The 57201-nt window shown below is 63.9% G+C and carries 47 protein-coding genes, 1 tRNA gene, 2 rRNA genes and 1 pseudogene (2 of these 51 only partly in view); 31 read left to right on the forward strand and 20 right to left on the reverse strand.

What is annotated here, in order from left to right; all coding sequences use genetic code 11:
* The 12 genes from K5H97_RS06535 to K5H97_RS06590 all read left to right on the forward strand — a co-directional run.
* Positions 1 to 16, forward strand: a tRNA-Ala gene (locus tag K5H97_RS06535); it begins 60 nt to the left of the window's first position.
* Between the two features lie 245 nt (positions 17 to 261).
* A 23S ribosomal RNA gene (locus K5H97_RS06540) occupies positions 262 to 3154 on the forward strand.
* Positions 3155 to 3283: 129 nt separating this feature from the next.
* Positions 3284 to 3399: ribosomal RNA gene (gene rrf / locus K5H97_RS06545) — 5S ribosomal RNA — on the forward strand.
* A 409-nt stretch (positions 3400 to 3808) separates the two neighbouring features.
* Positions 3809 to 5452, forward strand: coding sequence for an acetolactate synthase large subunit (locus tag K5H97_RS06550; RefSeq protein WP_028692242.1), 1644 nt, complete (start codon positions 3809 to 3811; stop codon positions 5450 to 5452).
* Positions 5453 to 5640: 188 nt separating this feature from the next.
* The gene (locus tag K5H97_RS06555; protein WP_028692243.1) at positions 5641 to 7587 is read left to right on the forward strand and encodes a flavin monoamine oxidase family protein; all 1947 of its coding nucleotides are present in this window, start codon (positions 5641 to 5643) and stop codon (positions 7585 to 7587) included.
* A gap of 135 nt (positions 7588 to 7722) precedes the next feature.
* Positions 7723 to 8619: a nitrilase family protein gene (locus K5H97_RS06560; RefSeq protein ID WP_028692244.1), complete on the forward strand. Its 897-nt coding sequence runs from the start codon at positions 7723 to 7725 to the stop codon at positions 8617 to 8619.
* A 93-nt stretch (positions 8620 to 8712) separates the two neighbouring features.
* Positions 8713 to 9780: a hypothetical protein gene (locus K5H97_RS06565; RefSeq protein WP_243431634.1), complete on the forward strand. Its 1068-nt coding sequence runs from the start codon at positions 8713 to 8715 to the stop codon at positions 9778 to 9780.
* Complete coding sequence (locus tag K5H97_RS06570; protein WP_028692246.1) at positions 9777 to 10754, forward strand: asparaginase; 978 nt, start codon at positions 9777 to 9779, stop codon at positions 10752 to 10754. The genes K5H97_RS06565 and K5H97_RS06570 overlap by 4 nt, the downstream gene beginning before the upstream one ends.
* A gap of 84 nt (positions 10755 to 10838) precedes the next feature.
* Entirely contained in the window at positions 10839 to 11393 is a 555-nt protein-coding gene (locus K5H97_RS06575; RefSeq protein ID WP_028692247.1) for a UPF0149 family protein, read from the forward strand.
* Between the two features lie 162 nt (positions 11394 to 11555).
* Complete coding sequence (locus tag K5H97_RS06580) at positions 11556 to 12185, forward strand: glutathione S-transferase family protein (RefSeq protein WP_028692248.1); 630 nt, start codon at positions 11556 to 11558, stop codon at positions 12183 to 12185.
* An 18-nt stretch (positions 12186 to 12203) separates the two neighbouring features.
* Positions 12204 to 14219: a pyridoxamine 5'-phosphate oxidase family protein gene (locus tag K5H97_RS06585; protein WP_028692249.1), complete on the forward strand. Its 2016-nt coding sequence runs from the start codon at positions 12204 to 12206 to the stop codon at positions 14217 to 14219.
* A gap of 46 nt (positions 14220 to 14265) precedes the next feature.
* Entirely contained in the window at positions 14266 to 15165 is a 900-nt protein-coding gene (locus K5H97_RS06590) for a LysR family transcriptional regulator (RefSeq protein ID WP_028692250.1), read from the forward strand.
* A gap of 46 nt (positions 15166 to 15211) precedes the next feature.
* On the opposite strand, the gene K5H97_RS06595 is transcribed toward K5H97_RS06590, so the two are convergent.
* The 3 genes from K5H97_RS06595 to pdxR all read right to left on the reverse strand — a co-directional run bounded on the left by K5H97_RS06595 (position 15212) and on the right by pdxR (position 19837).
* A complete protein-coding gene (locus tag K5H97_RS06595) occupies positions 15212 to 16630 on the reverse strand; it encodes an aminotransferase-like domain-containing protein (RefSeq protein ID WP_028692251.1) in 1419 nt (472 codons plus the stop codon).
* 17 nt (positions 16631 to 16647) lie between these two features.
* A complete protein-coding gene (locus K5H97_RS06600; protein ID WP_028692252.1) occupies positions 16648 to 18078 on the reverse strand; it encodes an L-lactate permease in 1431 nt (476 codons plus the stop codon).
* 277 nt (positions 18079 to 18355) lie between these two features.
* Entirely contained in the window at positions 18356 to 19837 is a 1482-nt protein-coding gene (gene pdxR, locus K5H97_RS06605) for a MocR-like pyridoxine biosynthesis transcription factor PdxR (protein WP_028692253.1), read from the reverse strand.
* Between the two features lie 360 nt (positions 19838 to 20197).
* On the opposite strand from pdxR, the gene K5H97_RS06610 reads away from it, so the two are divergent.
* The 3 genes from K5H97_RS06610 (at position 20198) to K5H97_RS06620 (ending at position 22596) form a co-directional block, all read left to right on the forward strand.
* Positions 20198 to 20668, forward strand: a complete 471-nt coding sequence (locus K5H97_RS06610; protein WP_028692254.1) for a GNAT family N-acetyltransferase — start codon at positions 20198 to 20200, stop codon at positions 20666 to 20668.
* Positions 20669 to 20927: 259 nt separating this feature from the next.
* Positions 20928 to 21248 (forward strand): helix-turn-helix domain-containing protein, encoded by a 321-nt coding sequence (locus tag K5H97_RS06615; protein WP_036986579.1) that lies wholly within the window; start codon positions 20928 to 20930, stop codon positions 21246 to 21248.
* 100 nt (positions 21249 to 21348) lie between these two features.
* The gene (locus tag K5H97_RS06620; protein WP_060489951.1) at positions 21349 to 22596 is read left to right on the forward strand and encodes an IS256 family transposase; all 1248 of its coding nucleotides are present in this window, start codon (positions 21349 to 21351) and stop codon (positions 22594 to 22596) included.
* A 28-nt stretch (positions 22597 to 22624) separates the two neighbouring features.
* Here K5H97_RS06620 and K5H97_RS06625 read toward each other — a convergent pair whose 3' ends face one another.
* From K5H97_RS06625 to K5H97_RS06635, 3 genes are all read right to left on the reverse strand, one after another.
* The gene (locus tag K5H97_RS06625; protein WP_051555685.1) at positions 22625 to 23194 is read right to left on the reverse strand and encodes a BRO-N domain-containing protein; all 570 of its coding nucleotides are present in this window, start codon (positions 23192 to 23194) and stop codon (positions 22625 to 22627) included.
* A 195-nt stretch (positions 23195 to 23389) separates the two neighbouring features.
* The gene (locus K5H97_RS06630) at positions 23390 to 24637 is read right to left on the reverse strand and encodes a ribonucleotide-diphosphate reductase subunit beta (RefSeq protein WP_028690940.1); all 1248 of its coding nucleotides are present in this window, start codon (positions 24635 to 24637) and stop codon (positions 23390 to 23392) included.
* A gap of 244 nt (positions 24638 to 24881) precedes the next feature.
* Positions 24882 to 27761 carry a ribonucleoside-diphosphate reductase subunit alpha gene (locus K5H97_RS06635; protein ID WP_028690939.1) on the reverse strand — a complete coding sequence of 960 codons (2880 nt, stop codon included), beginning with the start codon at positions 27759 to 27761 and terminating at the stop codon, positions 24882 to 24884.
* A gap of 782 nt (positions 27762 to 28543) precedes the next feature.
* On the opposite strand from K5H97_RS06635, the gene K5H97_RS06640 reads away from it, so the two are divergent.
* Positions 28544 to 29239, forward strand: a complete 696-nt coding sequence (locus K5H97_RS06640; protein WP_028690938.1) for a response regulator — start codon at positions 28544 to 28546, stop codon at positions 29237 to 29239.
* Positions 29236 to 30840: an ATP-binding protein gene (locus tag K5H97_RS06645; protein ID WP_028690937.1), complete on the forward strand. Its 1605-nt coding sequence runs from the start codon at positions 29236 to 29238 to the stop codon at positions 30838 to 30840. Before K5H97_RS06640 ends, K5H97_RS06645 begins: the two co-directional genes overlap by 4 nt.
* Here the strand turns inward: K5H97_RS06645 and K5H97_RS06650 are convergent.
* Complete coding sequence (locus tag K5H97_RS06650) at positions 30837 to 31538, reverse strand: 4'-phosphopantetheinyl transferase family protein (RefSeq protein WP_028690936.1); 702 nt, start codon at positions 31536 to 31538, stop codon at positions 30837 to 30839. The two genes, K5H97_RS06645 and K5H97_RS06650, sit on opposite strands and share 4 nt — an antisense overlap.
* Before the next feature lie 124 nt (positions 31539 to 31662).
* Positions 31663 to 32454, reverse strand: a complete 792-nt coding sequence (locus K5H97_RS06655; RefSeq protein ID WP_028690935.1) for a dienelactone hydrolase family protein — start codon at positions 32452 to 32454, stop codon at positions 31663 to 31665.
* Between the two features lie 123 nt (positions 32455 to 32577).
* On the opposite strand from K5H97_RS06655, the gene K5H97_RS06660 reads away from it, so the two are divergent.
* The 4 genes from K5H97_RS06660 to K5H97_RS06675 all read left to right on the forward strand — a co-directional run bounded on the left by K5H97_RS06660 (position 32578) and on the right by K5H97_RS06675 (position 37024).
* Complete coding sequence (locus K5H97_RS06660) at positions 32578 to 33183, forward strand: outer membrane protein (RefSeq protein ID WP_028690934.1); 606 nt, start codon at positions 32578 to 32580, stop codon at positions 33181 to 33183.
* Positions 33184 to 33267: 84 nt separating this feature from the next.
* Positions 33268 to 33945 carry a response regulator gene (locus K5H97_RS06665; protein ID WP_028690933.1) on the forward strand — a complete coding sequence of 226 codons (678 nt, stop codon included), beginning with the start codon at positions 33268 to 33270 and terminating at the stop codon, positions 33943 to 33945.
* A complete protein-coding gene (locus K5H97_RS06670; RefSeq protein WP_028690932.1) occupies positions 33942 to 35282 on the forward strand; it encodes an ATP-binding protein in 1341 nt (446 codons plus the stop codon). Before K5H97_RS06665 ends, K5H97_RS06670 begins: the two co-directional genes overlap by 4 nt.
* 419 nt (positions 35283 to 35701) lie before the next feature.
* On the forward strand, positions 35702 to 37024 hold the full coding sequence (locus K5H97_RS06675; protein WP_028690931.1) for a dicarboxylate/amino acid:cation symporter: 1323 nt from the start codon (positions 35702 to 35704) through the stop codon (positions 37022 to 37024).
* Positions 37025 to 37131: 107 nt separating this feature from the next.
* Here K5H97_RS06675 and K5H97_RS06680 read toward each other — a convergent pair whose 3' ends face one another.
* A complete protein-coding gene (locus K5H97_RS06680; protein ID WP_028690930.1) occupies positions 37132 to 37626 on the reverse strand; it encodes a SprT family zinc-dependent metalloprotease in 495 nt (164 codons plus the stop codon).
* 140 nt (positions 37627 to 37766) lie between these two features.
* Positions 37767 to 38366, reverse strand: coding sequence for a Yip1 family protein (locus tag K5H97_RS06685; protein WP_028690929.1), 600 nt, complete (start codon positions 38364 to 38366; stop codon positions 37767 to 37769).
* Between the two features lie 263 nt (positions 38367 to 38629).
* Between K5H97_RS06685 and ttcA the strand changes: the two genes are divergently transcribed.
* Positions 38630 to 39454 (forward strand): tRNA 2-thiocytidine(32) synthetase TtcA, encoded by an 825-nt coding sequence (ttcA, locus tag K5H97_RS06690; protein WP_011532643.1) that lies wholly within the window; start codon positions 38630 to 38632, stop codon positions 39452 to 39454.
* Positions 39455 to 39458: 4 nt separating this feature from the next.
* Positions 39459 to 40130 carry a DNA-3-methyladenine glycosylase I gene (locus K5H97_RS06695; RefSeq protein WP_028690928.1) on the forward strand — a complete coding sequence of 224 codons (672 nt, stop codon included), beginning with the start codon at positions 39459 to 39461 and terminating at the stop codon, positions 40128 to 40130.
* A 30-nt stretch (positions 40131 to 40160) separates the two neighbouring features.
* On the opposite strand, the gene K5H97_RS06700 is transcribed toward K5H97_RS06695, so the two are convergent.
* The 3 genes from K5H97_RS06700 to arsC are packed head-to-tail and all read right to left on the reverse strand — an operon-like array spanning position 40161 to position 41522.
* Entirely contained in the window at positions 40161 to 40574 is a 414-nt protein-coding gene (locus tag K5H97_RS06700; protein WP_028690927.1) for a DUF2069 domain-containing protein, read from the reverse strand.
* On the reverse strand, positions 40567 to 41172 hold the full coding sequence (gene wrbA, locus K5H97_RS06705; RefSeq protein WP_028690926.1) for an NAD(P)H:quinone oxidoreductase: 606 nt from the start codon (positions 41170 to 41172) through the stop codon (positions 40567 to 40569). The genes K5H97_RS06700 and wrbA overlap by 8 nt, the downstream gene beginning before the upstream one ends.
* Positions 41169 to 41522, reverse strand: a complete 354-nt coding sequence (gene arsC / locus K5H97_RS06710) for an arsenate reductase (glutaredoxin) (RefSeq protein WP_028690925.1) — start codon at positions 41520 to 41522, stop codon at positions 41169 to 41171. The genes wrbA and arsC overlap by 4 nt, the downstream gene beginning before the upstream one ends.
* An 86-nt stretch (positions 41523 to 41608) precedes the next feature.
* On the opposite strand from arsC, the gene K5H97_RS06715 reads away from it, so the two are divergent.
* On the forward strand, positions 41609 to 42076 hold the full coding sequence (locus tag K5H97_RS06715; RefSeq protein WP_028690924.1) for a TlpA disulfide reductase family protein: 468 nt from the start codon (positions 41609 to 41611) through the stop codon (positions 42074 to 42076).
* Positions 42077 to 42195: 119 nt separating this feature from the next.
* On the opposite strand, the gene K5H97_RS06720 is transcribed toward K5H97_RS06715, so the two are convergent.
* The 4 genes and pseudogenes from K5H97_RS06720 to K5H97_RS06735 all read right to left on the reverse strand — a co-directional run bounded on the left by K5H97_RS06720 (position 42196) and on the right by K5H97_RS06735 (position 46881).
* Positions 42196 to 42600 carry an META domain-containing protein gene (locus K5H97_RS06720; RefSeq protein ID WP_028690923.1) on the reverse strand — a complete coding sequence of 135 codons (405 nt, stop codon included), beginning with the start codon at positions 42598 to 42600 and terminating at the stop codon, positions 42196 to 42198.
* The gene (locus K5H97_RS06725) at positions 42601 to 43035 is read right to left on the reverse strand and encodes a hypothetical protein (protein WP_028690922.1); all 435 of its coding nucleotides are present in this window, start codon (positions 43033 to 43035) and stop codon (positions 42601 to 42603) included.
* 31 nt (positions 43036 to 43066) lie between these two features.
* The gene (locus tag K5H97_RS06730; RefSeq protein WP_028690921.1) at positions 43067 to 44056 is read right to left on the reverse strand and encodes a 2-hydroxyacid dehydrogenase; all 990 of its coding nucleotides are present in this window, start codon (positions 44054 to 44056) and stop codon (positions 43067 to 43069) included.
* A gap of 68 nt (positions 44057 to 44124) precedes the next feature.
* Positions 44125 to 46881 (reverse strand): annotated as a pseudogene (locus tag K5H97_RS06735) (response regulator).
* 219 nt (positions 46882 to 47100) lie between these two features.
* Here K5H97_RS06735 and K5H97_RS06740 point away from each other — a divergent pair.
* From K5H97_RS06740 to K5H97_RS06770, 7 genes are all read left to right on the forward strand, one after another.
* The gene (locus K5H97_RS06740; protein ID WP_028690920.1) at positions 47101 to 47817 is read left to right on the forward strand and encodes a response regulator transcription factor; all 717 of its coding nucleotides are present in this window, start codon (positions 47101 to 47103) and stop codon (positions 47815 to 47817) included.
* Positions 47818 to 47820: 3 nt separating this feature from the next.
* Positions 47821 to 49215, forward strand: a complete 1395-nt coding sequence (locus K5H97_RS06745; RefSeq protein WP_028690919.1) for a sensor histidine kinase — start codon at positions 47821 to 47823, stop codon at positions 49213 to 49215.
* Between the two features lie 81 nt (positions 49216 to 49296).
* Positions 49297 to 50196, forward strand: a complete 900-nt coding sequence (cysM, locus tag K5H97_RS06750) for a cysteine synthase CysM (RefSeq protein ID WP_028690918.1) — start codon at positions 49297 to 49299, stop codon at positions 50194 to 50196.
* Positions 50196 to 51554, forward strand: coding sequence for a 23S rRNA (uracil(1939)-C(5))-methyltransferase RlmD (gene rlmD / locus K5H97_RS06755; protein ID WP_028690917.1), 1359 nt, complete (start codon positions 50196 to 50198; stop codon positions 51552 to 51554). The genes cysM and rlmD overlap by 1 nt, the downstream gene beginning before the upstream one ends.
* A 99-nt stretch (positions 51555 to 51653) precedes the next feature.
* A complete protein-coding gene (gene relA / locus K5H97_RS06760; protein ID WP_028690916.1) occupies positions 51654 to 53894 on the forward strand; it encodes a GTP diphosphokinase in 2241 nt (746 codons plus the stop codon).
* A gap of 122 nt (positions 53895 to 54016) precedes the next feature.
* Positions 54017 to 54850 carry a nucleoside triphosphate pyrophosphohydrolase gene (gene mazG / locus K5H97_RS06765; RefSeq protein ID WP_028690915.1) on the forward strand — a complete coding sequence of 278 codons (834 nt, stop codon included), beginning with the start codon at positions 54017 to 54019 and terminating at the stop codon, positions 54848 to 54850.
* A gap of 27 nt (positions 54851 to 54877) precedes the next feature.
* The gene (locus tag K5H97_RS06770) at positions 54878 to 55417 is read left to right on the forward strand and encodes a DUF2058 domain-containing protein (protein ID WP_028690914.1); all 540 of its coding nucleotides are present in this window, start codon (positions 54878 to 54880) and stop codon (positions 55415 to 55417) included.
* Positions 55418 to 55463: 46 nt separating this feature from the next.
* Here K5H97_RS06770 and K5H97_RS06775 read toward each other — a convergent pair whose 3' ends face one another.
* The 3 genes from K5H97_RS06775 to purN all read right to left on the reverse strand — a co-directional run.
* Positions 55464 to 55646 (reverse strand): hypothetical protein, encoded by a 183-nt coding sequence (locus K5H97_RS06775; RefSeq protein WP_028690913.1) that lies wholly within the window; start codon positions 55644 to 55646, stop codon positions 55464 to 55466.
* Positions 55647 to 55840: 194 nt separating this feature from the next.
* A complete protein-coding gene (locus tag K5H97_RS06780; RefSeq protein WP_028690912.1) occupies positions 55841 to 56551 on the reverse strand; it encodes a DUF3108 domain-containing protein in 711 nt (236 codons plus the stop codon).
* An 8-nt stretch (positions 56552 to 56559) separates the two neighbouring features.
* Positions 56560 to 57201, reverse strand: the 3' portion of a protein-coding gene (purN, locus tag K5H97_RS06785) for a phosphoribosylglycinamide formyltransferase (protein ID WP_028690911.1). 3 nt of this gene lie beyond the right edge of the window; the window shows 642 of its 645 coding nt (coding positions 4–645); its start codon lies beyond the right edge, outside the window — the gene reads right to left on this strand; its stop codon occupies positions 56560 to 56562.

Consider the following 57201-nt stretch of genomic DNA (forward strand, 5'->3'; position numbering starts at 1 on the left):
CCGCTTGGCTCCACCACTCTTTCAGGTTTCGCAGCACTGCTCAGAACTTAGAAATGAACATTCGGTGATGAATGTTGATTTCTGACTTTTGTCAGATCGTTCTTTAAAAATTCGGATATGTGATAGATAGACTGAATACCAGTTTCACTGCTGGTTATTCAGGCTAAGGTAAAATTTGTGAGTTCTGCTCAGCAATGAGCAACATGCGAATTTTCGGCGAATGTCGTCTTCACAGTATAACCAGATTGCTTGGGGTTATATGGTCAAGTGAAGAAGCGCATACGGTGGATGCCTTGGCAGTCAGAGGCGATGAAAGACGTGGTAGCCTGCGATAAGCTTTGGGGAGTCGGCAAACAGACTGTGATCCAGAGATCTCTGAATGGGGGAACCCAGCCAGCATAAGCTGGTTATCTTGTACTGAATACATAGGTGCAAGAGGCGAACCAGGGGAACTGAAACATCTAAGTACCCTGAGGAAAAGAAATCAACCGAGATTCCCTTAGTAGTGGCGAGCGAACGGGGACCAGCCCTTAAGCTGGTTTGAGATTAGTGGAACGCTCTGGAAAGTGCGGCCATAGTGGGTGATAGCCCCGTACACGAAAATCTCTTGCCAGTGAAATCGAGTAGGACGGAGCACGAGAAACTTTGTCTGAACATGGGGGGACCATCCTCCAAGGCTAAATACTACTGACTGACCGATAGTGAACCAGTACCGTGAGGGAAAGGCGAAAAGAACCCCGGAGAGGGGAGTGAAATAGAACCTGAAACCGTATGCGTACAAGCAGTGGGAGCCTACTTTGTTAGGTGACTGCGTACCTTTTGTATAATGGGTCAGCGACTTATATTCAGTGGCGAGCTTAACCGAATAGGGGAGGCGTAGCGAAAGCGAGTCTTAATAGGGCGCTTTAGTCGCTGGGTATAGACCCGAAACCGGGCGATCTATCCATGGGCAGGTTGAAGGTTAGGTAACACTGACTGGAGGACCGAACCGACTACCGTTGAAAAGTTAGCGGATGACCTGTGGATCGGAGTGAAAGGCTAATCAAGCTCGGAGATAGCTGGTTCTCCTCGAAAGCTATTTAGGTAGCGCCTCATGTATCACTGTAGGGGGTAGAGCACTGTTTCGGCTAGGGGGTCATCCCGACTTACCAAACCGATGCAAACTCCGAATACCTACAAGTGCCGAGCATGGGAGACACACGGCGGGTGCTAACGTCCGTCGTGAAAAGGGAAACAACCCAGACCGTCAGCTAAGGTCCCAAAGTCATGGTTAAGTGGGAAACGATGTGGGAAGGCTTAGACAGCTAGGAGGTTGGCTTAGAAGCAGCCACCCTTTAAAGAAAGCGTAATAGCTCACTAGTCGAGTCGGCCTGCGCGGAAGATGTAACGGGGCTCAAACCATGCACCGAAGCTACGGGTGTCATCTTTGATGACGCGGTAGAGGAGCGTTCTGTAAGCCTGTGAAGGTGAGTTGAGAAGCTTGCTGGAGGTATCAGAAGTGCGAATGCTGACATGAGTAACGACAATGCGAGTGAAAAACTCGCACGCCGAAAGACCAAGGTTTCCTGCGCAACGTTAATCGACGCAGGGTTAGTCGGTCCCTAAGGCGAGGCTGAAAAGCGTAGTCGATGGAAAACAGGTTAATATTCCTGTACTTCCAGTTATTGCGATGGAGGGACGGAGAAGGCTAGGCCAGCTTGGCGTTGGTTGTCCAAGTTTAAGGTGGTAGGCTGAGATCTTAGGCAAATCCGGGATTTCAAGGCCGAGAGCTGATGACGAGTGCTCTTTAGAGCGCGAAGTGGTTGATGCCATGCTTCCAAGAAAAGCTCCTAAGCTTCAGATAACTGGGAACCGTACCCCAAACCGACACAGGTGGTTAGGTAGAGAATACCAAGGCGCTTGAGAGAACTCGGGTGAAGGAACTAGGCAAAATGGCACCGTAACTTCGGGAGAAGGTGCGCCGGTGAGGGTGAAGCACTTGCTGCGTAAGCCCACGCCGGTCGAAGATACCAGGCCGCTGCGACTGTTTATTAAAAACACAGCACTCTGCAAACACGAAAGTGGACGTATAGGGTGTGACGCCTGCCCGGTGCCGGAAGGTTAATTGATGGGGTTAGCGCAAGCGAAGCTCTTGATCGAAGCCCCGGTAAACGGCGGCCGTAACTATAACGGTCCTAAGGTAGCGAAATTCCTTGTCGGGTAAGTTCCGACCTGCACGAATGGCGTAACGATGGCGGCGCTGTCTCCACCCGAGACTCAGTGAAATTGAAATCGCTGTGAAGATGCAGTGTATCCGCGGCTAGACGGAAAGACCCCGTGAACCTTTACTATAGCTTTGCACTGGACTTTGAGCTTGCTTGTGTAGGATAGGTGGGAGGCTTTGAAGTGGGGACGCCAGTTCTCATGGAGCCATCCTTGAAATACCACCCTGGCAACCTTGAGGTTCTAACTCAGGTCCGTTATCCGGATCGAGGACAGTGTATGGTGGGTAGTTTGACTGGGGCGGTCTCCTCCCAAAGAGTAACGGAGGAGTACGAAGGTGCGCTCAGACCGGTCGGAAATCGGTCGTAGAGTATAAAGGCAAAAGCGCGCTTGACTGCGAGACACACACGTCGAGCAGGTACGAAAGTAGGTCTTAGTGATCCGGTGGTTCTGTATGGAAGGGCCATCGCTCAACGGATAAAAGGTACTCCGGGGATAACAGGCTGATACCGCCCAAGAGTTCATATCGACGGCGGTGTTTGGCACCTCGATGTCGGCTCATCACATCCTGGGGCTGAAGCCGGTCCCAAGGGTATGGCTGTTCGCCATTTAAAGTGGTACGCGAGCTGGGTTTAGAACGTCGTGAGACAGTTCGGTCCCTATCTGCCGTGGACGTTTGAGATTTGAGAGGGGCTGCTCCTAGTACGAGAGGACCGGAGTGGACGAACCTCTGGTGTTCCGGTTGTCACGCCAGTGGCATTGCCGGGTAGCTATGTTCGGAAGAGATAACCGCTGAAAGCATCTAAGCGGGAAACTTGCCTCAAGATGAGATCTCACTGGAGCCTTGAGCTCCCTGAAGGGCCGTCGAAGACTACGACGTTGATAGGTTGGGTGTGTAAGCGCTGTGAGGCGTTGAGCTAACCAATACTAATTGCCCGTGAGGCTTGACCATATAACACCCAAGCAATCTGCTACGCAGATTGTGGTGGTGAAGACGAAAGATCCGAAAGTTCGTAAGACCACAAATTCACATATCCGAATTAGCCAAGAGTGTTCCTAAGACATTCTGGCAACAGAATTTCTTGACGACCATAGAGCATTGGAACCACCTGATCCCATCCCGAACTCAGTAGTGAAACGATGCATCGCCGATGGTAGTGTGGGGCTTCCCCATGTGAGAGTAGGTCATCGTCAAGATTCATTTCGCAAAACCCCTATCTGCGCGAGCAGGTAGGGGTTTTGTCTTTTCAGCCCTGGTAAAGAAATCTGACGTGGGAGCGGGCTTGCCCCGCGATGGCGCATGCTCGGATAACATCACGGCCTGATTCGGCCTTATCGCGGGGCCAGCCCGCTCCCACGGTATCTTGTTCCTACACGGCATCCGTTTGCTGACGATCACGCAAATATCCTTTGCTCGTCGGCTACCTCACATCGCCTCGTCGCAGGTGCGACAATATTGCCGTCACAATTACGTGACTTCCCCGTACCTACCCTGCGTCAAGGCTTAGGTTCGGGGCAATCCTGGCACCCGGACCGAGCGATGCCAGCGTACCGTGCTGCGCATTTCTGGACTTTCACCGTCCTATTACTTGAGGTTAGAAGCAAGATGGCCAAGGCCGCCGATGTCGTTGTGCAATGCCTGGAAAACGAAGGTGTCGAGTATGTGTTCGGCATTCCCGGTGAGGAAAACCTCGACTTGCTCGAGTCCCTGCGCAAGTCGAAGATCAAGCTGGTACTGACCCGCCACGAGCAGTCCGCGGGCTTCATGGCCGCCACCTACGGCCGCCTGACCGGCAAGACCGGCGTCAGCCTGTCGACCCTCGGCCCTGGCGCGACCAACCTGGTGACCGCCAGTGCCTACGCCTACCTGGGCGGCATGCCGATGATGATGATCACCGGTCAGAAGCCGATCAAGAAGTCCAAGCAGGGCCGTTTCCAGATCATCGACGTGTGCGGCATGATGGACCCCATCACCAAGTACACCCACCAGTTCGCCTCGGCCGACAACATCCCAGCGCGCATGCGTGAAGCCTTCCGCCTGGCCGAAGAAGAGAAGCCAGGCGCCGTGCACCTGGAGCTGCCGGAAGACATCGCCGCCGAGCAGACCGACGCCTTGCCGATCCCGCGCAGCCTGCACCGTCGCCCGCTGGCCGAGCACGTGGCTATCGAAGCCGCCGTGCAGAAACTGCAGAACGCCCGCAACCCGATCCTGGTGATCGGTGCCGGCGCCAACCGCAAGATGACCGCCAAGGTCCTCAAGCAACTGATCGACAAGACCGGCATCCCGTTCATCACCACCCAGATGGGTAAAGGTGTGGTCGACGAGCGCCATCCGCGCTTCCTCGGCAACGCCGCGCTGTCCTCCGGTGACTTCGTGCACCGCGCCGTCGAAGCCGCCGACCTGATCGTCAACATCGGCCACGACGTGATCGAGAAGCCACCGTTCTTCATGGTCCGTGGCGGCACCGAGGTCATTCACGTCAGCTTCCGCTCGGCCGAGGTAGACGCCGTGTACTTCCCGCAGGTGGAAGTGATCGGCGACATCGCCAACGCCGTGTGGCAGATCAGCGAAGCGCTGACCGACACCAGCCACTGGGACTTCACCCGCCTGATGGCCATCCGTGAAGCGAACGAAGCACAGATCGCCGAAGGCGCCGACGACGACCGTTTCCCGGTCTACCCGCAGCGCATGGTCGCCGACATCCGTCGCGCCCTGCCGTCCGAAGGCATCGTCGCCCTGGACAATGGCATCTACAAGATCTGGTTCGCCCGCAACTACAAGGCCCACAAGCCCAACACCGTGCTGCTGGACAACGCCCTGGCGACCATGGGCGCCGGCCTGCCATCGGCCATGGCCTCGCACCTGGTGTACCCGGATCGCCCGGTCATCTCGGTATGCGGCGACGGCGGCTTCATGATGAACAGCCAGGAGCTGGAAACCGCGGTACGTCTGGGCATGCACATCACCGTGGTGATCCTGCGAGACGACGGCTACGGCATGATCCGCTGGAAGCAGGCCAACATGGGCTTCACCGATTTCGGCCTGGACTACGGCAACCCGGACTTCGTCAAGTACGCCGAAGCCTACGGTGCCAATGGCCACCGCGTGGAAAGCGCCGAAGGCTTCCTGCCGCTGCTCGAGCACTGCATCAAGACCCCAGGCGTGCACGTGATCGACTGCCCGGTGGACTACAGCGAGAACGACCGCATCCTCAACAGCGAGCTGCGTGAGCGCGCGCTGGCGGTCTAAACCGTAGCATCCTCATCGCGGGGCAAGCCCGCTCCCACGTTGTGCAAGAACAACGTGTGAGCGGTTTGTCCCGCGACAACGTAAGTACAGGCAACAACGTACGCTGCACCACCATACACATCTACCCATCCCCACCTCTCTGCTCCCGGCATGCTCAGGCTCCTCACCAACCCTGAGAACCCGAGATCATGACCATTGGATCAACGTACAACCATCCCGCCGACATTGCCGTCGAGCCACGCACCCCAGTGCTGCCATGGGCCGCACGTTTCCCGAATCCGCCTGACCTGTGTTTCGACTACCGACGTCTTGTCGAACAGCAAGGCGGCATTGCCCAGGTTGCTCGTCCTGCACATCGCATCTGCATTGTCGGTGCTGGCGTCACCGGCCTCACCGTCGCACGTGAACTGCTGCGCTGTGGTTTCACCCAGATCACACTGATCGAGCAAGCCCGGCGAATTGGGGGGCGTCATCTCACCGTGTCATCCTCTGCTGACAAGCCAACAGTACACACCGCTCCCTTCGAGATGGGCGCCATGCGCATGCCGTTCTTCAACCGTACCGGCGAGCCGCCCAAGGCAGGCCATTCACTGATGGCTTACTACGCAGATCTGTTCGACCTGCGACTTTCCGACTTCCCCAACCCTGGCACGCCCTGGGTCAATGCAACAGGTATCTACCTGCGTGAAGGCCAACTTGAAGGGGAGGGTGATCCGAAGCTGCTGATCTGGAAAAACCCCGAAGGTCACACTCCGCCACCAACTGCGGTACTACAGAGGATTCATAGCAAGTGGCGGCGCTTTGCCGAGCGTTTCACCGAACAGGTGGCCGTCATCTACGGCACAGAAGGTTGGCTGACGACGTGGTCGGCAATCGTCGAGCGATATCACAGGCTGTCGTTCCGTGACCTGGTATTGCTACCGATCCTGGAGGCTTGGGACCCTGGCAATCCAGGCGATTTCGGTGGCCTTGGCATGGACCGTGACGAGTCGGCGATCTTCTATGCAATCGGCATCGGTGATGGCAACTGGGGCGCCTTCTACGACGTGTGTTGCCTCTATCCGCTGCGCACCGCCATTTTCGGGTTCAGCAGCCACCTGCAGCTTGTGCATGGTCGTGTAGATGACAAGGGGCGAGTGCTTGCAGCGCCCTATCAGGATGTCGAGACTGTTCCCGACAGCAAAGGCCTGCATTTCCAGGCACCTGCCTACCTGGGGATCGCCGCGTTGGATGAGGCCCTGCTGTTCATGGACATCGCTGGCCTGGGCGAATCTTTGTACAGCCAATGCGTGGCGCGTAAGGATGGCCTGCTGTCGGACAGCTCAGTTCATGGCCTGCACAAATTGGCCGATGGCCGCATCCGCGTCGATTACCGTTGGCGGCACAGCGATGAAGCCAAGGCTCAGCCGATGAGCGATGTGTTCGACAGCGTGGTGCTTACCACGCCGTCCTGGTTGATCGAAACAGGGATGCGCCTGGAGGGCTTCTCCCTGAGCATGCTGCCACCGGCCATTGTCGAGGCCTGGAAGCACGCCCATTGGGAGACCAGCTGCAAGGTTTATGCGCCGCTGCGTAAAAGCTTTCTCGACCAGCATCCCCACCTGCCGCAGATCCTGGTCACCGACAGCTTCGTGCACGATGTCTATGCCTACCGTTACAACGATCAGCACACCCGCGATTGCATCCTGCTCAGCTACACCTGGGAGGACGATGCCACCAAGCTGGCGGCGTATACAGACGCGGAGCTGGTGGAAAAATGCGTAGCGGAACTCGATCGGATTCTGATGCGTTGCAGCAACATCGGCGAACCCATCTCGCCGCATATCGATCTTGGAAACACTCGCATACAAAGATGGATGACAGACAGGAATGCACTTGGCTGTGCGAAATTGTACCGGGCGGACGCCTATTACGACGCGGTGAGCCTGATGAAGTACAACCGCGACCTGAGTGCCCATTCAGGGCTCTACCTCGCCGGGGAGTCTTTCTCTGTCGATGCCGGCTGGACCGAGCCGTGTCTGCGCACCGCCATCGACACCGTGATCAACCTCTGCAACAACACCGGCGCACATTTCAAAGGGGGTTTCAGCCTCGAGCACTATCCGCATTATCAGGTGCCTCGACAGGCGCTTTGAAACAACTTTGTAGGAGTACTCTTCCACGTATTTTCGCAATCTCCCTCAGTTTCAGAGGATCCTGCTGACTGTTGCCCCACCTGCCATGCCCGTTCTACTGGCGGCCTTCCACAACAACCAGAACAGGAAGCCGCCATGCAGGAACACACCACTCCCGTCAGCCCCGTGCGCATTGCCGTCATCCAGTACGACCCGCAGGTCGGCCTGGACCACTGCGATGGCAACCTGAGCCGTGGCTTGGCCCTGGCCCGCAGCGCCGCGCGTGAAGGGGCGAACCTGATCGTGCTGCCGGAGCTGGCCAATACCGGCTACACCTTCAACTCCCGCGCCGAGGCCTATGCCCACGCCGAGTCGCTGGAGGGTGGGCGATGCCTTCAGGCCTGGGCGGAGTTCGCTCGTGAGCAGCAGGTGTATCTGGCCGCAGGCTTCGCCGAGCGGGACGGCCTCAAGCTCTACGACAGCGCCGTGCTGTTCGGCCCGCAGGGGCTGCTCGGGCATTACCGCAAGGCACACCTGTGGAACCAGGAAAAGCTCTGGTTCACCCCCGGAGACCTGGGCTTCCCGGTGTTCGAAACGCCCATCGGCCGCATCGGCCTGTTGATCTGCTGGGACATCTGGTTCCCGGAGGTGCCACGGCTCATGGCCGCGCAGGGCGCCGACATCATCTGCAGCCTGAACAACTGGGTCTGGACGCCGCCGCCGCTGTTCGACGAGGCCGGGCGCTGCATGGCCTCGTACCTGACGATGACCGCGGCCCACTCCAACAATGTCTATATCGCTGCCGCCAATCGCATCGGTCGCGAACGGGGCGGGCGCTTCCTCGGTTGTTCGCTGATTGCCGGTACCAACGGCTGGCCCATCGGCGAGGTGGCCAGTGCCGAGGAGGAGTGCATACTCTATGCCGACGTCGATCTCAGCGCCGCCCGCTCGGCGCCGATCTGGAACAGCCTCAACGACCTGCCGCGTGACCGGCGCACCGACCTCTACGACGCCACCCTGGGTTATCGGCTGCATGCGCCGATGCCACGTTGAGGAGGCGTCATGGAACAGCGCCTTTCTTTACCGCGACAACGGTCGTCGTCGCTGACAATCCTGGGCCTCGCACTGCTTTGCATTGCCAGCCTGATGTTGGGTGGATGGCCCGATTATGCGCAGCTCGTCGCAACCCTCGACCAGCCGCTGAGCAGGCTGCGCTGGATTGTCGGCGATATCAGCGAGGTCGCCTTCTACAAGCATGAGCTGCCGGCACTGGGGCTGTTGCTGGGGGCGAGCCTCGCGCATTGGGCCCAGCAGCGCGGGTATTGCTGGCAAGGCTTTGCCATCTGCTACGGCACCGGGCTGTGGCCCTGGCTGATCATCAGCTCGCTGCTCGGCCTGCTGCTCAGCCATGCGTTGTGGGGCTGGACGCTGGACGGTGGTGCCTGGCAGCCGACCTTCGTCGCCTTCGTCTCGCTGCCAGCGGCCATGGTCCTGCTGTTTGGCGGCGGTTGGCGCGTTGCGATCAATGGCGCGCTGCTCGGTGCCGTGCTGGTGACGCCGGCCAGCCTGCTGCTGGTCAACTACTTGTGCTACCCGCTGCAGTTGCCGGTGGTGATTGGCAATGTCAGTGGCATGGCCCTGGCCAGCGTGCTGGCATTCCTGCTGTGCAAGCGCTTTCCGGCGCTGGTTCGCGATGGACAGCGCTCAGTGGTCGCCGCGACGGCCAGCCAGCCCGACTATGGCGTGATCTGGACCCTGCGCCGGGTACTGGCCGATTTCAGCGAGGCGCCATTTTTTGGCAATGAACTGGCCAGCCTCGGCTTGCTGCTGGGCGTCTTGCTGGCTTATGTATTAGCCCCGGCGGCGCCGGCCTACGGCTCGCAACTGGTGCTGCAGCTGGTGGCCGGGCAGGTATTGGCATCGCTGGTCGGTGTGCTGTTCTGGCGCCGGCAATGGAAAGAGCGGGGCTGGTATCCGACCTATATTCCCATCGTGTCGATCGTGCCCGCCGCCGTGCTGACGCTGGGCGGCAGCTGGCAGGTGATCGTCACCAGCGCCGTGCTCGGCGCGCTGATCGCGCCGCCGCTTGCCGTGGCCATCAGCCGGCGTCTGCCAAGCTACATGCACGGCTATATCGGCAATGTCCTGTCCATGGCCATCAGCACCCTGGGCATCGTGCCCCTGGTCGGCTTACTTGCGGGAGGTAATCCATGACATCACCACGTGTTTCGATCGCCAGCCTGGGCGGCACGGTCAGCATGCAGTCTGGGGCGCCAGGGCAGGGTGTGACACCCCGGCTCGATTGCGCCGCGCTGTTGGCGTCCCTGCCGCAACTGCAGGCACTGGCGCAGATCAGCACCGCCACGTTGTGCCTGGTGCCGAGTGCCTCGCTGGCGTTCAGCGACATGCTGAACGCGCTGGCCTGGGCAAGCGCGCAAGTGCAAGCGGGGGCCCAGGCCGTGGTCCTCACCCAAGGCACCGATACGCTGGAGGAGACCGCGTATTTCCTCGACCTGCTCTGGCCCCATGACATCCCGTTGATCATGACCGGCGCCATGCGTTCGGCCAGCCAACCGGGCGCGGATGGTCCGGCGAACCTGCTGGCGGCAGTGCAGGTGGCGATAGCCGATGGTAGTCGGGAGCGTGGTGTGCTGGTGGTGATCAATGACCAGATTCACCAAGCCGCCCGTGTACGCAAGACTGCCAGCCTGGCAATGGCGGCCTTCGAGTCGCCCGGCACAGGGGCGATAGGGGAGGTCGTGGAGGGCAGCCCAATTTACCGCCAGGCTGCCACGCCACGGCGGGTGTTGCCCCTGCCGATGCAGGTGGATCACCAGGTCGTCGTGCTGGAGGCCTGTCTCGATGCCGATACAAGGCTGCTGCAAGCGCTCGGTGGCCTGGGCTATTCAGGGCTGGTGGTTGCCGGCTTTGGCGCAGGCCATGTTTCCGAAGCCTGGGCCGAGGCGGCGGGGAGCATCGCCGGCAACATGCCGGTGATCATCGCCACCCGCACCGGCAATGGCCCGACAGCCCTGGGTACCTACGGATTCAACGGTGGTGAGATCGATCTGCAGGCCCGGGGCCTGCACATGGCCGGCTGGCTCTGCCCGCGCAAGTGCCGACTCTTGCTGTGGCTGCTGATCGGCACCGGGCGGCAGGCCGACCTGGCGCACTGGCTGCAGCAATAGTCCGATGTCTGTTCCCTTGATGGGAGCGGGCAGGCGTTGCCTGTGCTAGGGTGCATGCAAATTTCCGCCCCAGGACACCCGCCCATGCTCCCCGCGCTCAGCGAAAAAGAACTCGACCGTCTCGAAGACCTGCTGATCACCTACGGCAACGATTATTCGGTGCTCAACCTCGCCGAGCTCAACGGCTTCTTCACCGCTTTGGCCAGCTCCCCCAACAAGGTCAACCCTGAGCAATGGCTGCCTTCTGTCGCCGGTGGCAAGGTGCCGAAGTTCAAGAAGCCCGCCCATGAAGAGGCCTACACCGCGTTGATGCTGCGTTACGCCAGCCAGGTGGCGGAAGAGCTGGCCAACGACCTCGAGCACTTTGAACCGCTGTTCGAGGAGAGCGAAGGAGAGGAAGGCCCGGCGATCATTCTCGAGGAATGGTGCTTCGGCTACATGCGCGGTACCCAGGTGGCCGAGTGGAGCGAGCTGCCGCCGGAGCAGGATCGTCTGCTCAAGGCCATTTCCCTGCATGGGCTGGAAGACAATTTCGAGCTGCTCGATTCGATGAGCTTCGATGAGCGCCAGGCCTGTGTGCCGCTGGTGGTCGAGGCGGCGCGGGGGTTGTATCAGTACCAGAAGCAGCACCGTCATTGAGATCGCCATCGCGGGCGCGTGGAAGCGGGCTGGCCGCACGACTGTAATTATTCCACCTACCGTAATACCGAATTGCTCCCAGCACTGATTCTGCTGTCGGGCGATCCAGTGCAGCATGTCCTCCAGCAGCGCCACTCCCGGCGCTGATCCGGAGCCCCGCACATGCCAAGCCCGATCAAACTCTACAACTTCCCCAAGTCCGGCCACGCCCACCGCATCGAGCTGATGCTGTCGCTGCTCGAACTGCCCACCGAGCTGGTCTTCGTCGACCTGGCCAAGGGCGAGCACAAGCAGCCAGAGTTTCTCGCCATCAACCCCTTCGGTCAGGTGCCGGTGATCGATGACAACGGCATCGTCATCGCCGATTCCAACGCCATCCTGGTCTACCTGGCCAAGGCCTATGGCGGTGAGCGCTGGTTGCCTGCGGATCCGGTCGGTGCCGCCCGAGTGCAGCGCTGGTTGTCGGTCGCGGCGGGTCCCCTGGCCTTCGGCCCGGCAGCGGCACGTCTGGTGACGGTGTTCGGTGCCTCGTTCAACACCGATGAAGTCATCGGCCGCGCCCACACCCTGCTCAAGGTGATCGACGCCGAACTGGCCAAGGGCCCGTTCCTGGTCGGTGACCAGGCCACCATCGCCGATATCGCCAACTACTCGTACATCGCCCACGCGCCGGAAGGCAACGTGTCGCTGGAACCGTACCCCAACGTGCGCGCCTGGCTGGCCCGTGTCGAGGCGCTGCCGGGCTTCGTGCCGATGCCACGTACGGTCATCGGTTTGCAGACCACCCTCTGAGTCCCGAGGAATGCCGCCATGCAATCGCCCTGGCATGCAGGTGAAAAACGGCTGCAGGAGCACGTCGGTGTTGCCGAGCGCATGGAGGCGTTCGGGCAGAAGGTCATCCGTGACTTCATGCCCGACCAGCATCGCACCTTCTACCAGCAGTTGCCGTTCATGGTGGCCGGTGCCGTGGACGCCGCAGGCAAACCCTGGGCGACGCTGCTCGAAGGCCCGGAAGGCTTCGTCAGCTCGCCCGATCCACGGCAACTGTTGATCGGCGCCGATCTCGCCAGCGACGATCCGGCCACGCCGGGCCTGGTGGCGGGTGGCGCCATCGGCCTGCTGGGGATCGAGCTGCAAACGCGGCGGCGCAATCGCCTCAATGGCCTGATCCGCGGGGCCAGCGCCGGTCAGTTGGCGGTGGTGGTCGAGCAGTCGTTCGGCAACTGCCCGCAGTACATCCAGCTGCGCGAGTACACCCGCGTCGACGAGCCGCCGCAGGCGCGTCGGGATTTATCGGTACTCGATGCCGCGACCCGCGCCATGATCGAAAACGCCGACACCTTCTTTGTCGCCAGTTACGTCGAGCATGAAAATGGCCAACGTGCCGTGGACGTGTCCCACCGCGGTGGTCGCCCCGGTTTCGTCAGGGTCGAAGGCAATCGCCTGACGATTCCTGACTACGCCGGCAACCTGCATTTCAATACCCTCGGCAATCTGCTGGCCAACCCGGTTGCCGGCCTGTTGTTCGTCGACTTCACCACGGGCGATGTGCTGCAGGTTTCCGGGCGCACCGAGGTGATTCTCGACAGCCCGCTGATCAGCGCCTTCGAAGGCGCCGAGCGGATCTGGACCCTGGACATCGAGCAGGTGGTGGTTCGCCCGGCTGCGGTGTCGTTGCGTTGGGCCTTCCAGGAGTACGCCCCCACCAGCCTGATGACCGGCACCTGGAGTGAAGCCGAAGAGCGCCTGCAACAGCGTGAGCGCCAACGCCAATGGCTGACCTGGCGCGTGCTGCGTATCGAGCAGGAAAGCCGCGATATCCGTTCGTTCTACCTGCAACCCGAGGAAGGTACGGCGGTGGCCTTCGCGCCCGGCCAGCATATTCCCGTGCGCCTGCAGGTGGATGGCGAGGCACCGCTGATCCGCACCTACAGCCTGTCCAGCGCGCCGTCCGATGGCCACCTGCGCATCAGCGTCAAGGCGCAGGGGCCGGCGTCACGCTATCTGCATCAACAGGTGAAGGTTGGCGATCGGCTGGAGGTGCGTCAGCCCATGGGCAGTTTTACCCTGGATCAGCAGAGTGAGCGGCCCCTTGTGCTGATCGGCGCGGGCGTCGGCATCACCCCGTTGATCGCCATGCTCCGCGAGCAGCTGGCCAAAGGGCAGGGGCGGCGCATCCATCTATTCCATGGCGGGCGCACACTGGCCGACCTGCCGTTCCAGCAGGAGCTTGCCGCACTCCAGCAACACGCCAATGGCTTGCTGAGCATCCATCGTGCCCTGAGCCAGCCCGAACCCCAGGCCGTGCTGGGTCATGACTACCAGTTCGCCAACCGCCTGGGCATCGAGCAGATCAAGGCCACGCTGGCATTGGACGACTACGACTTCTACCTCTGCGGTCCGGCCAGCTTCACCCAGGATCTGTACGAAGGCCTGCGCGGCGTGCATGTGCCCGACGCCCGCATCCATGCCGAAGCCTTCGGCCCCTCGACCCTGCGCCGCCACACCGATGACAACCAGCCGACGCTGCAGCAGCCCCCACCCGCCAGCGAACCGGTGCCGGTGTACTTCGCCAGCTCCGCCAAGGAAGCGCGCTGGGCGCCAAACAGCGGCACGCTGCTGGAACTGGCGGAAAGCCGTGGCCTTTCGCCGGACTTCAGTTGCCGAGGCGGCTCCTGCGGTACCTGCAGGACCAAGCTGGTCAGCGGCCAGGTCCACTACCCGAACCCGCCCGCCGAACTGCCCGAGCCCGGCATCGTGTTGATCTGCTGTGCCATCCCCGCCCAGGCCGAGGACGGCGTGCAGCCCCTGATACTGGAGCTCTAGCGTGACCACGGCGATAATCGCCCCACGACAACGCGTGGGGCGCGGCATGGACCAGATCCACCTGATGAAAGTGTTCGTGGCTGTTGGCGAGCTGGAAAGCTTCGCCGCCGCCGCCCGCCGCCTGGCTATCTCGCCGGCGGCGGTGACCCGCGCGGTCACTGCCCTTGAGGAACAGCTCGGGGTCAAGCTGCTGCTACGCACCACCCGCAGCGTGCGCCTGACCGAGGCCGGCGGGCGCTACCTGCAAGACACCCGGCATATCCTCGCCAGCATCGTCGAGGCCAACGAAGCCGCCGCCGGCATCAACGCCGCGCCCAAGGGCGACCTGGCGGTTACCGCGCCGATCCTGTTCGGCAAGAAGTTCGTCATGCCGTGCATCGTCCGTTACCTGCAGCAGTACCCCGAGGTGGATGTGTCGGCGTTCTTCCTCGACCGCGTGGTGAACTTGGTGGAGGAGGGCATGGACGTGGCGGTGCGCATCGGCCAGTTGCCCGACTCGGGCCTCAAGGCGTTGCGCGTGGGCAAAATGCGCCGGCTGCTGTGCGCCTCGCCCGAATACCTGGAACGCCACGGCACGCCGCGCCATCCCTCGGAGTTGCAGAAGCACGAAGTGATCGCCGCCGGGACCCTGTCACCGCGCACGGACTGGCGTTTCGGTGCCATCGACGACCCGACGCTGATCCGCATGAAGCCGCGCCTGACCGTGACCAGCAACGATGCCGCCATCGCCGCGGCCAGCGCCGGGCTCGGGATTGCACGGCTGCTGTCGTACCAGGTGGCGGATGAAGTGGCGGCCGGGCGCTTGCAGGTGATCCTGGCCGAATACGAAGAAGCGCCGTGGCCTATCCATATCCTGCATCGGGAGAGCAAATATGGCTCGACCAAGGTGCGGACCTTTATCGATATGTTGGCCGAGCATTTGCGCAGCCAGGCACACCTGGCTTGATTCCGGACTCTGGGGCGCAAAGCGCCCCCAAGTACCTTAAACGCAATTAACACCTCGAAAGCGCCGTACACTCCGCCAGCACCCTCAACCCGCCCATCACCTGCGGCGTAATCACCCGCCCCAGGCACACCCGCAACCCAGTGCCACACTCCCCATCGGCAAAGAACATCCCGCTGGCGCCGACATTGCAGCCACGCTCCGCGGCAAGCCGTTGCAGCGCCACCATGTCCGTCCCTTCCGGCAATTCGATCCAATGGATGAAGCCGCCCTGCGGCGCCGCATACCGCGTCCCCGGCGGAAACGCCGAGCGCACCAGCGCCTCCATCACTCCGGCCTGCGCCGCCAGCCGGCCGCGCAGCTTGGCGCAGTGCTCCTCCATGTACCCCCGGCCGATGAACTCGTCCAGCACCCGCTGGGCCAGGCTCGACACCGCCAGGTTGCGCGAAAACAATTGGGCCAGGATCGCATCCCGATACCGCCCCGCCACGCACCAGCCCACCCGGTACCCCGGCGCCACGGTCTTGGAGAACGACGAGCAATAGATCGTCTGCCCGGTCTCGTCGTAGTGCTTGATCGCCTTGGGCCGCTGCGCCTCGTCCACCAGGTCGAAGAAGATATCGTCCTCGATGATCGGCACATCCGCCGCCTGCGCCAACTGTGAGAGCCGTGCCCGCGCCGTGTCGGGCATGATGAAGCCCCGTGGGTTCTGCAGCGTCGGGTTGAGGAACACCACATCGACCTTGCCGCGCTTGAGCGCCCATTCCAGGTGCTCGAGGTCCATGCCGCTGTCGGCGTGGGTGCGGATGGGCAGGGCGCGCATCCCCAGGCGTTCGATGGTCTGCAGGATGCCGTAGTAGGTCGGTGTTTCGATCGCTACCGTGGCGCCCGGCCGGGCTACGGCCTCGAGAGCCAGCTCCAGGGCCACGGTGTCGCCCGAGGTCACCAGGATTTCATCCGGGCCGCAGGCCACGCCGCGCTGCAGCATCAGCCCGGCAATACGTCGGCGCAGCGAGGCCAGGCCAGGCGGGGCGATCAAGCCGGCCAGCGGCTGATCGGCCTTGCTGGCCAGGGTCGTCAGGCACTTGTTCAGCAGCACCTGGGGCGTGAGTTCGTCATGCAGCACCGCCGAGCTTAACGACAACCCGCCGTTGCTGGCGGCCTGAGCGAGCATGGCGACCACCGCGTGGTTGACGTTGACGCTGACACTGGCGAGGTCAAAGCCCTGCACCTGGGCCGCGCCCTTGGCGACGAAGTACCCCACCCGGGGCGTGGCTTGCACATAGGCATTGGCCTCCAGCTCCGCCAGGGCCCGTTGCACCGTGGCCAGGCTGCTGTCGAACAGCCGCGCCAGTTCGCGCACCGAGGGCAGTTGCGTGCCGGTAGGCCATTCGCCGCTGTCGATCTGGCGCAGCAGCCAGGCGTTGACGGTGTGCCAGCGTTTGTCGGGCTTGGGGTTGCGATCCATGGCGGCCTTGTGTGGTGTCAAGCGGGGGCCCCGGAAAGGTAGAGCAAAACCGTGCCCGTTGCAGCCACGATGACGATGTTCAGCAGCACCAGGACGAAGCCGAAGCGGATCAGCCTGTGTTCTTCCTCACGGTCGGCCCCGGCCAGCCCGATGACCAGCGACAGGATCGACAACGAGCCCAACGCGCCATGCCCCGCGGCGCTGTTGGCCATGGCTGCCAGCCAGGGGCCGTGGGCGCTGGATAATGCCGCAATGGACGGCATCACCAGCGTGGTGCCGCCGACATTGGAGCCTGTCACGTAACCGGCCAGCCCGGCCAGCAGCGACACCGTCGACGCCAGCGACACACCCGACATTGCTTGCAGCGCGCGTTGCGCCTCGACCAGGAAACCGGCCTTGACCATCACCTGGGAAAGCAGCAGGAACAGGAAGATCGTCGCCACTGGAAAGCGCGCCCGTTTGACCAGCGCCTGCCAGGGGAAACCCGCACCTTGGCGCGCGGCCATCATCAGCACCACCAACAGCAAGGCCAGCCCCGGCGACGCCAGCGGCTTCCACGACACGTTGTTGCCATGCACCACCCACAGCCCGTCCCAGCCCGACAGCAGGAACAGCCCCCGCGAGGCGATGATCACCCCCAGCAAGGCCAGGTATGGCCATGCCGTCTGCGGCCAGCGCACCAGGGCCCCGCGCCGCGCCCAGGAAAGCCCCAGGCCGACGCACACCACCGCCAGCCCGGCCAATACCCCTGCGGTTTCGGGGCCAATCCAGCGGTTGATTACATACAGCACCGCGCTGAACAACAGTGAGACCAGTCCCAGCCCGAGCCACGCCTGTACGCTGCGAACCCGTGCCAACGCCAGTGCCACCGCCGCGAGGGCGAGGAACACCGGGGCGCTGACCAGTGCCGAATGGCTGCCCAGCTCCTGCGCCGGCATATGGGCCAGCAGCGCGCCGATCACCGTGGCAAGCCCCAGCGTGCCCCAGGGCATCACCACCATGCCGGCCAGGGCCATCTTCATGCCGACCTGGCGGGAAAACAGTCCCATCAGCAGCGGCACCGTGGCGATCAGCGACACCCCGAACCCGGTCATCGCCTCCAGCAGCGGCGCCAGGCCCAGCACGATGAAGATCACCTGCATCGGCGGCGTCCAGCCCAGCTCCCGCACCCAGGCGCCGATCGCCTGCGGGGCGTTGGCGCGTTCGACCAGGATGACGAAGGCCAGCCCCGGAACGATCACGCAGGCGGTACTGAGGAACAGGATCAACGTGTCTTGCAGGATGGCGCCGGACACCGCCGCCGACAGCGGCTGCGCGGCGCCCAGCCCCCACAGCAGCAGGACACCGGCCACGCCGGCCAGCGCGGCCTGCACGGGTGGGCGGCGCAGCAGCAGGATCAGGGCGATCACCAGGCCAATGGGGGACATTTGCAGCAGCAGGGCAGCCATGATGCGGGTTCCTTTAGCCATCCAGAGGAGTGTGGAAGGGATGGTGGAGGGAAGGGCGGGACTGCAATAGATACAGGGGGTGGGGGATTTTCAATACAGCCCCTGGCTCGTGGCATTGGAGGCACTTGTTCGCACCACCTCTCACGCCAATGCCTGGATTTCTGGGCGCTGACTGCGATATTGGCCGTTAATGCCTGCAATCCGAGGCATTACATGGATCGGGCATTCTGGTCGCATTCCGCATGGGTTTTGACCGTACTGCTTGCACGCAGCGTGGCTATCTGGCCAAACCTGCCAGCACCTTCTCCAGCTTCACCACCGCCTCCCTCATCTCAGCGGGCGTCAGTGCCGCAAAGCCCATCAGCAAGCCGGCATCGTTCCTCGGCACCGCGTACAAGCTGCCCAGCCCCAACAGATCGATGCCCACCCCGCGTGCCGCCCTGACCACGGCGTCTTCAGGCAAGCCCTGTACGAAATGGCAGGGCATCTGCAGCCCGCCGGCGGGCACCTGCGGCACGAGAAACGCCCCCAGGTGCCTGCGCAGCAGATCCGCCAGCACATCCCGCCGCTCGGCGTAGAGCGCGCGCATGGCCCGTACATGGGCGTTGAAGTGCCCGCCTTCCATGAACCGGGCCAGGGTCAGCTGGGCGATGGAGGCGTTATGCCCGTCCTGCAGCGTGCGGGCGGCGGTCATCGGCGCGACGAGCTGGGGCGGCAGCAGCAGGTAGCCGATGCGCAGACCGGCGAACAGCGATTTGGTGAAGGTGCCGATGTACAGCGTGCGGTCGTGTGGGTCCAGGCCCTGCACGCAGGCGGTGGGGCGGCCGGCGTAGTGGAACTCGCTGTCGTAGTCGTCCTCGATGATCCAGGCGCGTTGCTGGCGCGCCCATTCGATCGCCAGCAGGCGCCGGTCCAGCGCCAGGGTCGCGCCGGTCGGGTACTGGTGCGAAGGGGTGAGGAACACCGCCCGGGCATCCGGCGCCAGCCGGGCCATGGCGTCCACCTGCAGGCCGTGCGCGTCCACCGGGACCGGCACGCCTGCCAGGCCGGCGGCGGTGACGGCCTTGCGGGTGCCTTGGTACAGCGGGTCCTCGACCAGCACCTGGTCGCCTGCGTCCATGAGCACCTGGGCGCACAGGCCAAGGGCCTGCTGCGAGCTGGTGAGGATCAGGATGCGCTCGGCGGATGCCTGGGCCCCGCGCTCGAGGTTGAGGTAGTCGGCGATTGCCCGGCGCAAGGGGGCCATGCCCTGCGGCTCGCTGTGTTCCAGCGCCCGCGTGCCGTATTCCTTGTACACCTGCCGCTCCAGCTTCTCCCAGATGGCCAGGGGGAAGTGCCGGGTTTCGGCCACGCCCGGGGCGAAGGGGCGGGGCGACTGGAAGTTGTGGACGCCACCGCTGTGCAACAGCGCTTCACCACGGCGGCTCAACTGCACCGGGGCTTGCTGATGTGCCGGACGCTGGCGCTTGCGCGACGGCAGGCAGCGCGCCCGTTGCGACACGAAGCTGCCGCTGCCCACGCGCCGCTCGATAAAGCCTTCGGCGTGCAACTGGCTGTAGGCCGACTCCACGGTATCCCGCGAGACGCCCAGGGACTGGGCCAGCGGGCGCGAGGCGGGCAGCGCCTTGCCCACCGGCAGTGCGCCGTCGAGGATCAACTGACGGATCGCCCGTTGGATACGCACATGCAAGGCCTGCTCGCCATGGGCGGGGTCGTTGATCCAGGCTTTCACCGATTCCAGCTGCGCGTGTTTGAACATTGGCCTGATTCCCTGGCTGATGGACCTGATTAATGGCTGCCAATGCCGGGGCCGCTTCGCGCCCCTTTCCGACCGGTCCAGCGCTCCGGCAAGGCCCGCTCCCACAGGCGACCGCGATCCCCTGTGGGAGCGGCCTTGTGTCGCGAAAGGGCTGCAAAGCAGCCCCGGCAATCTCAAGCCTAACGCTCATCCAGAACCCCAAAGTGGTCTGGCCATTACCGAGCAATTGGCAGGTAAAAACCAACCATTTATCCGCTATAAAACCCAAGCCCGCAAGCAACCACCAAGGAAGGCGAGCGCTACGGGCAGGCCGGCCCCCTCACTCATCCACACTGCTTTGCCCAAAAAGGGGTTCCACCAATGACCACCACCCAACCACCCGTCTTCATCCGCGAAGTGAAGCAAACCGACCTCCAGCCCTGGCACGACTACTGGTCGCAATACCAGGCCTTCTACCAGGTAGACCTGGGCCCAGCCATTACCGAGCGCACCTGGGCCCGCTTCTTCGACCCGACCGAACCCATGCACTGCGCCGTGGCCACCGACGGCGAACGGCTCTACGGCTTCGTCCACTATGTGTTCCACCGCTCGACCTGGGGGCGCAACGACTTCTGCTACCTGGAAGACCTGTACGTGTGCCCGAGCGCCCGAGGGCGGATGATCGGCAAGCAACTGATCGAGTTCGTCCAGGACCAGGCCCGGCAGCAGCAGTGCGACCGGCTGTACTGGCATACCCAGGAGACCAACCGGACTGCGCAGCGGTTGTATGACTGGATTGCCGAGAAGCCGGGGGTGATTGAGTACCGGATGCCGCTGGATGTTGCTCACTAAGGCCATTGTGCTACGTCCATTGTGAGCAGATAAGGGCGTGGGAGCGGGCTTGCCCCGCGAAGGGGAGCACCGGCTTTGCGGTGCAATCTCCTGCGGCGCCGCGCCGCTCCCACGCCCCAGTCATCAGAAATCTTCCTTTCGAAAACTGCCTGAGTCTTACGGTGTTGTCAGACCATTCAGAAAGACGAACCCCTCCCTGGCAGAGGAGTTCTTAATCCAATATTTTGTGCCTTAACTGCGATTTATCGAGTTAACACACATGAAGTTGGATTTAAGTCTTACCAAACCCAGCGAACTCATGAGGGCCTTGTGCGAGCGCTTGCGCACCGAGCGGCTCGCTCAACAGATGTCGCAAGCGGAAGTGGCTGCTCGTGCCGGCATCGGCACCAATACCGTGTCCAACCTTGAAACGGGACGAAATGTCGGTTTTGAAAATCTGATCCGAGTGGCGATGGTTCTAGGTCGAAGAAAAGAGCTTGAGGCGCTGTTTTTGCCGAAGGTGGAGTGCATAGCCGACATCACTTGTTATGAGCTTGGTGCCAAGCGCCAGCGTATCCGGAAGAAGTCAGGGCAGGATTGAACAGGGCTGCATGGCAGCCCTTTCAGTGGATCGCAGGGTTCAATCGCCGAGGGTGTCAGAAATTTTGTGTTCGGGCATAACATGAGTAAGAGGTGCATGTATGCCAACCAAAAAGAAACCCTTGCGTGACCTGCCCAAAATCCCCAAAGAGCTGCTGGAGCAGTTCGGTGAGGGCCTGATGACCGCAGAGGCTATCGAGGATGCCTCTGCGGCGTTCAAGAAGGCCTTGATCGAACGCGCTCTGCACGCCGAACTTGGCCACCACCTGGGTTATCCGCCGGGCGCGCAGCGCCCAGAGGATGAAACCAACCAGCGTAACGGCAAGAGTGGCAAGACGGTTTTGACCGGCGATGGCCCGCTGCGGCTGGAAATTCCTCGTGACCGAGACGGCAGTTTTGCGCCCATTCTCATCCCCAAGCATGAGCGGCGGTACACCGGTTTCGATGACAAGATCATCGCCATGTACGCCCGTGGCATGACGGTCAGAGAGATCCGAGCCTTTCTGTCCGAGCAGTATGGAACAGAGGTCTCACCCGACTTCATCAGCTCTGTGACAGACGAGGTCATGGAAGAAATTGGCGCGTGGCAGCAGCGGCCACTGGAGCCCATGTACCCGGTCATTTTCTTCGATGCACTGCGGGTGAAGATCCGCGAAGAAGGCTTGGTGCGCAACAAGGCCATTTACTTGGCGCTGGGCGTTCTACCCGACGGGACGCGCGATATCTTGGGCATCTGGATCGAGAACACCGAGGGTGCGAAGTTCTGGATGAAGGTCTTTAACGATCTCAAGACACGTGGTGTCGAGGATGTGCTGATTGCCGTGACCGATGGCCTCAAAGGCATGCCAGAGGCTCTCAGCGCCGTGTTTCCAGAGACGACGCTGCAGACGTGCATCGTGCACCTGATCCGCAACAGCCTGGACTTTGCAGCCTGGGACAAGCGGCGGGCACTGGCCAAGGCGCTCAAGCCGATCTACCAGGCCATCAACGCCGAAGCGGCTGAGCAGGCACTCGATGAGTTTGAAAACGGGCCCTGGGGCAAGCAGTATCCAACGGTCGTTGCGGCCTGGAGACGCGCCTGGGATCGAGTGATTCCCTTCTTTGTCTTCCCACCAGCCATCCGGAAAGTGATCTACACCACCAACGCCATCGAGAGTATCAATGCCCAGCTGCGCAAGATCATCAAGACCCGAGGCCATTTCCCGAACGATGACGCAGCTACCAAGCTGATCTGGCTGGGGCTGCGAAACATCACGGCGAACTGGGGCTCAGCGGCGCATGATTGGAAAAGTGCGATGAATCAATTCGCGATTTTGTACGGAGATCGGTTCATCAGGCCGACCTGGTGAAAGTCAGGGCCTGCCTGACGGCAGGCCGTTACCGGCCCGCACACAAAAAATCTGACACTTCCCAATCGCCAACCCCATGCAACCGCAACGCCCGCTGCGCACATTCCTTCCAGCTCAACTTGCGCCGCTCGGGCACCACCACGGGCCTCTCCGCCGCCATCACCACCGGCATATCCCGCATCCGTACCCAAGGCTCACTCTGCCAATACAACAGACTCGCCGTATGCCCACCCGGCCAGCACATCCTGCCCAGGCGCGGCAGGTCTTCCAGCGCCGAATCCTGCCCATCGCGCAGCACCGCCACCACCTCATGGGTCAGCCATTGGCGCAGGTGGCGGTTTTCCGGAATGTGATGATGGGCCAGCAGGGTATAGGCACCGGACTCGCTGACCATGGTGGTCTCGCCGTACTGGCCGTAGCGCAGCAGCTGCACGGTGCGATGCTGGTCCGGGTCGAGCTTGCGGATGCAGTGTTCGTCGAAGAAGCGCCCGGTCATCCGACCGAGTTCGTGGGCGCAAAACCAGGCTTGGGACTCGAGCCAGAGGGTGTGGAGGGGGCGGTTGTGGCGGGTGAAGAGGGTGGAGGAGTAGTGAGTCATGATGGGCTATCCAAGTCAGGGAGAGCCGTTTCTAACGGGAACGGAATTCCGCCATGTGAGCGTTCTTAGCGCTCAAACAAACTACCGTGGTTTCCTCTGGTTAAGTAGTGATACGTATGTAGGAGGTTTCTTGATTTTGAGGCTCGGTAAATAAAAAAGGCTGCCCAAGGGCAGCCTTTCTGGATAGCTGGACGATCAATCCCAGCTCAGAGCACCACCAGTCTGATACTCAATAACCCGAGTCTCAAAGAAGTTCTTCTCCTTCTTCAAGTCCATGATCTCGCTCATCCAAGGGAACGGGTTGGTAGTCCCCGGATACTCTTCCTTCAGACCAATCTGGGTCAGTCGACGGTTGGCAATGAACTTGAGGTAATCCTCCATCATCGCCGCGTTCATGCCCAGCACGCCGCGTGGCATGGTGTCACGGGCGTATTCGATCTCCAGCTGGGTACCCTGCAGAATCATCTGGGTAGCCTCTTCCTTCATCGCGGCATCCCACAGGTGCGGGTTCTCGATCTTGATCTGGTTGATCACGTCGATGCCGAAGTTCAGGTGCATGGACTCGTCGCGCAGGATGTACTGGAACTGCTCGGCGACGCCGGTCATCTTGTTGCGGCGGCCCATCGACAGGATCTGGGTGAAGCCGCAGTAGAAGAAGATGCCTTCCAGGACGCAGTAGTAGGCGATCAGGTTGCGCAGCAGCTCTTTGTCGGTTTCGACGGTGCCGGTGTTGAACTCCGGGTCCGAGATGGCGCGGGTGTACTTCAGGCCCCAGGCGGCTTTTTTCGCGACCGATGGTATCTCGTGGTACATGTTGAAGATCTCGCCTTCATCCATGCCCAGCGACTCGATGCAGTACTGGTAGGCGTGGGTGTGGATCGCCTCTTCGAAGGCCTGGCGCAGGATGTACTGGCGGCACTCCGGGTTGGTGATCAGGCGGTATACGGCCAGGGCCAGGTTGTTGGCCACCAGGGAGTCGGCGGTGGAGAAGAAGCCGAGGTTGCGCATCACGATGCGGCGCTCGTCTTCGGTCAGGCCGTCCATGCTCTTCCACAGGGCGATGTCGGCGGTCATGTTGACCTCTTGCGGCATCCAGTGGTTGGCGCAGCCGTCGAGGTACTTCTGCCAGGCCCAGTCGTACTTGAACGGTACCAGTTGGTTGAGGTCGGCGCGGCAGTTGATCATGCGCTTTTCATCGACCGCGACGCGGGCCGAGGAGCCTTCCAGCTCGGCCAGGCCTTCCGCGATGTCCAGGGCGTCCAGCGCAGCCTTGGCGCGCTTGACGGCGTCGGAGTCGGCGGCGGTGGCGGCGCGGGCTTCCAGGGCGGCGGCACCGCCGGCGCTGTCGAGCTTGTCGAGGGTGGCGGCTGCGGCCTGCGCGGGGGTGTTGCCTTTGGCGGCGACTTCGCCGTCTTCTTTGTCGAATTCGTCCCAGCTCAGCATGGTGAGATCTCCTGCTTGAGGGCCATCAATGAGTATGGCCGGTGGATCTTGGTTGCGGTGCGGTGCACGCAAATCTGGAGTGCCCGGGGGAGGGCTGGCCTCAGCACTTGGGCTGCGGCTTGTTGTGTCTGGCTGTAGGGAGGCGCGAGCTGTGCCGGCCTCTTCGCGGGGCAAGCCCGCTCCTACAGGGTTCTGCGCCGTGGCGCAGAAAAGAGGCTACCCGTGGGTAGCCTCTGCGCAGCCCTTACTGGCAGGCTTCGCAATCCGGCTCGTCGATGGCGCAGGCCTTCGGTACCGGGGCAGGGCCCGCGGCCTGGACCGGGGCGCTGTCGCCGCCGCTCGACACGGCGTTGAGCTTGCCGGTGTTGATGGTCGACTTCTCGGTGCTGGTCGCGGCCAGGGCACGGAGGTAGTAGGTGGTCTTCAGACCACGGTACCAGGCCATGCGGTAGGTCACGTCGAGCTTCTTGCCCGAGGCGCCGGCGATGTACAGGTTCAGCGACTGGGCCTGGTCGATCCACTTCTGGCGACGGGAGGCGGCATCGACGATCCACTTGGTCTCGACTTCGAACGCGGTGGCGTACAGGTCCTTCAGCTCTTGCGGGATACGCTCGATCTGCTGCACCGAACCGTCGTAGTACTTCAGGTCGTTGATCATCACCGAGTCCCACAGGCCGCGGGCTTTCAGGTCGCGGACCAGGTACGGGTTGATCACGGTGAATTCGCCCGACAGGTTCGATTTCACGTACAGGTTCTGGTAGGTCGGCTCGATGGACTGCGACACGCCGGTGATGTTGGCGATGGTCGCGGTCGGCGCGATGGCCATGATGTTCGAGTTACGAATACCTTTCTTGACGCGCTCGCGCACCGGGGCCCAGTCCAGGCTCTCGGTCAGGTCGACGTCGATGTACTTCTGGCCACGGGCCTCGATCAGGATCTGCTGGCTGTCCAGCGGCAGGATGCCCTTGGACCACAGCGAACCCTGGAAGGTCTCGTAGGCGCCGCGCTCGTCGGCCAGGTCGCAGGAAGCCTGGATTGCGTAGTAGCTGACCGCTTCCATCGACTTGTCGGCGAACTCGACGGCAGCGTCCGAACCGTACGGGATGTGCTGCAGGTACAGCGCGTCCTGGAAGCCCATGATCCCCAGGCCGACAGGGCGGTGCTTGAAGTTCGAGTTGCGCGCTTGCGGCACCGAGTAGTAGTTGATGTCGATCACGTTGTCGAGCATGCGCACGGCGGTGTTCACGGTGCGTTGCAGCTTGGCGGTGTCCAGCTTGCCATCGACGATGTGGTTCGGCAGGTTGATCGAGCCCAGGTTGCAGACCGCGATCTCGTCCTTGTTGGTGTTCAGGGTGATCTCGGTGCACAGGTTCGAGCTGTGGACCACGCCCACGTGCTGCTGCGGGCTGCGCAGGTTGCACGGGTCCTTGAAGGTCAGCCATGGGTGGCCGGTCTCGAACAGCATCGACAGCATCTTGCGCCACAGGTCTTTGGCCTGGATGGTCTTGAACACCTTGATCTTGTTGTACTCGGTCAGGGCTTCGTAATACTCGTAGCGCTCTTCGAAGGCCTTGCCGGTCAGGTCGTGCAGATCAGGCACTTCCGACGGCGAGAACAGGGTCCACTTGCCGTCATCGAAGACGCGCTTCATGAACAGGTCAGGGATCCAGTTGGCGGTGTTCATGTCGTGGGTACGACGACGGTCATCACCGGTGTTCTTGCGCAGCTCGATGAATTCTTCGATGTCGAGATGCCAGGTTTCCAGGTAGGCACACACGGCGCCCTTGCGCTTGCCACCCTGGTTCACGGCAACGGCGGTGTCGTTGACCACTTTCAGGAACGGCACGACGCCTTGCGACTTGCCGTTGGTGCCCTTGATGTACGAGCCCAGCGCACGTACCGGGGTCCAGTCGTTGCCCAGGCCACCGGCGAATTTCGACAGCATGGCGTTGTCGTGGATCGCGTGGTAGATGCCCGACAGGTCGTCCGGCACGGTGGTCAGGTAGCAGCTGGACAGCTGCGGACGCAGGGTACCGGCGTTGAACAGGGTCGGGGTCGAGGCCATGTAGTCGAAGGACGACAACAGGTTGTAGAACTCGATCGCACGGGCTTCCTTGTCTTTCTCTTCCAGCGCCAGGCCCATGGCCACACGCATGAAGAACACCTGCGGCAGCTCGAAGCGCACGCCATCCTTGTGGATGAAGTAGCGGTCGTACAGGGTCTGCAGGCCCAGGTAGGTGAACTGCTGGTCACGCTCGTGGTTGATCGCCTTGCCCATGCGCTCCAGGTCGTAGCCTTTCAGCGCCGGGTCGAGCAGTTCGAACTCGACGCCTTTCTCGACGTAGGCCGGCAGGGCCTTGGCGTACAGGTCGGCCATCTCGTGGTGGGTGGCGCTGTCGGCCACGCCCAGGAAGCCGAGGCCTTCGGCGCGCAGGGTGTCCATCAGCAGGCGGGCGGTGACGAACGAGTAGTTCGGCTCGCGCTCGACCAGGGTACGGGCGGTCATCACCAGGGCGGTGTTGACGTCTTTCAGGGCCACGCCGTCGTACAGGTTCTTCAGGGTTTCGCGCTGGATCAGCTCGCCATCGACTTCGGCCAGGCCTTCGCAGGCTTCGCTGATGATGGTGTTCAGGCGGGCCATGTCCAGAGGCGCCAGGCTGCCGTCGGCCAGGGTGATGCGGATGCTCGGGTGCGGCTCGACCACGGCGTCGCTGTTGGCGCGGGTGGCGCGCTCTTTGGCACGCTGGTCGCGGTAGATCACGTAGTCGCGGGCGACTTTCTGCTCGCCGGCGCGCATCAGGGCCAGTTCGACCTGGTCCTGGATTTCTTCGATGTGGATGGTGCCACCCGATGGCATGCGACGCTTGAACGTGGCGGTGACCTGCTCGGTCAGGCGCGCGACGGTGTCGTGGATGCGCGACGAGGCGGCGGCGGTGCCGCCTTCAACTGCGAGGAACGCCTTGGTGATGGCAACGGTGATCTTGTCGTCGGTGTAGGGGACGACAGTGCCGTTGCGCTTGATCACGCGCAGTTGGCCAGGCGCGGTGGCTGCCAGATCCTGATTGGAATCGGCGGCCTGCGGCGCTTTGCCCTGCGGGTTCTCGCGAGTTGTGTCGGTTTGCATGGGTGGGTGTCTCCACAGTTTCTAGTTTGTTCAGGCGCCTTGTTGGGGCGCCCACCGTTCCGTCCACTTGCTCGATGGCCCGGGCGGGGAGGCGTCATGCACGCGCATACGCCCGCTCGGGCTTACCGACTTCGGGACAGACTCAGGAATAAGGGGCAATAACCTGCCGCTCCCTGGCCGAAGTCAAAGGTTCTGGGCGTACCCAAAATCTGTTGCTGATGAGTGGCGAGGCCCTGCCTGCAACACTCATACCCGAACAAGGCCATCTGCGGCTTGCCTCGGTCGCCCTCCGCAGGAGCGGTTTGGCTGTTGGAATCACGTTAAGTTCAGTCGGTAAATTCGCTTGAATTTGCCAGGCGACTTGTGTTTGTGATTTTGCGCGAAACCCAATATCTAGTGGTTCGCTGCGACAGGGATACAAGATAATGCGGTCTTGGGGGCTTTGCAAGGTGAGCGTCTGTGGATAACTTGTGGGTACTTTGTGAGTGATCCGTGGGTATTCGCTGTAGGCCTTGTCCCAAGAGGTTTGCACTATTTTTTGGCTGTGCTACGTCGCCGCGCAGATTTTTTCGGGCGCGAACCCTATCACAAAAAACGGTTCAGTTATGGGACGTTCTGGGGTGGTTGGCAGGGGTGGGGGCGGGACGTAGTATCCGGGGCTGATGTTGCGCTTTGGTGAAGGTGGATTTTCGCTGGAATCAAAGGGTTGTACTGGCTTGCCCCGCGATGAGGCCGCTACAGCCAACAGCAAGGCCCGACAAAAACAGAAGAAGGGTAAGGCCATGGACCAGCCAATCAACCGCATCCTCATCGTCGAGGACGACCAGCGCCTCGCCGAGCTCACCGCCGAGTACCTCCAGGCCAATGGCTTCGAGGTGGCGGTGGAGGGCGACGGCGGCCGTGCCGCCCGGCGTATCATCGACAGCCAGCCGGACCTGGTGATCCTCGACCTGATGCTGCCCGGCGAGGATGGCCTGAGCATCTGCCGCCGGGTGCGCGGCCAGTACGCCGGCCCCATCCTCATGCTCACCGCCCGCAGCGACGAACTGGACCAGATCCAGGGCCTGGACCTGGGCGCCGACGACTATGTCTGCAAGCCGGTGCGCCCGCGCGTGCTGCTGGCGCGCATCAACGCCCTGCTGCGCCGCAGCGAGGCCCCGGAGCGACGACAGGAGCTGACGTTCGGCCCGCTGCATATAGACAGCCGCCAGCGCGAGGCGCGTCTGAGCGGCCAACTGATCGAGCTGACCGGCGCCGAGTTCGACCTGCTCTGGCTGCTCGCCAGCAACGCCGGGCGGGTGCTGTCCCGCGAGGAGATCTTCACCTCGCTGCGCGGCGTCGGCTACGACGGCCAGGACCGCTCCATCGATGTGCGCATTTCCAAGATCCGCCCCAAGATCGGCGACGACCCGATCACCCCGCGGCTGATCAAGACCCTGCGCAGCAAGGGCTACCTGTTCGTCGGCGAGGCGCCATGAACTCGATCTTCCTGCGCATCTATGGCGGCATGCTCGCGGTGCTGGTACTGGTAGCCGTGCTCGGCGTGCTGAGCCTGCACCTGGTCAACGAGATCCGTGCTGGCCAGCACCGCGAGCGTCTGGCCCAGGGCACCTTCAGCCTGATGGCCGACAACCTGGCGCAGCAGAACGCAGTGGAGCGCACCCGTTCGCTGGTGATCTGGGAGCGCCTGCTCGGCGTGCCGCTGGACCTGCAGCCGCTGTCGGCGTTCACCCTCGACGGTGGGCAGCGGGCGCGGCTGTACCGCGACCTGGTGGTGGTGGAGAAGACCGGCCCGCATGCCGCCCGGGTGTTGCGCCGGGTTGGTCACGAGGACCTGCTGCTGGTGGCCGAGGTCAAGCAGATCAGCGAGCAGTTGGCCCGCGCCACGCTTTACCTGTTGGCCGACGAACTGGTGCGCTATCCGGTGACCGAGCAGCAGGCGCGCCTGGCGCAGCTGCGCCAGAGCAAGGGCTTCGGCTTCGACATCGCCCTGCAGCGTATCGAGCGCGCCGCCCTGGACGACGACCAGCGCCGCCGGGTGGAGGAGGGCGACACGGTGATGGCCCTGGGCCGGGACGGAGATTCGATCCGCGTGTTCTCGGGGCTGTCCGGCTCGCCCTGGGTGCTGGAGATCGGCCCGCTGTACCAGCTCAACCCCTATCCGCCGCAGTTGCTGATCCTGATCGCCTTCCTCGGCCTGTGTCTGATCGGGCTGGTGGTTTACCTGCTGGTGCGTCAGCTGGAGCGGCGCGTGTCGGGCCTGGAGGTGGCGGCCACGCGCATCGCCCAGGGCAGCCTCGACACCCGCGTGCCGGCCGGGGATGCCGACTCAGTAGGGCGTCTGGCCGAGGCCTTCAACGGCATGGCCGAACACCTGCAACGTTCCTTGACCATGCAGCGCGAGCTGGTGCGGGCGGTGTCCCACGAATTGCGCACGCCGGTGGCGCGGCTGCGCTTCGGCCTGGAGATGATCGAGAGCGCCGGCAGTGACGAGGCCCGGGCCAAGCACCTGGCGGGCATGGACGGCGATATCCAGGACCTGGACAAGCTGGTCGACGAGATGCTGACTTACGCCCGCCTGGAGCAGGGCGCGCCGGCCCTGCATTTCCAGGTGGTGGACCTGGACGAGCTGCTGGCGCGGGTGATCGAGGAGCTGGCGCCGCTGCGGGCCGAAGTGCGGGTGGTACGCGGAGTGTGCCACGGGCTCGACGGTAGCGACGCCCGCGTCGAGGCCGAACCGCGCTACCTGCACCGGGCCTTGCAGAACCTGGTGCGCAATGCCATGCGCCATGCCGAATCGCAAGTGCGCCTGAGCTATCAGATCGGCCAGCAGCGTTGCCGCATTGATGTGGAGGATGACGGCCCCGGGATTCCCGAAGGGGTGTGGCACCGCATCTTCACCCCGTTCACCCGCCTCGACGATAGCCGTACCCGGGCTTCGGGCGGGCATGGGCTGGGGCTGTCGATCGTGCGGCGGATCATCTACTGGCACGGCGGCCGTGCCCTGGTCGGGCACAGCGAGCAGCTGGGCGGAGCGTGTTTCAGCCTGAGCTGGCCGCGTGAGCAGCCGCGCGACTAGACGCTGATCAGGCTGAGCAGATGGCCGTCCTGCAGGCGGAACTGGCCATCGAACTCGACCCCGTGGTGCCACTCGGCCGACAGGTCGGTGAGCAGGCGCAGGCGGGCATGCCCGTCGGCGGACCAGGCCAGCAGTTCGGCGTGTTCGAAATAGAAGCGCTGTTTGGTGAGCGGGTAGAGGGTCTTGAACAGACTTTCCTTGAGCGAGAAGGTCAGGGTCACGGCCAGCGCCTGCTGGCTGCGGTCCAAACGCTCCAGTTCGGCGGGGGTGAGGATTTCCCCGGCCAGGCGTTCGGCGCGCTCTTCGCTGAGCAGGGTTTCCTGGTCCAGGCCCAGGCCACGACAGTGGCCGTCGGCGGCGACAACCGCGGCGGCCCAGCCTTGGCCGTGGGTGATCGAGCCACGGATGTCGGCGGGCCAGATCGGTGAGCGGTCCTCGTGGGTGGCCGGTACATAATCGCGGCCATCCAGGCGTTGCAGTGCCTCGCGGGCGCAGACCCGACCGGCCAGGTACTCGGCCTGGCGCTTGGCCACCGAGCGTTGCAGGCTGGCGGTCTGCTCGATGCCGGCGCGCTGGAAGTCGTCGGCGGCCAGGCGGGCCGGGTCGAAGGCGCAGCTGACCAGCACCGCGCCGGGGACCGGGCGGGGCAGGGGCCAGTGGTGCTGGAGCGGGGCGCAGCAGGTGGGGAGTCTGTTCATGGTCGGTATTGTGCCAGTCGCGATAGCTGGCGCAAATCACCGGGACGTCATCGCGGGGCAAGCCCGCTCCCACGAATGGCGTTGTTTTCCGGCGTGGGAGCGGGCTTGCCCCGCGATGGGCCCTTCAGTCAAACGCGCTCTTCAAGAACGCCTGCATATCCTTCCAAGAGCTCTCGTCAGCCGCCTTGTCATAGCCGATATCCGGTCCGCCATGCTCGCCATGGCTCAACCGATCCGCATCCGGGTTGGTAAACCCATGCTTGGCCCCTGGAATCCCGACGAACTTGTAGTCGGCCTTGGCCGCATCCATCTCTGCCTTGAACGCCGCCACCTGCTCCGGGGTGACCATGCTGTCGGCCTCGCCGTGCTCCACCAGGATCTTCGCCCGGATCACCCCGGGCTTGGCCGGCGTCTGGGTCACCAGCGCGCCATGGAAGCTCACCACGCCATCGAGCTTCTCGCCCCGGCGCGCCGCATCCAGCACCACCTTGCCGCCAAAGCAGTAACCGATGGCCGCCAATTGGTGCTTGTTGGTGTTGGGCTGGATCTTCAATAGCTCAAGCCCGGCGTCGAAGCGCCGGGCAGCGGCTTTCGGATCCTTCATCGCCGCCGCCATGAACGCCTGGGCGTCGGCCGGGTGCTCGGTGTTCTTGCCGTCGCCATACATATCGATGGCCAGGGCGTTGTAGCCCAGCGCCGCGAGGTCGCGGGCGCGGCGTTTGGCGTAGTCGTTCAGCCCCCACCATTCGTGCACCACCACCACGCCCGGGCGCTTGCCCTCGAGGGCGTCGTCGTAGGCGTAGTAGCCGATCAGGCGGTTGCCGTCGGCATCCTGGTAGGGAATCTCGCGGGTCTGCACCGCCGCCTGGGCAAGGCTGGCGCTGCACAACAAGGCCAGGGCAAGCAGGGTACGCATGGTCGAGCTCCTTGTTCGGTTCGTTCAGCCAAGGTTCAGGCCGGGTTCAGCAGGGGTTCAGGGCGCCCTCCCTACTCTAGCCCCCAGACAGCAACAACGCATCCAACCCGGAGTAACTGAACCATGAAAACCCTCAACACCCTGATTGCCGCCATGGCGGTTTGCGCAGCCGGCCTCACCAGCGTTGCCCAGGCCGATGACAACTTCGCCAGCCTGACCTACGGTCAGACCAGTGACAAAGTGCGCAAGTCCGGCCTGCTGCAACGCAACACCGACGGCCTGAACGCCGACGGCATCATCGGCAAGGACAGCACCTGGGGCGCGCGCCTGGGCAAGATCAACGACCAGGGCCGCTACTACGTGACCTACGACAACGTCTCGGGCGACCACAGCGGCGTCAAGCTGCGCCAGGAGAACCTGCTGGGCAGCTACGACCTGTTCCTGCCGGTGGGCGATACCACCAAGCTGTTCGGCGGCGGCAGCCTGGGCATGACCAAGCTGACCCAGGATTCGCCGGGCGCCCGCCGCGACACCGACTACGGTTACGCCGTCGGCCTGCAGGCCGGTGTGATCCAGGAAGTGACCGACAACACCTCGGTGGAGCTGGGCTACCGTTACCTGCGCAGCAACGCCGCCACCGAGATCGGCGCCCACGGCGGGCCGAAGGACGGTACCCTGCGCCTGACCAGCAGCGCGCAGACCTACCTGGCGGCTACCTACAAGTTCTGAGGTCGCTGTTATCCTGTGCAGGCCTTTTCGCGGGTAAACCCGCGAAAAGGCCTGCACAGGGCATTCCCATAGAAGGAGATCCGCATGAAATTGCTGGTGGTCGAGGACGAGGCGCTGCTGCGTCATCACCTGTTCACCCGCCTGGGCGAAGGCGGTCACGTGGTGCAGGCGGTGGCCAACGCGGAGGAAGCCTTGTACCAGGCCGAGCAGTACAACCACGACCTGGCGGTGATCGACCTGGGCCTGCCGGGCATGAGCGGGCTGGACCTGATCCGCCAACTGCGCAGCCTCGGCCAGACCTTCCCGATCCTCATCCTCACCGCCCGCGGCAACTGGCAGGACAAGGTCGAAGGCCTGGCCGCCGGCGCCGACGACTATGTGGTCAAACCGTTCCAGTTCGAAGAGCTGGAAGCCCGCCTGAACGCCTTGCTGCGCCGCTCCAGCGGCTTCACCCAGTCGACCATTGCCGCCGGGCCCTTGGTGCTCGACCTCAACCGCAAGCAGGCGACCCTGGACGAGCAGCCCTTGGCGCTGACCGCCTACGAATACCGCATCCTCGAGTACCTCATGCGCCATCACCAGCAGGTGGTGGCCAAGGACCGGCTGATGGAGCAGCTGTACCCGGACGACGAGGAGCGCGACCCGAACGTCATCGAGGTGCTGGTCGGCCGCCTGCGCCGCAAACTCGAGGGCGACAACGGCTTCAAGCCGATCGACACCGTGCGTGGCCTGGGCTACCTGTTCACTGAGCGCTGCCGATGATTCGTTCGCTGCGGGTGCGCCTGATGCTGGCGGCGGCCTTGCTGGCGCTGCTGTTCATGCTGGCGCTGCTGCCGGCATTGCAGAAGGCCTTCAGCCTGGCGTTGCAGGAATCGATCGAGCAGCGCCTGGCCTCGGACGTGACCACCCTGATCTCGGCCGCGCGCATCGAGCGCGGCCAGTTGCAGATGCCGGCACTGCTGCCTGACGAGCGCTACAACCTGCCCTACACCGGCCTGCTCGGCTATATCTTCGACCGCCAGGGCACGCTGGTGTGGCAGTCGCGGGCCACCCGCAACCGCAATATCAACTACCACCCCCGCTATGACGGGCGCGGCAACGAGTTCGCCCGCATTCACCAGGACGACGGCGACGAATTCTTCGTCTATGACGTCGAGGTCAAGCTGCTCGGCGGCAAGAGCGCGGCGTTCAGCATCGTCGCCCTGCAGCCGGTACGCGAATACCAGGACACCCTCAATGGCCTGCGCGAGAAACTCTATCTGGGCTTCGGCGCGGCGCTGCTGGCGCTGATGGTGCTGCTCTGGGCTGGCCTGACCTGGGGCCTGCGTTCATTGCGCCGGCTCAGCTCCGAGCTGGACGATGTGGAGAGCGGAGCGCGGGATGGCCTCAGCCGCGAGCACCCACGCGAGCTGCTGCGCCTGACCGGTTCGCTCAACCGCCTGCTGCGCAGCGAGCGCGAGCAGCGCCAGCGCTACCGCGACTCGCTCGACGACCTGGCCCACAGCCTCAAGACCCCGCTGGCGGTGCTGCAGGGCGTTGGCGAGAGCATGGAGCAGGGCGACCGCGAACAGGCGCGGGTGTTGCAAAGCCAGATCGAGCGCATGAGCCAGCAGATCGACTACCAGTTGCAGCGCGCCAGTCTGCGCAAGAGCGGCCTGGTGAAGTACCAGGTCGAGCTCAAACCATTGCTCGACAGCCTGTGCAGCACTTTGGCCAAGGTCTATCGCGACAAGCGCGTCGAGGTCAGTCTCGACATCCCGGCCCTGGCGCGGGTACCGATGGAGCAGGGCGCCTTGCTTGAGCTCTTGGGTAACTTGCTGGAAAACGCCTACCGGTTGTGCCTGGGGCAGGTGCGGGTGAGCCTGCGTCAGTCGCCGGGGCTGCTGGAGCTGTGCGTCGAGGACGACGGGCCGGGCGTGCCACCGGATCAACGCGAGCGGATTCTCGAGCGCGGCGAGCGGCTGGACCGCCAGCACCCGGGGCAGGGGATCGGGCTGGCGGTGGTCAAGGACATCATCGACAGCTATGACGCCGAGCTGAGTCTGGGCGATTCGGCGTTGGGCGGGGCTGCGTTCCGCATCGCTTTCCGGCTCGATTGATTCTGCCTTTCCAGTGCAGGGGGCGGTGCGTGGGAGCGGGCTAGCCCCGCGATACCGGTGAAGCCGGTGCCATCCGGCGCGGTCCTGATCGCGGGGCAAGCCCGCTCCCACCGGGAAGTCCCACTGGATAACTCCGAGGCGGATTCCCGCCAACCTACCCTGTACGATTTCCGCCATCGGGCGGAAATCCGCCATTTCCTACCGGCTTTTGCGCCCCGTCCCGGGGCATTCACACCCTGTAATCATTGGCTGTGCACCTCAAGCGGGCACTTTGGCATCGCCCTTGCTATTCAGCTGGCAGAGGCCTGCCCAGGCACTCGCCCACAACGACAAATCCCTCCGGGTACAGGAGGGTTCGCGATTCAGGTGCCCCGACATCCTGGGAAGGATGCGCCGGCCCACTTGAGGAAAAACTAGCCATGACGACTCGTCAGCCGCTGTACAAATCGCTGTATGTCCAGGTGATCGTCGCCATCACCATCGGTATTCTGCTCGGCCACTACTACCCGGAAACCGGTGTAGCCCTCAAACCCTTGGGTGACGGCTTCGTCAAGCTGATCAAGATGGTCATTGCCCCGATCATCTTCTGCACCGTGGTCAGTGGCATCGCCGGCATGCAGAGCATGAAGTCGGTCGGCAAGACCGGCGGTTACGCGCTGCTGTACTTCGAGATCGTCTCCACCATCGCCCTGATCATCGGCCTGGTCGTGGTCAACGTGGTCCAGCCGGGCGCCGGCATGCACGTCGACGTCAGCACCCTGAACGCCAGCAGCGTGGCCGCCTACGCCGCCGCCGGCGCGCAGCAGACCACCGTGGGCTTCCTGCTCAACGTCATCCCCAACACCGTGGTCGGCGCCTTCGCCAACGGCGACATCCTGCAAGTGCTGATGTTCTCGGTGCTGTTCGGCTTCGCCCTGCACCGCCTGGGCAGCTACGGCAAGCCTGTGCTCGACCTGATCGATCGCTTTGCCCATGTGATGTTCAACATCATCAACATGATCATGAAGCTGGCCCCGATCGGCGCCTTCGGTGCCATGGCCTTCACCATCGGCCAATACGGCGTGGGCTCGCTGGTGCAGCTGGGCTACCTGATGGCCTGCTTCTACATCACCTGCGTGCTGTTCATCCTGGTGGTGCTGGGCGGTATCTGCCGCGCCCACGGTTTCAGCGTGATCAAGCTGATCCGCTACATCCGTGAAGAACTGCTGATCGTGCTGGGCACCTCGTCGTCCGAATCGGCCCTGCCGCGCATGCTGGCCAAGATGGAGCGCCTGGGCGCGAAGAAATCCGTGGTTGGCCTGGTGATCCCGACCGGCTATTCGTTCAACCTGGACGGCACCTCGATCTACCTGACCATGGCTGCGGTGTTCATCGCCCAGGCCACCGACACCACCATGGACATCACCCACCAGATCACCCTGCTGCTGGTGCTGCTGGTGGCCTCCAAAGGTGCCGCGGGCGTCACCGGTTCCGGCTTCATCGTGCTGGCCGCGACCCTGTCGGCCGTCGGCCACCTGCCGGTGGCGGGCCTGGCGCTGATCCTGGGTATCGACCGCTTCATGTCCGAGGCCCGCGCCCTGACCAACCTGATCGGCAACGCCGTGGCCACCGTGGTCGTGGCCAAGTGGGTCAAGGAGCTGGACACCGACACCCTGCAGGCGGAACTGGCGTCCGGTGGCTCGCCCCTGGTCGACACCCGTCCGACCGACGACCTGGGCGTGGCCGAAGGTCCGGCGCGTTGATCGACGTGTGAAATGCAAAAAGGCGACCTTCGGGTCGCTTTTTTGTGCCAACTGGCAGAATGCCCGGGATAGTACGCCTACCCCTGTGGGGGCGTTCGGCCCGGCATCTACTCGACCCGGGTCTCGCCGCTGTACACCAGGATCCCCCGACACCGCCGGCACAGGTACCTGCGCCCCTGGCGCACCAGCTTGTGCCGCTGGGCGGTGAACGGAAAGTCGCTCTCCGGGCACGGACAGCGGTAGATGTAGCGCGTCGCCACCCGCCGCTGCACTTCATAGTTGTGGCAACGGTTCGGCGGCAGCTCGTACACCCCGCGCATGATCAACTGCCACTCCTCGCCATGGGCCTGGATGCGGTCACCGAACAGCTGGTGGGCCACCAGATGGGCGACCTCGTGGGCCACGGTCTGGCGCAGGAAGTCTTCCTGGTTCTCGCGGTACAGCTGCAGGTTGAAGCGAAGCAGGTTCTCGTGCAGGTGGGCGACACCGGCTTTCTGGCCGCGCAGCTTGAAACTGACCTGCGGGCGCGGAAAAGGGCGTTTGAAGAAGGTTTCGGCTTGCTGGTAACAGGTTTCGACGCGTTGTCTGAGCAGCTCGGGCATGGCGGGATGGTTCTCCTGACCGGGCATTATGCCGCAGGCACGGGCCGGTTGCCGAGCCGCCGGTCAGGCATATGAAACGAAGCCGCCTTGCGGCGGCCTCGGGTGATGCCCCAGTGCTGGTTGGATCTGATAGGTATGCGTCAGTTGGTGTAGACGGGCCCCACGCCCAGTCCCCAGATGATCACGGTCGCGGCCATGATCGCCACCAGTACCACCAGGCCCACCGCCAGCACCGAGCTGGAGAACAGGAAGCCTTCATCCGACGGTATGTTCATGAACGTCGGCAAGCCGACATACAACAGGTACACGGTGTAGCAGATGGCCGCCGTGCCGATCAGCATGCCCAGCCACAAGTGCGGGTACAGCGCCGCGAGTCCGCCGATGAACAGCGGGGTGGCGGTGTAGGTGGCGAAGGCGATGCACTGCGCCATGCTCGGGTTGGCGTCGTAGGTGCGCGCCATCCAGTGGATGAAGGCGCCCATCACCGCGACCCCGGCGAGCATCGCCAGGTACGACATGATGCTCATCCACAGCGCGCTTTCCATGGTCAGCATCACCGCCGGCCGTTCGCCGATCACCCAGCCGACCTGGGTGGTGCCGATGAACGCCGAGACGGCGGGGATCGCCGCCAGGATCAGGGTATGCGTCAGGTACATGTGGCTGATGCTTTCTTCCTCGCCACGGATCTCCCGCCACTCCTGGTCAGGGTGGGTGAACAGCCCAACAACGTGATGAATCATACGGGTCACTCCTATCGTCGTTGCCAAACGCCCCCCGGATGGAGCGCCTATGGCCCGAGGCCAGGACACCAAGTGCTGCGCCAATGTGGCCTTATGTCGCAGTATAGGAAGCCGTTCCCCGCATAAAACCGCGTTTTTAGAGCAAATCGCGCTGTCAGGCGCGGTGCTGATTCCCTTGAAGTCTTTATCGGATTCACCTACTGCACCGTGCGGTTTGTGCGTAAAATAGCCGGCTTTTGTCACACCTCGCGGATCCAAGCGCTATGGGCACCCTCTCGGTCAACCAGAACAAACTGCAAAAACGCCTGCGTCGTCTCGCCGGCGAAGCCATCACCGACTACAACATGATCGAGGATGGCGACAAGGTCATGGTCTGCCTGTCCGGCGGCAAGGACAGCTACACCATGCTCGACGTTCTGTTGCACCTGCAGAAGGTGGCGCCGATCAAGTTCGACATCGTTGCGGTGAACATGGACCAGAAGCAGCCGGGCTTTCCCGAGCACGTGCTGCCGGCCTACCTCAAGGAACTGGGCGTCGAGTACCACATCGTCGAGAAGGATACCTACTCGGTGGTCAAGGAGCTGGTGCCCGAGGGCAAAACCACCTGCTCGCTGTGCTCGCGCCTGCGTCGCGGCACCCTGTACACCTTCGCCGACGAGATCGGCGCGACCAAGATGGCCCTGGGTCACCACCGCGACGACATCGTCGAGACCTTCTTCCTCAACATGTTCTTCAACGGCGCGCTCAAGGGCATGCCGCCGAAGCTGCGCGCCGACGACGGCCGCAACGTGGTGATCCGCCCGCTGGCCTACTGCAGCGAGAAGGACATCCAGGCCTATTCGGACATGAAGGAATTCCCGATCATCCCATGCAACCTGTGCGGCTCGCAGGAAAACCTGCAGCGCCAGGTGGTCAAGGACATGCTGGTGGAGTGGGAGCGCAAGCACCCGGGCCGTACCGAGAGCATCTTCCGCGCCTTGCAGAACGTTGCGCCGTCGCAGCTGGCCGACCGCAACCTGTTCGACTTCACCAGCCTGAAGATCGACGAAAGCGCCACCCCGCGTTTCCTCGACGTGCTGAACATTTGAGCCCATGCGCGACTATCAGTGGTTGCATGAGTACTGCCTGAACCGCTTCGGTTCGGCCCAGGCGCTGGAAGCCTTCCTGCCGCAGCCGCGCACGCCCGCGCAGTTGCGCGACATCCCTGACGACCGCTACCTGTCGACCCTGGCCCTGCGCGTATTCCGCGCCGGGCTCAAGCACAGCCTGGTGGACGCCAAGTGGCCGGCGTTCGAGCAGGTGTTCTTCGGTTTCGATCCGGAAAAGGTGGTGCTGATGGGCGCCGAGCACCTGGAGCGGTTGATGCACGACGAGCGCATCATCCGCCACCTGGGCAAGCTCAAGAGCGTGCCGCGCAATGCGCAGATGGTGCTGGATGTGGTCAAGGAGAAGGGCAGTTTCGGCGCGTTCATCGCCGACTGGCCAGCGACCGATATCGTCGGGCTGTGGAAGTACCTGGCCAAGCATGGCAACCAGCTGGGCGGGCTGTCGGCGCCGCGGTTCCTGCGGATGGTCGGCAAGGATACCTTCATTCCCACCGAGGATATGGCGGCGGCGCTGATCGCGCAGAAGATCATCGACAAGCCGCCGACCAGTCAGCGTGACCTGGCGCTGGTGCAGCAGGCGTTCAACCAGTGGCATGCCGAGAGCGGGCGGCCGTTGTGCCAGTTGTCGGTGATGCTGGCGCATACCGTCAACCACTGAGATCGCTGGGGCTGCAAAGCAGCCCCGGAATCAGCTTCCTTCGCCGGCCATGCGCCGCTCGAACTGAAACTTCCAGCGCACATACAGTAGCCCGGCCACGAACAACCCCAGGCTCACCAGCACCTCGACCCAGCCGAACAGCGCCCGCGCCGGATCGAACGCCGCCAGCACGCCCTTGATGAAGTAGATGTTCACCACGAAGCAGGTCCAGGCATGTGCCCGGGCGCTGCCCATCAGCATGCCCGGCAGCAGCAGCAGCAGGGGGATCAGCTCGATGGCCATGATCACCTCGACCCGCGCCCCGTGCAGGTCGGCGAACCACAGGTTGTTCACCACCAGCAGGGCGATCAGGCCGAAGAAGCAGGCCAGGCTCAGGGCGCGGGTCAAGCGCACCCGTGGGGCCAGCCAGTCCAGTGGCGGCAAGACCTTGGGCTTTCTAGCCACGTTCGCCACCCAGGGCCTTGGCCGTCTTCGCCAGGCGCTGTCCGAGCGCGCGGCACAGGGCGATCTCGTGTTGGTCCAGCTCGCGCTTGCCGTCGGCGCCGGCATGGTGGCTGGCGCCGTACGGCGTGCCGCCGCCACGGGTCTCCAGCAGCGCCGATTCGCTGTAGGGCAGGCCTGTGACCAGCATGCCGTGGTGCATCAGCGGCAGCAGCATCGACAGCAGGGTGGTCTCCTGACCGCCATGCAGGCTGGCGGTGGAGGTGAACACCGCCGCCGGCTTGCCCACCAGCTCGCCACCCAGCCACAGGCTGCTGGTGCCGTCGAGGAAGTACTTGAGCGGCGCGGCCATGTTGCCGAAGCGGGTCGGGCTGCCCATGGCCAGGCCCGCGCAGTGGCGCAGGTCGTCGAGGGTGGCGTACAGCGCGCCGCTGGCGGGGATGTCCGGGGCCACGGCTTCGCACTCGGTGGAGATCGCCGGCACGGTGCGCAGGCGCGCCTCCAGGCCGGCCATCTCGACGCCGCGGGCAATATGCCGGGCCATTTCGCTGGTCGAGCCGTGGCGGCTGTAGTACAGCACCAGGATGTAGGGTTCGCTCACGGCAGGATCTCCAGGACCTTCTCCGGTGGGCGGCCGACCACGGCCTTGTCACCGGCCACCAGGATCGGCCGCTCGATCAGCTTGGGATGCTCGACCATCGCCTTGATCAGTTGGTCGTCGCTCAGGGCTGGGTTGGCCAGCTCCAGGGCCTTGTATTCGTCTTCGCCGGTGCGCAGCAGCTGGCGCGCGTTGATGCCCAGCTTGCCAAGCAGCTGTTCGAGGGTGGCGGCGTCTGGCGGGGTTTCGAGGTAGCGCACGACGTTCGGCGTCAGGCCGCGTGCCTCGAGCAGTTCCAGGGCGCCGCGGGATTTCGAGCAGCGCGGGTTATGATAGAGGGTCAGATCGGTCATGACGGGTCGCATCCAGCTGGGTGTGGCGGCTATTCTAACCGCAGCGACCGACTTCAATGCTTGAAAACTTCGAGAAGGATTGACCCATGGCAAGGCGTTTGGCAGCTGCACTGGCCATCACCGCGAGCCTGTTGCTCGGCGGCTGCGGTGCGGACTACGGCGTGGACCAGCACGGCAACACGGTAAAGGCCGAACAAATCGACGGGCACTGGCTGGTGCTCAACTACTGGGCCGAATGGTGCGGCCCGTGCCGCACGGAAATCCCTGAACTCAATGCCGCTGCCAAGCAGTGGGAGGCCCAGGGCATTCGCGTGGTGGGGGTGAACTTCGATGGGCTGCAAGGGCCGGACCTGAAAGCCGCCGCCGATACCTTGGGCATCGGTTTCACCGTGCTGGCCCAGGACCCGGCCGAGCGTTACGAGCTGCCGCGCAGCGAGGCGCTGCCGGTGACCTACATCATCGACGACAAGGGCAAGGTGCGTGAGCAACTGATGGGCGAGCAGACGCTCGAAGGGCTGCAGGCGAAGATCAGGGCTTTGAAAGGCGGCGCCTGATCGATCTTGGGGCTGCTTCGCAGCCCTTTCGCGACACAAGGCCGCTCCCACAGGAGAATGCGCTGCCCTGTGGGAGCGGCCTTGTGTCGCGAAAGGGCCGCGCAGCGGCCCCAGGTAGCTCAACCTTCCTCAGGCCAGAACCGCAGTGGCTTGCCTTCAACCGGCCAGAAACGGATCTGCTCGATCGGCGACACATCCCAGCGCTGCACCGTTTCCAGCGCCTGCAGGAAGCGTTTTTCCTGCTCCATCAGCGCCGGCGCGCACAGCTTGCGGGTCTTGCCAACCTTGCCGAAACTGATGCGCTCGCCCTCCAGCGTGTAGGGCGCGAACCAGTGGTTGCAGCCGCCGTTGCCGTAGGCGCGACCATCGTTGGCCAGGGTCAGCGTCAGGTGGCTGTAGTCGATCAGCGGGCGCTCACCAATCCACTCCAGCACGTAGCTCTGCTCCTGCTGCAGCTTCGAGGGTTGTGCGGCGCAGCCTATCAGGCCGCAGGCGATCAGCGCGCCGGTCAGCAGCTGTTTCACTCAACCACGCTCCCGGCACTGTGGGCACAGGTGCTTGTCGCCCTTGCTCGCCCAGCCCAGTTCCTGGATGCGCGCGCTGGCGGCCGGGGCCTGGCCCTTCTTGCCTAGCTTGGCGTCGTTGGCGAACTCGAAGTCCAGCACCGCGTCGCAGCTGTCGCACTTGACCTGCCAGTTGAGGATCTCAAGCTCGTTGAACGCCGGGCCCTGGGCCACGGCGACCCACTGGCCGTGCGGGTTGATCAGGTGGCGCACGGTCTCGACGGTCAGTCGCATGGACAGGTCCTTGCTGCCCTTGAGGGTGACCAGCAGGACGTCGCCTTTTTGGATCGAGCCGCCGTTGCCGGTGACCTGGTAGCGGCCCGGCACCAGTGCGCGGCACTCGATCAGGGTGTGTTGCGGGTTGAAAAGGGTGTAGCGGAAATCGTGTTCGACCATGGGTCCTCCAAAATTGCCGCGTATCCTAGCATCAACCGTTTACAAGATTGTGCGGATTGCCTGCCGCCCAGCGGTTGATGTTGTCCAGGGTGGTCGCGGCGATGGCGTCCAGGGCCTCGCGGGTAAGGAAGGCCTGGTGGGCGGTGACGATCACGTTGGGGAAGGTCAGCAGGCGTGCCAGCACGTCGTCCTGCAGCGGCAGGTCGGAGCGGTCCTCGAAGAACAGCTGTGCCTCCTCTTCATACACATCCAGCCCCAAGTAGCCGAGCTGGCCGCTCTTGAGCGCGTCGATCAGCGCCGGGGTATCGACCAGCGCGCCGCGGCCGGTGTTGATCAGCATGGCGCCGGGCTGCAGCTGGGCCAGGCTCCGGGCGTTGATCAGGTGGCGGGTGTGCTCGGTCAGCGGGCAGTGCAGGCTGATGATGCGTGCCTGGCGCAGCAGCTCGGGCAGCTCAAGGTAGCGCGCGCCGAGGGCGACCAGCTCGGGGTTGGGATAAGGGTCGTAGGCCAGCAACTGGCAGCCGAAGCCGGCCATGATGCGGGCGAAGGCGGCGCCGATCTGGCCGGTGCCGACCACGCCGACGGTCTTGCCGTGCAGGTCGAAGCCGGTCAGTCCGTGGAGGGTGAAATCGCCCTCGCGAGTGCGGTTGTAGGCCCGGTGCAAACGGCGGTTGAGGGCCAGGATCAGGGCCACGGCGTGCTCGGCGACGGCGTGGGGCGAATAGGCCGGGACGCGGACCACGGTCAGGCCAAGGCGCTGTGCCGCAGCCAGGTCGACATGGTTGAAGCCGGCCGAGCGCAGGGCGATCAGGCGCGTGCCGCCGGCGGCCAGGCGTTCCAGCACCGGGGCGTCGAGCTCGTCGTTGATGAAGGCGCAGACCACCTCGAAACCCTGGGCCAGCGGCGCGGTGTCCAGAGTCAGGCGGGCGGGCTGGTAGTGCAGCTCCAGGGGCCCCGCGCTGGCGGCGCGGGTGAAGCTTTCCTGATCGTAGTGCTGGCTGCTGAACAACAGAGCGCGCATGGTTGGGGTCCTGTCTGAAATGCCACCAGTCTAGCCAAATGGTTGGCCTGGGCGTTGACCTGTGTCGCCTACGCGCTCTGGCGCGCCTGTTCGGCCAAGCGGTTGATGGCCTGGTCCAGTTCGTCCAAGGCCTGCAATGCCTGGGGGCTATCCTGCTTGAGCAAGGTCTCGCTGCGCTGGCAGGCCGCCCGCAACTGCGGCACGCCGCAATAGCGCGAGGCACCGTTTAGCCGGTGCACGCGCTCGATCATCGCTGTGCGGTCGGCGGCTTTGCGCGCGGCCCGGATGGCTTCGCGGTCGGATTCCAGCGAGGCCAGCAGCATGGCCAGCATGTCCGCCGCCAAGTCCGCCTTGCCGGCAGCCAGACGCAGGCCTTCCTCCGGGTCGAGCACCTTCAGCTCGCTGCTGTCGGCCAGGCGTTCGCTGGCGCGTTCCGGTGGCGGCGCGCCCAGGCTCAGGCCCGTCCACTTCATCACCACCTGGGCCAGCTGGCGCTCGCTGATCGGCTTGGTCAGGTAGTCGTCCATGCCGCTGTGCAGCAGGGCGCGCTTTTCGTTGGCCATGGCGTGGGCGGTGAGGGCCACGATCGGCAGGGGCGGGCCGCTCTGGCTGCTTTCCCACTGGCGGATCTGCTCGGTGCAGGCGCGGCCATCCATGCCGGGCATCTGCACATCCATCAGCACCAGGTCGAACGGTTCGTCCTGCACGGCCTGTACCGCGCCTTAGCCATTGTCCACCGCCAGCACCTCGGCGCCCATGCCTTCGAGCAGGGTCTGCACCAGCAGCAGGTTGGCCGGGTTGTCGTCGACGCAGAGGATTTTCGGCATGCGCTGGCCCGTGTGGTTGCGCTGCTCGCACACCGGGCGGCGCGGTTGCACCAGTTCTAGCAGCAGGCGGCGCAGCTTGCGGGTGCAGGTCGGCTTGGCCAGCAATTGGCCGTGGGCGTTGGGCAGGTAGGGGTGGTAGAGCGGCTGTTCGGTGGTCGGGCAGAGCACCACGCACTGGCAGCCTAGGCGCTCAAGCTGCTGGTGGTAATGGCCCAGCTGTTCCGGCGACAGGCTGCCCAGGTTGACCCCGAGCACGGCGAACTCGAAGGGTTGTCCGGCCTGGCTGGCGGCCTGCGCGCCTTGCAGCAGTTGGTCGCAGGACGCGAACACGCTGACCGCCAGGCCGCAGTCCTCCAGTTGGTGTTCCAGCGCCTGTCGTGCCAAGTCGTGGCTGTCGACGATGGCCACGCGGCGGCCGAGCAGGGCCTGGGCGGGCTGCTCCTCGGCGTCGTCGTGAGCCTTGGGCAGGTTGAGGCTGATCCAGAACTGCGAGCCTTCGCCGGGCGTGCTGTCGACACCGATCTCGCCACCCATCTGCTCGATCAGGCGCTTGGAGATCACCAGCCCCAGGCCGGTACCGCCGGGCTGGCGCGACAACGAGTTGTCGGCCTGGCTGAAGGCCTGGAACAGGGTGCGCACATCCTGGGGCGAGAGGCCGATGCCGGTGTCCTGAACGCTAATGCGCAGTTGCACGCTGTCTTCCTGCTCGTCCTCAAGCATGGCGCGTACGACGATGGTGCCTTCGCGGGTAAACTTGATGGCGTTACTCACCAGGTTGGTGAGGATCTGCTTGAGCCGCAGCGGGTCGCCCACCAGCGACAGCGGCGTGTCGCGGTAGACCAGGCTGAGCAGCTCCAGCTGCTTGGCGTGGGCGGCCGGGGCAAGGATGGTCAGGGTGTCCTGAATCAGGTCGCGCAGGTTCAGCGGGATGCTATCGAGCACCAGCTTGCCGGCCTCGATCTTGGAGAAGTCGAGGATCTCGTTGATGATCCCCAGCAGGTTGTCGGCGGACTTCTCGATGGTGCCGAGGTAGTCAAGCTGGCGCGGGGTCAGCTCGCTCTTCTGCAACAGGTGGGTGAAGCCGAGGATGCCGTTGAGCGGGGTACGGATCTCATGGCTCATGTTGGCGAGGAACTCGGACTTGATCCGGCTGGCCTCCAGGGCCTCCTTGCGCGCCATGTCCAGCTCGATGTTCTGGATCTCGATGGTCTCCAGATTCTGGCGCACGTCCTCGGTGGCTTGGTCGATGCTGTGCTGCAGTTCTTCGTGGGCGCTGTGCAGGGTCTCGGCCATGCGGTTGATGCCGGCGGCCAGCTCGTCGAGTTCATGGCTGCCCATGGCCGGCAGGCGTTCGTCCAGGTGCCCGTCCTTGAGCTGGTTGACCGCGTGCTTGATGCGGTTGATCGGGTTGTTGATGGTACGGCTCATGCGCAGGGCCAGCAGCGCGGTCAGGCTCAGGCAGGCGAGGATCAGCAGCAGGCTGGTGAACAGGTTGCGGTAGCCGCGCAGCAAGGTGCCGTCGTGGGACAGTTCGATCTCCACCCAGCCGAGCAGGCGCTCGGCCTCGGCGGGAACGGCGTCGGTGGCCAGGTCGCGGTGATGGCCGAACACCGGCATCAGGTAGCGGGTGGCGTCGTTGCCGGTGCGTTGCAGCAGTTGCGTGCCGGTGCCGCCGCTGGGCGGCTGGTTGAGCATGCTCGGACCTGCGTGGGCCAGGCGCGTGCGGTCGGCGGCGAGGAACGCCACGGCGCGCACATCGGCCTGCTCCAACGCCTGGGTGGCGATACGCTCCAGTTGCGCCGGGGCCTGGCGGGCGAGGGCCGGTGCCGCCAGGGGTGCCAGTTGCTCGGCGATCATCTTGCCGCGCTGCAGCAGTTGCGTACGCAGGTCGTTCTGTTGCAGCCAGGTGAAGTAACTGCCCAGCACCAGGGCCATCAGGCTGGCGGGCAGCAAGGCCAGCAGCAGGACGCGGCTGCGGATTCCCAAACGGTCGAGCACACCTGTCTCCTGTCATGTGCTGTTAAAGGCGCAGTTCGCGCATCAGCGGGAACGTTACTCTGCGCTGAGGGGGAATGCACAGGATTTGTAATGGTTTTTGCTTTTCTCAGATGGCAGTGCCGGTGCGACCGCTCTGACCTCGCGCCAGTCGGGCGACGGTTGCCTTGTTCGGACCGCTTGTCCAATAATCGCGCAATTGAGAATTGATGGCAGTTGCCAATGCATCCTGAAGCTATTCGCGCGACCAACATCCTCGCCATCGAGGACGACCCCGTGCTGGGCGCCTACCTGCACGACGAGCTGCAGCGCGGCGGCTTCCAGGTGACCTGGTGCCGCGATGCCCTCGAAGGCCTGGAGGCGGCGGGCCGGCAGGTGTTCGACTTGGTGCTGATGGACATCCTGCTGCCCGGCCTCAACGGCCTGGACGCCCTGGTCAGCCTGCGTCGGTGCAGCGCCACGCCGGTGATCCTGATGTCGGCGCTGGGCGCCGAGGCCGACCGCATCAGCGGCTTCGAGCGCGGCGCGGACGACTACCTGCCCAAGCCGTTCAGCTTTGCCGAGCTGCGCGTGCGAATCGAGGCGATCCTGCGTCGGGTGGCCTTCGAGCGACGCGCTCGGGCGCCGCGGGAGGCGGACACCGGGCAGCTGCATTTCGACGAGCAGACCACCGATGTCAGCTTCGCCGGAGCCCGTGCCGGTCTGACTCCCAGTGAATACCGCCTGCTCGACACCCTGCACCGCAGCCAGGATGAGGTGCTGAGCAAGCCCTTCCTCTACCAGCACGTCCTGCAGCGCGGTTACTCGCGGCATGACCGCAGCCTGGACATGCACGTCAGCCAGATCCGCCGCAAGCTCAAGGCCATCGGCTACCACGAGCGGCAGGTGCGTACCGTGTGGGGCAAAGGCTATGTGTTCGGCGTGGGCGAGGCCGACTGAACCATGCTCGACCGTCACTCGTTGTTCTGGAAACTCACCGTCCTGCTGGTGGGCTTCTGCCTGTTGATGATCGGCCTGAGCTACAGCTGGGGCCGGCACATGGAAACCCAGGATGCCTTCCTGTCCGAGCCGGCGCGGCAGGTCCTGCGCGGTTACGCGGCCGAGGCCGAGCAAGCCTGGCGCAGCGGCGACCGCGAGGGGGTGGATGCCTGGCTGGCCACGATGCGCGAGCGCGAACAGGGCTGGGTGGGCGTGCTCGATGGCGATCTGCAGCCGCTGGGCAGCGCCGACCTGAGCGCAGGCCAGGCCCAGCGCCTGACCCGCCTGCGTGGCGTCGACTGGCCCATGAGTCGGCGCACCATCGGCCAGCCCTGGTTGCGCCTGCCGTTCCCCGGCGCGCCGGAGCAGGGCATGTTGGTGATCGAGCTGCCGGAGCGCTTCAACCCCGGCCAATACCGGTTGTTCTGGCGCATTGTCACCAACGGCATCATCCCTGGGCTGTTCACCTTGCTGCTGTGCGTCGGCCTGTACCGCATGCTGATCGTGCCGCTCAACCAACTGCGTGAGCAGGCCAATGCTTGGCGTGCCGACCAGTTGGCGGCGCGCCTGGACTCGCGCACCACTCGGCGCAAGGACGAACTGGGCGAACTGGCCCGCGCTTTCGACCAGATGGCCGAACGCCTGCAGGGTACCGTGGCCCTGCAGCAGCAGTTGCTGCGCGACCTGTCCCACGAGCTGCGCACGCCGCTCAGCCGCCTGCGCGTGGCCTGCGATGGCGAGACCGACCTGCAGCGCCTGCGCGAACGCCTGCACCGTGAGGTGGATGGCATGCAGCAACTGGTCGAGGACACCTTGCAACTGGCCTGGCAGGACGCCGAGCGCGCGCCGGTAAACCTCGAGCCGATCCAGGTGGCGGCGCTGTGGGATCTGCTCAGCGAGAACGCCTGCTATGAAAGCGGCTGGGCGCCGCGACGGCTGCGCTGCGAGCTGTCGGCTGACTGCTGGGTGCAAGGCAGCCTCAATGACCTGGCCCAGGCGCTGGAGAACATGTTGCGCAATGCCATCCGTCATTCACCCGAGGCGGGTGTGGTACGCCTGAGCGGTTGGCGGGAGGGCGGGTATTGGCGTATCGACCTGGAGGACGAGGGCGGGGGCGTGGCCGAGGAAGACCTGGAGCGGATCTTCGCGCCGTTTTCCCGGCTGGAGGGTTCGCGGCCAGGGGACGGTGGTTTCGGCTTGGGCTTGAGCATCGCCCGCAATGCGATCCGCCGCCAGGGTGGGCGCGTGTGGGCGGTCAATGGCGAGCGCGGCCTGCGCTTGTGCCTGCGCCTGGCTGCGGGGGAGTCGAGCCCATTGCGGGACAAGCCCGCTCCAGGCACTTATAGCCACCCGTTATAACATCCAGCAATTGCGTGATATGGCCGCGCTGGGTTTGCCGGTATGATAGGTGCCCCTGCCGTCCGGATTGCGAAAACGCCCATGACCCTGCAGTACCCAACCATCGCCGAGTGCATCGGCCATACGCCACTGGTTCGCCTGCAGCGCATCGCCGGGGACACCAGCAACACCTTGCTGCTCAAGCTCGAAGGCAACAATCCGGCAGGTTCGGTCAAGGACCGCCCGGCGCTGTCGATGATCACCCGCGCCGAGCTGCGTGGCCAGATCAAGCCCGGCGACACCCTCATCGAAGCCACCTCCGGCAACACCGGCATCGCCTTGGCCATGGCTGCGGCGATCAAGGGCTACAAGATGATCCTGATCATGCCGGACAACTCCACCGCCGAACGCAAGGCGGCGATGACTGCCTATGGCGCCGAGCTGATCCTGGTGACCAAGGAAGAGGGCATGGAGGGCGCGCGCGACCTCGCCGAGAAGATGCAGGCCGAAGGCCGCGGCCTGGTCCTCGACCAGTTCGCCAATGGCGATAATCCGATCGCCCACTACAACAGCACCGGCCCGGAAATCTGGCAGCAGACCCAGGGCACCATCACCCATTTCATCAGCTCCATGGGCACCACCGGCACCATCATGGGCTGCTCGCAGTACCTCAAGGAGCAGAACCCGGCGGTACAGGTCGTCGGCCTGCAGCCGATGGAAGGCTCGGCCATCCCCGGCATTCGCCGCTGGCCCCACGAGTACCTGCCGAAGATCTTCGACGCCACCCGGGTCGATCGCGTGGTCGACATGTCCCAGCAGGAGGCCGAGCAGACCACCCGTCGCCTGGCCCGCGAAGAGGGCATTTTCTGTGGCGTATCCTCCGGCGGTGCCGTGGCGGCGATGCTACGCCTGTCCCGCGAAGTCGAGAACGCGGTGATGGTCGCCATCATCTGCGACCGCGGCGACCGTTACCTCTCCACCGGCCTGTTCGATCCAACCTGATGTCCAGAAAGAAAACCAATACCGGCCTGCGTTTCCAGCCGGCCGGCGGCAACCGTGCCGCACAGGTACCCGTGGGCAAGAAGCAGCGCCTGTCGATCGAGCGCGTGGCCGGTGACGGTCGCGGCATCGCTTTCATCGAAGGACGTACCTGGTTCGTCAGCGGCGCACTGGCTGGCGAAGACGTCGAGGCGCGGGTGCTCGCGGCGCGTGGCAAGGTGGTAGAGGCGCGCCTGGAGCGTGTGTTCCAGGCCAGCCCCGAGCGCCGTGAAGCGCCTTGCCGGCACTACGCCCGCTGCGGCGGCTGCAACCTCCAGCACCTGCCTCATGAAGGGCAGCTGGCGCTCAAGCAGCGCCTGCTTGCCGAGCAGCTGCAACGGGTGGCCGGCGTGCAGCCCGAGGAGTGGGCTGTTCCCCTGAGCGGACCGGAATTCGGCTACCGCCGCCGGGCGCGGGTCGCGGTACGCTGGGACACCAAGGCGCGCCAACTGGACGTGGGGTTCCGCGCCGAGGCCAGCCAGGACATCGTCGGCATCGACGAATGCGCGGTGCTGGTACAACCCTTGCAGTCGATCATGCGCCACCTGCCGACCGTGCTGCGCAGCCTGGCCAAGCCGCAGGCGCTGGGGCACGTGGAGCTGTTCAGCGGTACCGCCGAGGCGGTGCTGGTACGGCATGTGGCGCCCTTGTCCAGTGAAGACCTGGCGCGGCTCGAGGCGTTCTGCCGCGAGGCCGGCGCCCAGCTGTGGCTGCAGGGCGAGGGCGAGCCGGCACCGGTGGATGCCGCGGCGCAACTGGGCTTTGCCCTGGAGCCTTGGGGCATGGAACTGGCCTGGCGGCCGGGTGACTTCGTCCAGGTCAACGCCCAGGTCAACACCTTGATGATTCAGCAGGCCTTGGCCTGGCTGGCGCCCGAGGCGCACGAGCGGGTCCTGGACCTGTTCTGCGGCCTGGGCAACTTCGCCCTGCCCCTGGCCCGCCAGGCGCGCGAAGTGGTGGCGGTGGAGGGCGTGCAGGCCATGGTCGAGCGCGCCGCCGCCAACGCCGACGGCAACAATGTGCATAACGCTCGGTTTTTTCAGGCCGATTTATCGCAGCCTTTGGCGGGCGCCGGATGGGTCGCCGAGGGCTTTTCTGCGGTACTCTTGGATCCACCGCGCGACGGGGCATTCGAGGTGGTGCAAGGCATCGCCCGGCTCGGTGCGAAGCGGCTGGTCTATGTATCGTGCAACCCGGCCACGCTGGCGCGAGACGCGCAGGTGCTGGTCGGGCAGGGGTACCGGTTAAAAAGGGCCGGGATTCTCGACATGTTTCCTCAGACGGCGCATGTCGAGGCCATGGCGTTATTCGAAGTGGGCTAGCCGGGCTGGCCCTCTTGGTGCGGCCTTCAAGGAGTGAGGGGCGCACAGGTGATAGCCAGTGCACCCGCGTGGTGCGCTGTATGGAAAGGTAAAACAAAGATGGTACAGGTGAGAGTGCACCAGCCGGTCAACCACGACGGCAGTATCAATCTCGAAGCATGGCTCGATCATGTGGTGAGCGTCGATTCGCAGCTCGATCGCCCGGGGCTGAAAGAGGCCTGCGAGTTCGCCCATGAGGTCGAGAAAAAAGGCAATCCAGCCAAGCATTCCTGGGCCGACGGCACCTCCAGTTTCCAGGCTGGGCTGGAGATCGCCGAAATCCTCGCCGACCTCAAGCTCGACCAGGATTCGCTGGTCGCCGCGGTGATCTACCGCTCGGTGCGCGAAGGCAAGGTGACCCTGGCTGAAGTCGGTCAGCGCTTTGGCCCGGTGGTGTCCAAGCTGATCGACGGCGTGCTGCGCATGGCGGCCATCAGTGCCAGCCTCAGCCCGCGCCAGTCGTTGGTGCTTGGTTCCCAGGCGCAGGTCGAAAACCTGCGCAAGATGCTGGTGGCCATGGTCGACGACGTGCGCGTGGCGCTGATCAAGCTCGCCGAACGTACCTGTGCCATTCGTGCGGTCAAGGGCGCCGACGACGAGAAGCGCCTGCGCGTGGCTCGCGAGGTGTTCGACATCTATGCGCCGCTGGCGCACCGGCTGGGCATCGGTCATATCAAGTGGGAACTCGAGGACCTGTCGTTCCGCTACCTTGAGCCCGACCAGTACAAGCAGATCGCCAAGCTGCTGCACGAGCGCCGGCTGGACCGCGAGCGCTTCATCAGCGACGTGATGAACCAGCTTCAGAACGAGCTGCTGGCCACCGGCGTCAACGCCGACATCAGCGGCCGGGCGAAACACATCTATTCGATCTGGCGCAAGATGCAGCGCAAGGGCCTGGAATTCAGCCAGATCTATGACGTGCGCGCAGTGCGCGTGCTGGTGCCGGAAGTGCGCGACTGCTACACCGCGCTGGGCATCGTGCACACCCTGTGGCGGCACATCCCCAAGGAGTTCGATGACTACATCGCCAACCCCAAGGAAAACGGCTACCGCTCCCTGCACACCGCAGTGATTGGCCCCGAGGGCAAGGTGCTGGAGGTGCAGATCCGCACCCACGCCATGCACGAGGAAGCCGAGCTGGGCGTGTGCGCGCACTGGCGCTATAAGGGCACCGACGTCAAGCCCAGCTCCAACCACTACGAAGAGAAGATCTCCTGGCTGCGCCAGGTGCTGGAGTGGCACGAGGAACTGGGCGACATCGGCGGCCTGGCCGAACAGCTGCGTGTCGATATCGAGCCGGACCGGGTCTACGTGTTCACCCCTGACGGTCACGCCATCGACCTGCCCAAGGGCGCCACGCCGCTGGACTTCGCCTACCGGGTGCACACAGAGATCGGCCACAACTGCCGGGGCGCCAAGATCAACGGCCGCATCGTGCCGTTGAACTACAGCCTGCAGACCGGCGAGCAGGTGGAGATCATCACCAGCAAGCACGGCAGCCCGAGCCGCGACTGGCTGAACTCCAACCTGGGCTACGTGACCACCTCGCGGGCCCGGGCCAAGATCGTCCACTGGTTCAAGCTGCAGGCCCGCGACCAGAACGTGGCCGCCGGCAAGACCCTGATCGAGCGCGAACTGAGCCGATTGGGCCTGCCCCAGGTGGACTTCGAACGCCTGGCGGAAAAGGCCAACGTCAAGACTGCCGAGGACATGTTCGCCGCCCTTGGCGCCGGCGACCTGCGCCTGGCGCACATGGTCAACGCCGCCCAGCAACTGCTCGAACCCGAGCGCCTGGAACCGGTCGAGCTGATTCCGCGCCAGGCCCGGGGCATACGCGCGGGCAAGCGCAGCGACATCCAGATCCAGGGCGTCGGCAACCTCCTCACGCAGATGGCCGGGTGCTGCCAGCCGCTACCGGGCGATGCCATTGTCGGCTATATCACCCAGGGCCGTGGCGTGAGCATCCACCGCCAGGATTGTGCCTCGGTGCTGCAGCTGGCGGGCAAGGAGCCGGAGCGTATGATCCAGGTCAGCTGGGGGCCGATCCCGGTGCAGACCTACCCGGTCGACATCGTCATCCGTGCCTACGACCGCCCGGGGCTGTTGCGCGACGTGTCGCAGGTGCTGCTCAACGAGAAGATCAACGTGTTGGCGGTCAACACCCGCTCGAACAAGGAAGACAACACCGCGCTGATGTCACTGACCATCGAGATCCCCGGCCTGGATGCCCTCGGACGTCTGCTGGGGCGGATCTCGCAGTTGCCCAACATCATCGAGACGCGGCGTAATCGCACCCCTTGAGAAACGGGGCCGCTGTGCGGCCCATCGCCGGCAAGCCGGCTCCCACAGGATGGCGCTGTACCCTGTGGGAGCCGGCTTGCCGGCGATCGAGGGCGAAGCCCTCGCCTAGGAACAGACTTGATATGACCTACACCCTTGAAGACCTGCTGCACCTCATGGCCCGCCTGCGTGACCCGCAATATGGCTGCCCCTGGGACCTCAAGCAGGACTACGCCAGTATCGTCCCGCACACCCTCGAGGAAGCCTACGAAGTCGCCGACACTATCGAACGCGGCGACTTCGAGCACCTGCAGGGCGAGCTCGGCGATCTGCTGTTCCAAGTGGTCTATTACAGCCAGCTGGCCCGTGAAGAAGGGCGCTTCGAGTTCGACGGCGTCGTCGATTCGATCACCCGCAAGCTGATCCGTCGCCACCCCCATGTGTTCCCCACCGGCGAGCTGTACGCGCCGCTGGAGACCCCGGCGTTGAGCGAGGCGCAGATCAAGTCGCGCTGGGAGGAGATCAAGGCCGAGGAGCGCGCCGAAAAAAGCGAGCCCGAGCAGTTGTCGCTGCTCGACGATGTGCCCGCGGCCTTGCCCGCGCTGTCCCGCGCCGCCAAACTGCAGAAGCGCGCCGCCACGGTCGGCTTCGACTGGCCCGAGGCGCTGCCGGTGCTGGACAAGGTCCGCGAGGAGCTCGACGAAGTGCTGCAGGCCATGGCCGATGGCGACAGCGACGCGCTGGAGGACGAGCTGGGCGACCTGCTGTTCGCCACCGTCAACCTGGCCCGGCACCTCAAGCACGACCCGGAAAATGCCTTGCGCCGCGCCAACCGCAAGTTCGAGCGGCGCTTCCGATTCATCGAACAGGCATTGCGCGCGCAGGGCCTGAACATCCAAGATCGTACCCTCGACGAGCTGGACGCCCTGTGGGGCGAGGCCAAGCGTCAGGAAAAGAACCTGCCCAGCTGCGGCTGAGCCGATGCATAAGTGAGTAGAACACCCATGAGCCTTTCCCTTCGCGACCAATTGCTCAAAGCCGGCCTGGTCAACCAGAAACAGGTCTCGCAGACCAACAAAGCCGAGAAGAAACAGAAACGCCTGGAACACAAGGGCCAGGTGGAGGTGGACGACAGCCAGAAACGCCTGGCCAAGGAAGCCATGGCCGAGAAGGCCAAGAAGGACCAGGAGCTGAACCGTCAGGTCCAGGAGAAGGCCGAGCAGAAGGCCCGTGCCGCGCAGATCAAGCAACTGATCGAGGCGACCCGTCTGCCCAAGCTGACCACCGAGGACTACTACAACTTCGTCGATGACAAGAAGGTCAAGCGCATCGCCGTCAACGCCCTGATGCGCAGCAAGCTGAGCAATGGCGCGTTGGCCATCGTCGCCCATGGTGGTGGCTACGAAGTGATCCCGCGCGAGGCGGCGGTGAAGATCCAGGAGCGTGATCCCAACCGTATCCTGCTGCTCAACACCCATGTCGAGGAAGCGGACGAGGACGATCCGTACGCAGCCTACAAGATCCCAGACGATCTGATGTGGTAAGCACGAAAAACCCCGCCTTGGCGGGGTTTTTCGTTGCAGGGCCGGGTCACTGCGCCGGGCGTTGGCGCTCGAGGTATTCAAGCTCCATGCGGTACTGGTGAGCCTGTTGCTCGTCATGGAACATGCCGACCAATTGGCCTTGCTGATGCACGTCCCAGATCCGCAGGCCAGCGGCCTGGCCTTCGTGGGACATTTTCGATTCGTCGCGTTCGGTTACCTGGACTGTCATCGTCAAACTCCACTGCTTGGGTTGGCTGCGGCACTGTGTCGCAGGACTCCTTTATAGAATTTGTTAGCAGGCTAAGTAAATAAAACAGCGATGAAACAAGTTTCATCAAGGGCAACGCATGCGCTGTGGGAGCGGTGTGCGGCAAAAAAGAAACCCCGCACAAGGCGGGGCTTCGGGCGTTGCAGGCAGCGGTATCAGTTACCCTTGACCGCCTTGCCATCGACCGTGCCATCCTGCAGCACGATCACGTACTCCTTGCCGTCGGTCTCAACCTGTCGCAGCTGCACCAGCAGGTAGTCCCAGTCCTTGGCGAACCACAGCTCGGTGATGCGCTTGCTCTGGCTCGGGTCGCGCACGCGTTCGACCTTGATCGCGTCGACCTGGCCGGTCTTGGTGGTCACTTTCTCAGTGCCCAGCACGCGGAAGTCGTAGGTGTCGATCTCGTCACCGTCGACCACCTGGTAGGTCATGCTCTTCTTGCCGGCGGCCACGTCATGCTGCAGGGCCAGCTGGTAGGACGACTTGTCCAGCACGCCGCGGTTGAGCGGCAGGTTGATGGCATCGCCACGGTCGCTGCCTGTGATCTTCTTGCCGGCCCAGTCGAAGTTCAGGTCGACCTTCTTTGCCTTGCCCAGGCCGCCACGTTCGAAGTGATACTGCTGCGGCAGCAGGGTGTCGTTGTCGAACTTGAGGGTGCTTTGCTCCGTCAGGCTGGCGATCATCATCGAAGCCTTGAAGTTCAGGCTCCAGGTGCCGTTGGCGTTCTTTTCCAGGCTGCGCGCGGCGGTGCCGCTCATCGGCAGCTGTTTCCAGTCGGCGGTGTAGCTGGCCGCGAAAGGCTTCAGATCAGCTGCCTGGAGGGGCAGGGCGAGCACGGCGAGAGCCAAGAGCAGGGCGCGACGCATAAATTCTCCTAGGATCGAATCAAGTGACCGCTGGCCGCCAGCGGCTGGCCATCCAGTAATGCACCCTGTCCGCCCAGACGCAAGCGTCCTTCGGCGAACCAGCGCACCGCCAGCGGGTAGATCTGGTGTTCCTGCAGGTGCACGCGCTGGGCGAGCGTCTGCGCGGTGTCATCCGTTGCCACGGGCACCACAGCCTGTACGACCAGAGGCCCGCCATCGAGTTCCTCGGTGACGAAGTGCACGCTGCAGCCATGCTCGACGTCGCCCGCCTCCAGCGCGCGCTGGTGGGTATGCAGGCCTTTGTACCTGGGCAACAGTGACGGGTGGATGTTCAGCAGGCGGCCCTGGTAGTGGCGCACGAAATCGCCACTGAGGATGCGCATGAAACCGGCCAGCACCACCAGGTCGGGCTGGAAGCCGTCGATCAGCGCCATCAGCGCCGCGTCGAAGGCTTCGCGCCCGTCGAACCCGGTGTGCGACAACACGGCGGTTTCGATGCCGGCGGCCTTGGCACGTTCCAGGCCGTAAGCATCGGCACGGTTCGAGATGACCGCGCGGATGCGTGCCGGGCTGTCGCTGGCGCTGTTGCTGTCGATCAGTGCCTGCAGGTTGCTGCCGGAGCCCGACAGCAACACGACTACATTGCAGGG

This window comes from Pseudomonas mosselii (assembly GCF_019823065.1).
GTDB lineage: Bacteria > Pseudomonadota > Gammaproteobacteria > Pseudomonadales > Pseudomonadaceae > Aquipseudomonas > Aquipseudomonas mosselii.

Excerpts from the sequence above, each read along its gene's own strand:
- K5H97_RS06550 (WP_028692242.1), top strand. The coding sequence starts at position 3,809 with ATGGCCAAGGCCGCCGATGTCGTTGTGCAATGCCTGGAAAACGAAGGT.
- K5H97_RS06555 (WP_028692243.1), top strand. The coding sequence starts at position 5,641 with ATGACCATTGGATCAACGTACAACCATCCCGCCGACATTGCCGTCGAG.
- K5H97_RS06560 (WP_028692244.1), top strand. The coding sequence starts at position 7,723 with ATGCAGGAACACACCACTCCCGTCAGCCCCGTGCGCATTGCCGTCATC.
- K5H97_RS06565 (WP_243431634.1), top strand. The coding sequence starts at position 8,713 with ATGTTGGGTGGATGGCCCGATTATGCGCAGCTCGTCGCAACCCTCGAC.
- K5H97_RS06570 (WP_028692246.1), top strand. The coding sequence starts at position 9,777 with ATGACATCACCACGTGTTTCGATCGCCAGCCTGGGCGGCACGGTCAGC.
- K5H97_RS06575 (WP_028692247.1), top strand. The coding sequence starts at position 10,839 with ATGCTCCCCGCGCTCAGCGAAAAAGAACTCGACCGTCTCGAAGACCTG.
- K5H97_RS06580 (WP_028692248.1), top strand. The coding sequence starts at position 11,556 with ATGCCAAGCCCGATCAAACTCTACAACTTCCCCAAGTCCGGCCACGCC.
- K5H97_RS06585 (WP_028692249.1), top strand. The coding sequence starts at position 12,204 with ATGCAATCGCCCTGGCATGCAGGTGAAAAACGGCTGCAGGAGCACGTC.
- K5H97_RS06590 (WP_028692250.1), top strand. The coding sequence starts at position 14,266 with ATGGACCAGATCCACCTGATGAAAGTGTTCGTGGCTGTTGGCGAGCTG.
- K5H97_RS06595 (WP_028692251.1), bottom strand. The coding sequence starts at position 16,630 with ATGGATCGCAACCCCAAGCCCGACAAACGCTGGCACACCGTCAACGCC.
- K5H97_RS06600 (WP_028692252.1), bottom strand. The coding sequence starts at position 18,078 with ATGGCTGCCCTGCTGCTGCAAATGTCCCCCATTGGCCTGGTGATCGCC.
- pdxR (WP_028692253.1), bottom strand. The coding sequence starts at position 19,837 with ATGTTCAAACACGCGCAGCTGGAATCGGTGAAAGCCTGGATCAACGAC.
- K5H97_RS06610 (WP_028692254.1), top strand. The coding sequence starts at position 20,198 with ATGACCACCACCCAACCACCCGTCTTCATCCGCGAAGTGAAGCAAACC.
- K5H97_RS06615 (WP_036986579.1), top strand. The coding sequence starts at position 20,928 with ATGAAGTTGGATTTAAGTCTTACCAAACCCAGCGAACTCATGAGGGCC.
- K5H97_RS06620 (WP_060489951.1), top strand. The coding sequence starts at position 21,349 with ATGCCAACCAAAAAGAAACCCTTGCGTGACCTGCCCAAAATCCCCAAA.
- K5H97_RS06625 (WP_051555685.1), bottom strand. The coding sequence starts at position 23,194 with ATGACTCACTACTCCTCCACCCTCTTCACCCGCCACAACCGCCCCCTC.
- K5H97_RS06630 (WP_028690940.1), bottom strand. The coding sequence starts at position 24,637 with ATGCTGAGCTGGGACGAATTCGACAAAGAAGACGGCGAAGTCGCCGCC.
- K5H97_RS06635 (WP_028690939.1), bottom strand. The coding sequence starts at position 27,761 with ATGCAAACCGACACAACTCGCGAGAACCCGCAGGGCAAAGCGCCGCAG.
- K5H97_RS06640 (WP_028690938.1), top strand. The coding sequence starts at position 28,544 with ATGGACCAGCCAATCAACCGCATCCTCATCGTCGAGGACGACCAGCGC.
- K5H97_RS06645 (WP_028690937.1), top strand. The coding sequence starts at position 29,236 with ATGAACTCGATCTTCCTGCGCATCTATGGCGGCATGCTCGCGGTGCTG.
- K5H97_RS06650 (WP_028690936.1), bottom strand. The coding sequence starts at position 31,538 with ATGAACAGACTCCCCACCTGCTGCGCCCCGCTCCAGCACCACTGGCCC.
- K5H97_RS06655 (WP_028690935.1), bottom strand. The coding sequence starts at position 32,454 with ATGCGTACCCTGCTTGCCCTGGCCTTGTTGTGCAGCGCCAGCCTTGCC.
- K5H97_RS06660 (WP_028690934.1), top strand. The coding sequence starts at position 32,578 with ATGAAAACCCTCAACACCCTGATTGCCGCCATGGCGGTTTGCGCAGCC.
- K5H97_RS06665 (WP_028690933.1), top strand. The coding sequence starts at position 33,268 with ATGAAATTGCTGGTGGTCGAGGACGAGGCGCTGCTGCGTCATCACCTG.
- K5H97_RS06670 (WP_028690932.1), top strand. The coding sequence starts at position 33,942 with ATGATTCGTTCGCTGCGGGTGCGCCTGATGCTGGCGGCGGCCTTGCTG.
- K5H97_RS06675 (WP_028690931.1), top strand. The coding sequence starts at position 35,702 with ATGACGACTCGTCAGCCGCTGTACAAATCGCTGTATGTCCAGGTGATC.
- K5H97_RS06680 (WP_028690930.1), bottom strand. The coding sequence starts at position 37,626 with ATGCCCGAGCTGCTCAGACAACGCGTCGAAACCTGTTACCAGCAAGCC.
- K5H97_RS06685 (WP_028690929.1), bottom strand. The coding sequence starts at position 38,366 with ATGATTCATCACGTTGTTGGGCTGTTCACCCACCCTGACCAGGAGTGG.
- ttcA (WP_011532643.1), top strand. The coding sequence starts at position 38,630 with ATGGGCACCCTCTCGGTCAACCAGAACAAACTGCAAAAACGCCTGCGT.
- K5H97_RS06695 (WP_028690928.1), top strand. The coding sequence starts at position 39,459 with ATGCGCGACTATCAGTGGTTGCATGAGTACTGCCTGAACCGCTTCGGT.
- arsC (WP_028690925.1), bottom strand. The coding sequence starts at position 41,522 with ATGACCGATCTGACCCTCTATCATAACCCGCGCTGCTCGAAATCCCGC.
- K5H97_RS06715 (WP_028690924.1), top strand. The coding sequence starts at position 41,609 with ATGGCAAGGCGTTTGGCAGCTGCACTGGCCATCACCGCGAGCCTGTTG.
- K5H97_RS06725 (WP_028690922.1), bottom strand. The coding sequence starts at position 43,035 with ATGGTCGAACACGATTTCCGCTACACCCTTTTCAACCCGCAACACACC.
- K5H97_RS06730 (WP_028690921.1), bottom strand. The coding sequence starts at position 44,056 with ATGCGCGCTCTGTTGTTCAGCAGCCAGCACTACGATCAGGAAAGCTTC.
- K5H97_RS06740 (WP_028690920.1), top strand. The coding sequence starts at position 47,101 with ATGCATCCTGAAGCTATTCGCGCGACCAACATCCTCGCCATCGAGGAC.
- K5H97_RS06745 (WP_028690919.1), top strand. The coding sequence starts at position 47,821 with ATGCTCGACCGTCACTCGTTGTTCTGGAAACTCACCGTCCTGCTGGTG.
- cysM (WP_028690918.1), top strand. The coding sequence starts at position 49,297 with ATGACCCTGCAGTACCCAACCATCGCCGAGTGCATCGGCCATACGCCA.
- rlmD (WP_028690917.1), top strand. The coding sequence starts at position 50,196 with ATGTCCAGAAAGAAAACCAATACCGGCCTGCGTTTCCAGCCGGCCGGC.
- relA (WP_028690916.1), top strand. The coding sequence starts at position 51,654 with ATGGTACAGGTGAGAGTGCACCAGCCGGTCAACCACGACGGCAGTATC.
- mazG (WP_028690915.1), top strand. The coding sequence starts at position 54,017 with ATGACCTACACCCTTGAAGACCTGCTGCACCTCATGGCCCGCCTGCGT.
- K5H97_RS06770 (WP_028690914.1), top strand. The coding sequence starts at position 54,878 with ATGAGCCTTTCCCTTCGCGACCAATTGCTCAAAGCCGGCCTGGTCAAC.
- K5H97_RS06775 (WP_028690913.1), bottom strand. The coding sequence starts at position 55,646 with ATGACAGTCCAGGTAACCGAACGCGACGAATCGAAAATGTCCCACGAA.
- K5H97_RS06780 (WP_028690912.1), bottom strand. The coding sequence starts at position 56,551 with ATGCGTCGCGCCCTGCTCTTGGCTCTCGCCGTGCTCGCCCTGCCCCTC.